The organism is Clostridium boliviensis (assembly GCF_033342255.1).
Classification (GTDB): Bacteria; Bacillota; Clostridia; order Lachnospirales; family Lachnospiraceae; genus Lacrimispora; species Lacrimispora boliviensis.
This window is the reverse complement of the sequence record NZ_JAWONS010000326.1, coordinates 1-57,671: the sequence shown is the minus strand read 5'-3', so window position 1 is coordinate 57,671 and position 57,671 is coordinate 1. Positions and strand designations below refer to the sequence as shown.

General features: G+C 41.5%; 54 protein-coding genes and 2 tRNA genes (1 of these 56 running past the window's edge). 50 read left to right on the top strand and 6 right to left on the bottom strand.

The window, feature by feature from the left end; genetic code table 11:
• Window positions 1-1,657: the 5' portion of a S8 family peptidase gene (locus RZO55_RS23705; protein ID WP_318066718.1), read on the bottom strand. 20 nt of this gene lie to the left of the window's left edge; the window shows 1,657 of its 1,677 coding nt (coding positions 1-1,657); it begins with the start codon at window positions 1,655-1,657; its stop codon lies beyond the left edge, outside the window.
• 207 nt (window positions 1,658-1,864) lie between these two features.
• Here RZO55_RS23705 and RZO55_RS23700 point away from each other — a divergent pair, with 207 nt between their 5' ends.
• The 5 genes from RZO55_RS23700 to RZO55_RS23680 are packed head-to-tail and all read left to right on the top strand — an operon-like array spanning window position 1,865 to window position 4,303.
• Complete coding sequence (locus RZO55_RS23700; protein WP_318066717.1) at window positions 1,865-2,428, top strand: PadR family transcriptional regulator; 564 nt, start codon at window positions 1,865-1,867, stop codon at window positions 2,426-2,428.
• Complete coding sequence (locus RZO55_RS23695; protein WP_318066716.1) at window positions 2,406-3,065, top strand: class I SAM-dependent methyltransferase; 660 nt, start codon at window positions 2,406-2,408, stop codon at window positions 3,063-3,065. Before RZO55_RS23700 ends, RZO55_RS23695 begins: the two co-directional genes overlap by 23 nt.
• Window positions 3,066-3,123: 58 nt before the next feature.
• Entirely contained in the window at window positions 3,124-3,705 is a 582-nt protein-coding gene (locus RZO55_RS23690; protein WP_318066715.1) for a TetR/AcrR family transcriptional regulator, read from the top strand.
• A 15-nt stretch (window positions 3,706-3,720) separates the two neighbouring features.
• Window positions 3,721-4,008 carry a zinc ribbon domain-containing protein gene (locus tag RZO55_RS23685; protein ID WP_318066714.1) on the top strand — a complete coding sequence of 96 codons (288 nt, stop codon included), beginning with the start codon at window positions 3,721-3,723 and terminating at the stop codon, window positions 4,006-4,008.
• On the top strand, window positions 3,995-4,303 hold the full coding sequence (locus RZO55_RS23680) for a carboxymuconolactone decarboxylase family protein (protein WP_318066713.1): 309 nt from the start codon (window positions 3,995-3,997) through the stop codon (window positions 4,301-4,303). Before RZO55_RS23685 ends, RZO55_RS23680 begins: the two co-directional genes overlap by 14 nt.
• A 48-nt stretch (window positions 4,304-4,351) precedes the next feature.
• On the opposite strand, the gene RZO55_RS23675 is transcribed toward RZO55_RS23680, so the two are convergent.
• The gene (locus RZO55_RS23675; RefSeq protein ID WP_318066712.1) at window positions 4,352-6,787 is read right to left on the bottom strand and encodes a glycoside hydrolase family 94 protein; all 2,436 of its coding nucleotides are present in this window, start codon (window positions 6,785-6,787) and stop codon (window positions 4,352-4,354) included.
• Between the two features lie 302 nt (window positions 6,788-7,089).
• Here RZO55_RS23675 and RZO55_RS23670 point away from each other — a divergent pair, with 302 nt between their 5' ends.
• From RZO55_RS23670 to RZO55_RS23650, 5 genes are read left to right on the top strand one after another with little or no spacing between them, the layout of a single operon-like run.
• A complete protein-coding gene (locus tag RZO55_RS23670) occupies window positions 7,090-8,109 on the top strand; it encodes a LacI family DNA-binding transcriptional regulator (RefSeq protein WP_318066711.1) in 1,020 nt (339 codons plus the stop codon).
• Between the two features lie 28 nt (window positions 8,110-8,137).
• Complete coding sequence (locus RZO55_RS23665) at window positions 8,138-9,556, top strand: carbohydrate ABC transporter substrate-binding protein (RefSeq protein ID WP_318066710.1); 1,419 nt, start codon at window positions 8,138-8,140, stop codon at window positions 9,554-9,556.
• A 52-nt stretch (window positions 9,557-9,608) separates the two neighbouring features.
• Window positions 9,609-10,544 (top strand): carbohydrate ABC transporter permease, encoded by a 936-nt coding sequence (locus RZO55_RS23660; protein WP_318066709.1) that lies wholly within the window; start codon window positions 9,609-9,611, stop codon window positions 10,542-10,544.
• Window positions 10,544-11,383 (top strand): carbohydrate ABC transporter permease, encoded by an 840-nt coding sequence (locus RZO55_RS23655; RefSeq protein WP_318066708.1) that lies wholly within the window; start codon window positions 10,544-10,546, stop codon window positions 11,381-11,383. The genes RZO55_RS23660 and RZO55_RS23655 overlap by 1 nt, the downstream gene beginning before the upstream one ends.
• Window positions 11,384-11,389: 6 nt before the next feature.
• Window positions 11,390-12,733: a GH1 family beta-glucosidase gene (locus RZO55_RS23650; RefSeq protein ID WP_318066707.1), complete on the top strand. Its 1,344-nt coding sequence runs from the start codon at window positions 11,390-11,392 to the stop codon at window positions 12,731-12,733.
• 53 nt (window positions 12,734-12,786) lie between these two features.
• On the opposite strand, the gene RZO55_RS23645 is transcribed toward RZO55_RS23650, so the two are convergent.
• Both RZO55_RS23645 and RZO55_RS23640 read right to left on the bottom strand, forming a co-directional pair.
• Window positions 12,787-13,800 carry a hypothetical protein gene (locus tag RZO55_RS23645; protein WP_318066706.1) on the bottom strand — a complete coding sequence of 338 codons (1,014 nt, stop codon included), beginning with the start codon at window positions 13,798-13,800 and terminating at the stop codon, window positions 12,787-12,789.
• Between the two features lie 106 nt (window positions 13,801-13,906).
• Window positions 13,907-14,488 (bottom strand): TetR/AcrR family transcriptional regulator, encoded by a 582-nt coding sequence (locus tag RZO55_RS23640; RefSeq protein WP_318066705.1) that lies wholly within the window; start codon window positions 14,486-14,488, stop codon window positions 13,907-13,909.
• A gap of 219 nt (window positions 14,489-14,707) precedes the next feature.
• Between RZO55_RS23640 and RZO55_RS23635 the strand changes: the two genes are divergently transcribed.
• From RZO55_RS23635 to RZO55_RS23510, 26 genes are all read left to right on the top strand, one after another.
• Window positions 14,708-16,891 (top strand): efflux RND transporter permease subunit, encoded by a 2,184-nt coding sequence (locus RZO55_RS23635; protein ID WP_318066704.1) that lies wholly within the window; start codon window positions 14,708-14,710, stop codon window positions 16,889-16,891.
• Window positions 16,884-19,145, top strand: a complete 2,262-nt coding sequence (locus RZO55_RS23630; protein WP_318066703.1) for a hypothetical protein — start codon at window positions 16,884-16,886, stop codon at window positions 19,143-19,145. The genes RZO55_RS23635 and RZO55_RS23630 overlap by 8 nt, the downstream gene beginning before the upstream one ends.
• A 102-nt stretch (window positions 19,146-19,247) precedes the next feature.
• Window positions 19,248-20,267 (top strand): UDP-glucose 4-epimerase GalE, encoded by a 1,020-nt coding sequence (gene galE, locus RZO55_RS23625; RefSeq protein WP_318066702.1) that lies wholly within the window; start codon window positions 19,248-19,250, stop codon window positions 20,265-20,267.
• Window positions 20,268-20,451: 184 nt separating this feature from the next.
• Window positions 20,452-21,780 carry a putative DNA modification/repair radical SAM protein gene (locus RZO55_RS23620; RefSeq protein ID WP_318066701.1) on the top strand — a complete coding sequence of 443 codons (1,329 nt, stop codon included), beginning with the start codon at window positions 20,452-20,454 and terminating at the stop codon, window positions 21,778-21,780.
• Window positions 21,777-22,556 carry a TIGR03915 family putative DNA repair protein gene (locus tag RZO55_RS23615; RefSeq protein ID WP_318066700.1) on the top strand — a complete coding sequence of 260 codons (780 nt, stop codon included), beginning with the start codon at window positions 21,777-21,779 and terminating at the stop codon, window positions 22,554-22,556. Before RZO55_RS23620 ends, RZO55_RS23615 begins: the two co-directional genes overlap by 4 nt.
• Before the next feature lie 173 nt (window positions 22,557-22,729).
• Window positions 22,730-24,271 carry a YifB family Mg chelatase-like AAA ATPase gene (locus RZO55_RS23610; protein WP_318066699.1) on the top strand — a complete coding sequence of 514 codons (1,542 nt, stop codon included), beginning with the start codon at window positions 22,730-22,732 and terminating at the stop codon, window positions 24,269-24,271.
• On the top strand, window positions 24,264-25,364 hold the full coding sequence (gene dprA / locus RZO55_RS23605; protein WP_318066698.1) for a DNA-processing protein DprA: 1,101 nt from the start codon (window positions 24,264-24,266) through the stop codon (window positions 25,362-25,364). Before RZO55_RS23610 ends, dprA begins: the two co-directional genes overlap by 8 nt.
• A gap of 14 nt (window positions 25,365-25,378) precedes the next feature.
• Window positions 25,379-27,448, top strand: a complete 2,070-nt coding sequence (gene topA / locus RZO55_RS23600) for a type I DNA topoisomerase (RefSeq protein ID WP_318066697.1) — start codon at window positions 25,379-25,381, stop codon at window positions 27,446-27,448.
• Window positions 27,449-27,581: 133 nt separating this feature from the next.
• Window positions 27,582-28,388, top strand: coding sequence for a GTP-sensing pleiotropic transcriptional regulator CodY (gene codY, locus RZO55_RS23595; protein ID WP_318066696.1), 807 nt, complete (start codon window positions 27,582-27,584; stop codon window positions 28,386-28,388).
• Window positions 28,389-28,636: 248 nt separating this feature from the next.
• Window positions 28,637-29,377, top strand: coding sequence for a 30S ribosomal protein S2 (gene rpsB / locus RZO55_RS23590; protein WP_097006003.1), 741 nt, complete (start codon window positions 28,637-28,639; stop codon window positions 29,375-29,377).
• A gap of 108 nt (window positions 29,378-29,485) precedes the next feature.
• Window positions 29,486-30,409, top strand: a complete 924-nt coding sequence (tsf, locus tag RZO55_RS23585; protein WP_318066695.1) for a translation elongation factor Ts — start codon at window positions 29,486-29,488, stop codon at window positions 30,407-30,409.
• A 127-nt stretch (window positions 30,410-30,536) separates the two neighbouring features.
• Window positions 30,537-31,454, top strand: a complete 918-nt coding sequence (locus RZO55_RS23580; protein WP_318066694.1) for an ABC transporter permease — start codon at window positions 30,537-30,539, stop codon at window positions 31,452-31,454.
• Window positions 31,455-31,471: 17 nt separating this feature from the next.
• Window positions 31,472-32,512 (top strand): ABC transporter permease, encoded by a 1,041-nt coding sequence (locus RZO55_RS23575; RefSeq protein WP_318066693.1) that lies wholly within the window; start codon window positions 31,472-31,474, stop codon window positions 32,510-32,512.
• A gap of 15 nt (window positions 32,513-32,527) precedes the next feature.
• A complete protein-coding gene (locus tag RZO55_RS23570) occupies window positions 32,528-33,538 on the top strand; it encodes an ABC transporter ATP-binding protein (RefSeq protein ID WP_318066692.1) in 1,011 nt (336 codons plus the stop codon).
• On the top strand, window positions 33,538-34,515 hold the full coding sequence (locus RZO55_RS23565) for an ABC transporter ATP-binding protein (RefSeq protein WP_318066691.1): 978 nt from the start codon (window positions 33,538-33,540) through the stop codon (window positions 34,513-34,515). Before RZO55_RS23570 ends, RZO55_RS23565 begins: the two co-directional genes overlap by 1 nt.
• 111 nt (window positions 34,516-34,626) lie before the next feature.
• Window positions 34,627-36,321: a peptide ABC transporter substrate-binding protein gene (locus tag RZO55_RS23560; protein ID WP_318066690.1), complete on the top strand. Its 1,695-nt coding sequence runs from the start codon at window positions 34,627-34,629 to the stop codon at window positions 36,319-36,321.
• Window positions 36,322-36,476: 155 nt separating this feature from the next.
• A complete protein-coding gene (pyrH, locus tag RZO55_RS23555; protein WP_318066689.1) occupies window positions 36,477-37,178 on the top strand; it encodes a UMP kinase in 702 nt (233 codons plus the stop codon).
• Between the two features lie 14 nt (window positions 37,179-37,192).
• Window positions 37,193-37,747, top strand: a complete 555-nt coding sequence (gene frr, locus RZO55_RS23550; RefSeq protein ID WP_318066688.1) for a ribosome recycling factor — start codon at window positions 37,193-37,195, stop codon at window positions 37,745-37,747.
• A gap of 60 nt (window positions 37,748-37,807) precedes the next feature.
• The gene (gene uppS, locus RZO55_RS23545; protein ID WP_318066687.1) at window positions 37,808-38,530 is read left to right on the top strand and encodes an undecaprenyl pyrophosphate synthase; all 723 of its coding nucleotides are present in this window, start codon (window positions 37,808-37,810) and stop codon (window positions 38,528-38,530) included.
• A gap of 19 nt (window positions 38,531-38,549) precedes the next feature.
• Window positions 38,550-39,350, top strand: a complete 801-nt coding sequence (locus tag RZO55_RS23540) for a phosphatidate cytidylyltransferase (protein ID WP_318066686.1) — start codon at window positions 38,550-38,552, stop codon at window positions 39,348-39,350.
• A 61-nt stretch (window positions 39,351-39,411) separates the two neighbouring features.
• Entirely contained in the window at window positions 39,412-40,554 is a 1,143-nt protein-coding gene (locus RZO55_RS23535; protein ID WP_318066685.1) for a 1-deoxy-D-xylulose-5-phosphate reductoisomerase, read from the top strand.
• A gap of 1 nt (window position 40,555) precedes the next feature.
• Window positions 40,556-41,617, top strand: a complete 1,062-nt coding sequence (gene rseP / locus RZO55_RS23530; protein WP_318066684.1) for an RIP metalloprotease RseP — start codon at window positions 40,556-40,558, stop codon at window positions 41,615-41,617.
• Between the two features lie 10 nt (window positions 41,618-41,627).
• The gene (gene ispG, locus RZO55_RS23525) at window positions 41,628-42,695 is read left to right on the top strand and encodes a flavodoxin-dependent (E)-4-hydroxy-3-methylbut-2-enyl-diphosphate synthase (RefSeq protein WP_318066735.1); all 1,068 of its coding nucleotides are present in this window, start codon (window positions 41,628-41,630) and stop codon (window positions 42,693-42,695) included.
• 8 nt (window positions 42,696-42,703) lie between these two features.
• The gene (locus RZO55_RS23520; RefSeq protein WP_318066683.1) at window positions 42,704-47,251 is read left to right on the top strand and encodes a PolC-type DNA polymerase III; all 4,548 of its coding nucleotides are present in this window, start codon (window positions 42,704-42,706) and stop codon (window positions 47,249-47,251) included.
• A gap of 162 nt (window positions 47,252-47,413) precedes the next feature.
• Window positions 47,414-47,487: transfer RNA gene (locus RZO55_RS23515), tRNA-Pro, on the top strand.
• A 24-nt stretch (window positions 47,488-47,511) separates the two neighbouring features.
• Window positions 47,512-47,583: transfer RNA gene (locus RZO55_RS23510), tRNA-Glu, on the top strand.
• A gap of 46 nt (window positions 47,584-47,629) precedes the next feature.
• Here the strand turns inward: RZO55_RS23510 and RZO55_RS23505 are convergent.
• Window positions 47,630-48,256, bottom strand: coding sequence for a peroxiredoxin (locus RZO55_RS23505; protein WP_318066682.1), 627 nt, complete (start codon window positions 48,254-48,256; stop codon window positions 47,630-47,632).
• 290 nt (window positions 48,257-48,546) lie between these two features.
• On the opposite strand from RZO55_RS23505, the gene RZO55_RS23500 reads away from it, so the two are divergent.
• The 6 genes from RZO55_RS23500 to RZO55_RS23475 are packed head-to-tail and all read left to right on the top strand — an operon-like array spanning window position 48,547 to window position 52,401.
• Window positions 48,547-48,858: a hypothetical protein gene (locus RZO55_RS23500; RefSeq protein WP_318066681.1), complete on the top strand. Its 312-nt coding sequence runs from the start codon at window positions 48,547-48,549 to the stop codon at window positions 48,856-48,858.
• A gap of 21 nt (window positions 48,859-48,879) precedes the next feature.
• Window positions 48,880-49,530 (top strand): hypothetical protein, encoded by a 651-nt coding sequence (locus RZO55_RS23495; RefSeq protein ID WP_318066680.1) that lies wholly within the window; start codon window positions 48,880-48,882, stop codon window positions 49,528-49,530.
• 57 nt (window positions 49,531-49,587) lie between these two features.
• Complete coding sequence (locus tag RZO55_RS23490) at window positions 49,588-50,448, top strand: ParA family protein (protein WP_318066679.1); 861 nt, start codon at window positions 49,588-49,590, stop codon at window positions 50,446-50,448.
• Between the two features lie 12 nt (window positions 50,449-50,460).
• Window positions 50,461-51,870, top strand: coding sequence for a hypothetical protein (locus tag RZO55_RS23485; RefSeq protein WP_318066678.1), 1,410 nt, complete (start codon window positions 50,461-50,463; stop codon window positions 51,868-51,870).
• A gap of 48 nt (window positions 51,871-51,918) precedes the next feature.
• Window positions 51,919-52,194, top strand: a complete 276-nt coding sequence (locus RZO55_RS23480; RefSeq protein ID WP_318066677.1) for an AbrB/MazE/SpoVT family DNA-binding domain-containing protein — start codon at window positions 51,919-51,921, stop codon at window positions 52,192-52,194.
• Between the two features lie 33 nt (window positions 52,195-52,227).
• Complete coding sequence (locus RZO55_RS23475; RefSeq protein WP_318066676.1) at window positions 52,228-52,401, top strand: hypothetical protein; 174 nt, start codon at window positions 52,228-52,230, stop codon at window positions 52,399-52,401.
• Window positions 52,402-52,447: 46 nt separating this feature from the next.
• Here the strand turns inward: RZO55_RS23475 and RZO55_RS23470 are convergent, their stop codons facing one another.
• The gene (locus RZO55_RS23470) at window positions 52,448-52,597 is read right to left on the bottom strand and encodes a DUF6019 family protein (protein ID WP_318066675.1); all 150 of its coding nucleotides are present in this window, start codon (window positions 52,595-52,597) and stop codon (window positions 52,448-52,450) included.
• Window positions 52,598-52,719: 122 nt separating this feature from the next.
• Here RZO55_RS23470 and RZO55_RS23465 point away from each other — a divergent pair, with 122 nt between their 5' ends.
• From RZO55_RS23465 to RZO55_RS23430, 8 genes are all read left to right on the top strand, one after another.
• The gene (locus RZO55_RS23465) at window positions 52,720-53,337 is read left to right on the top strand and encodes an HNH endonuclease (protein WP_318066674.1); all 618 of its coding nucleotides are present in this window, start codon (window positions 52,720-52,722) and stop codon (window positions 53,335-53,337) included.
• A 70-nt stretch (window positions 53,338-53,407) separates the two neighbouring features.
• The gene (locus tag RZO55_RS23460; protein ID WP_318066673.1) at window positions 53,408-54,217 is read left to right on the top strand and encodes a DNA adenine methylase; all 810 of its coding nucleotides are present in this window, start codon (window positions 53,408-53,410) and stop codon (window positions 54,215-54,217) included.
• 20 nt (window positions 54,218-54,237) lie between these two features.
• Window positions 54,238-54,552, top strand: coding sequence for a hypothetical protein (locus RZO55_RS23455; RefSeq protein WP_318066672.1), 315 nt, complete (start codon window positions 54,238-54,240; stop codon window positions 54,550-54,552).
• Between the two features lie 35 nt (window positions 54,553-54,587).
• A complete protein-coding gene (locus RZO55_RS23450) occupies window positions 54,588-54,947 on the top strand; it encodes an HNH endonuclease (protein ID WP_318066671.1) in 360 nt (119 codons plus the stop codon).
• A gap of 21 nt (window positions 54,948-54,968) precedes the next feature.
• Window positions 54,969-55,556 (top strand): restriction endonuclease, encoded by a 588-nt coding sequence (locus RZO55_RS23445; RefSeq protein WP_318066670.1) that lies wholly within the window; start codon window positions 54,969-54,971, stop codon window positions 55,554-55,556.
• A 28-nt stretch (window positions 55,557-55,584) separates the two neighbouring features.
• Entirely contained in the window at window positions 55,585-55,746 is a 162-nt protein-coding gene (locus tag RZO55_RS23440; RefSeq protein ID WP_318066669.1) for a hypothetical protein, read from the top strand.
• Window positions 55,747-55,814: 68 nt separating this feature from the next.
• Window positions 55,815-56,936 carry a DUF4317 domain-containing protein gene (locus RZO55_RS23435; RefSeq protein ID WP_318066668.1) on the top strand — a complete coding sequence of 374 codons (1,122 nt, stop codon included), beginning with the start codon at window positions 55,815-55,817 and terminating at the stop codon, window positions 56,934-56,936.
• A gap of 34 nt (window positions 56,937-56,970) precedes the next feature.
• Window positions 56,971-57,671: helix-turn-helix domain-containing protein (locus RZO55_RS23430; RefSeq protein ID WP_318066667.1), on the top strand; the 701-nt coding region annotated here is incomplete at its 3' end.

The window sequence follows — 57,671 nt, the reverse complement described above, 5'->3', positions numbered from 1 at the left end:
GTTTAAAAAGATGGTACATATCAATCGAACCATATCCCCATATATTATTGGGATAAAAGTAAGCGTTATCCCGGTTAGCCCATCGAATTATCATACGGTTTGCCTTGACTCCTGTTATAGAGGTATGGTTTCCTCTTATAAACCCCCATTCCATGATCATTGCAGCCACGCCGGCAGCATGAGCGGCAGCCGCTCCGGTACCTGTAAATGTGCCGAATCGATTATCAGGGAGAGCACAGGGGATTTTATACCCGGGAGCTGCCACATCCGGGATAATTTCACCAAAGCGGGTAAAGCCTCTTCCCGATTCCCCAAGAATCTGGTTATTCAATTGGTTATATGCAGCAATGGTTAGGGGTACACGTGCATCTCCCGGTGAAGCAATTGTTGTGTTAGGGTCAGATTGATAAAAGTAAGTATTCGGAGAAATAAGGTTTCCGGATGGGAGCCAGCAATGATAGGAGAAAGGTTCATTTCCCTCGCTTTTAACCTGACAGTGCCAGATCCCAGGACAGGGATTGTCAAAACGCACCAGGATCACCTGGTCGCCAGTGGAGCCTTCCAGAAAGATGTTATTAATCCAGATTGTGCTCTGCCCGCAGGCCAGGCTGAATTTCTGGCAGGTATTTATGGAGGTAAAGGGGCTGCTTACAATTTCACAGTCAGGGGAATAAAGCTCAATTGTAATCCGGCCTGCAGGAAATGGCCAGATTTCCATGGAGAACATACGGTCATCATTTCCGATTCTCAGATCAAACTCATTGCCAAAGGGAGGGGTATAGGAATAGGCATAGTAATGTCTCTTTTTTTCTGCCTCATTCCCTGCAGCTGTTACAACGCCGACGCGGGGCCGCCTGACGATCTGGTCCAGATAGGAATTTAAGGGTCCGCACCCATCATGTCCTCCCTGACTGCTGCCTAAGCAGATACAGATAATCAGGGGACGGTTTAACTGTTCTGCAACGCCCAGGAGATAACGGATTCCAAGCATAATATCAGACTCCTGGTAGCAAAGAGCGTGTTCTGGAATAAAGTATATCTGCTTTAAATTATTTTTTGCTTCTTTCAGCTTTACAACAGCTAATTTGCTCTGAGGAACAATGCCTGTAAATGAATGTTTCTCATCCCGGCCTCCTGCTATTATACTGGCAATGGCAGTGCCGTGGCCATTGGTATCTGACTCGGGTACAATATTCATGGGAAGAGGAGATTGTAAAGCAGTATTAATATGATTCTTTGTATATTCGGAGCCAAATTCAAACCCTTCCGGAGGTTTTCCGGTCTGGTCAGTCTGGTCCCAGATCGAGAGTATACGTGTAGAACGATCATGATTCTGAAAAACAGGGTGGCTATAGTCGATGCCCGTATCTATTAAACCAATCACAACTCCCAGCCCCATATAATTAAAAACAGGCAGTTCGTCAGGGGAGAGATGACCTGGATTATCTGTACATATGGTAGAAGTCAAAGTAAAAACAGCGGGAAAATCTTCGTATGGGTGCAGACCTAAATCGCAGGCCTGCTTATTTTGTTTCCCCAAATGGATCAGTGAATATTCTCCATTTAATTTTGTAATGTTTTCTAAGATGTTGCAAGGAGGGATCAGTGAATTGCTGATAATAAAGTCATAATAATCATTATCCAGTATTTTCTTCATGACAGGCCTGCCTTTTATACACAGTATATAACCATTTTATGCTGGTAAAGCGGGCAAATACCTGACAAATAGTGGAATCAGGAAAAAAACAAAAATATTTGATTGCAGAAACGTTTTAGTGAAGAAAATGATCTTGACAAATAGTCAGTACTGAGTATAATGAACCTATGATATTACTCAGTACTGACTAAAAAGGAGCGGATGAATATGATACCATTGTATATACTTGGAATTTTACTGCGGTTTGGACCGCAGCACGGCTATCAGATTAAAAAAATCATGGAACAACAGCTGGAGGATTTTACTAAAATAAAGCTTCCAACTGTATATTATCACTTAGAGAAGATGGAAGCCTCCGGCATTCTGACAGCAATCAGAGACCGGCAAAGCGCCAGACCTGAAAAAACTGTGTATTATTTGGGAGAGACCGGTGCAGAAAAATTTAAAGAGTTGTTAAAGCAGACTTTAGATATGCATTATCGTCCTGTTTTTGATGCGGATGCTGCGTTCTATTTTTCCGAATATCTGAGTCCGGCAGATTTTATACAGAGTCTGACTCTTCATATCACCAGGCTGGAAACAATTCTTAAAAAAATTGAAGATCACCAGACAGAGATTCATCAGATTGTGCCTGAGAATATGAGAGCTTATGCTGATATCATATTTAATCATCATGTGATGCATTACAGAACCGAATTAAACTGGGCGGAAGAATCACTAAGAGTGATCAGAAAGAAAGGAGCAGGCTATGACAGCAGCGAGAGTTATTGAAACAAATGAGGGGATTCAAAGTGAATTGACAGCAGAGATATTTGATGAATTTGCAAAGGGAATGAGGGATAAAGGCTGGAACGGGGTGGCTGAGATGATTGCCTCTGGAATTTACGGAGGGGATATTCTGGAGATTGGCCCCGGGCCAGGATATGTGGGTTTGGAACTGGCTAAAAGAGTGAAGCTTAACTCATTTACCGGTTGCGAGATCAGCCCGGCCATGATTCAAATTGCAGAGAAAAATGCCCGGGAATATGGGATTGAAGCCTGTTATGTAGAGGGAAATGGTATGAATATGCCTTTCTCAGACAATGCATTTGATTGTGTGATATCAAATGGATCTCTCCACGAATGGGAAAGTCCGGTTCTGGTTTTTAATGAGATTTACCGGGTTCTTCGTCCGGGAGGAAGGTATTGCATTACGGATATGAGAAGAGATATTGGCTTTTTTAAGCAATCGATGATATATCTCAGTACAAAACCAAAAGAAATCAGACCTGGATTCCTTTCCTCTTTGCATGCGGCTTATACGAAGGGAGAGATGCAGGAACTTTTAAGGAACAGCAGACTTTGTGATGGTATGGTAAAAGAAGATTTTATGGGATTAAGTATTACAGGGGAAATAAAAAAATATTGACAAAGCAGATAGATTAATATATATTGAGTATATACTCAATGAGTAGGTGGTCAATAAAATGAAATCAAAAAGACAGATACAAAAAGAAAGTACCAGGCAGAAAATTATGGATACCGCATATAGGATATATGCAAGAGAAGGATTCTCTGCCTCAACAGCAAAAATTGCCAGAGAGGCAGGTGTTTCCCATGGAACTGTGTTCGCTCATTTCCAGTCATTAAATGAGCTGTTGGAATGTATGATCGGAGAATTCCAGATCAGTATTGCTGCAGAATTTCATGAAATGGAAGAATCCAGTAAAAGCATCAGTGATTTCCTGGATGCTCATTTAAAAATTCTTATTGATCATGAGGATTTTTATCTGCGTCTTATTACTGAGAGAAGCCTTTTGCCGGAAGAGGTACAGTATGTATATGCAGATAATCAAGCGGCTGCCGCCCATCATTTCAACCGGATGATGACGCGGGAGATGAAGAATGGCGCTGTGAAAGAGATCCCGGTTCATATGCTTTTTAATACATGGCTTGGATTGATCCATTATTACTTGTGTAACAAGGAATTCTTTTCTCCGGACGAACCGGTTTTAGCCCGCTATTCCGGAGAATTGAAACATACATTTTTAAGTCTTATTACAAAATAACAGGAGGAAATTACCATGAAGGTATGTATCGCCTGCGGTATGCCAATGGAAAAGAAATCTGATTTTCCAGATGGAGATGAACAGAAAGATTATTGTGTTTATTGTGCCAGACCGGACGGATCCATGAGATCATTTGAAGAGGCAAAAGCCGGCATGACCAAATTTATTATGGAGAGTCAGGGATTTGACAAGACAGCTGCAGAAAAAATTGCAGTGAGCAGCATGAGTAAGCTGCCTGCCTGGAAAGATCGCCAGATTACAGGAGAGCAGAAGGAAGGAGTGGATCCGCATGAAGGTAAGTAAAGCATTTTCGGTATTTGCAAAGGAGGCCCCTGAGGTTCAGGGGGCATGGATGGAGATGGTTCAGAAGCTGGATACAGCAAGCGGGCTTGACAAAAAGACAGAAGAACTTGCGTATATTGCAGTTATGGCAGTTATGCGGCTGGAGAGTGGTCTGCCTTTTCATGTCCAGATGGCAAAATCCCATGGAGCCACACGCGAGGAGATTATCAGCAGTATTCTGGTTGGACTGCCGGCTGCGGGAAATGTGGTGATACAGTCATTGCCCATTGCATTGGAAGCGTATGACAACGAATAGAACGAATAAACAGGGGCAAAGCCGTTATCTCAGCTTTACCCCTGTTTATTATTCCAGTGTTACATTGACCTGATATTCTTTTTTGCCTTCATGGAATGGGATCTCACAACCCTGAGTGGCAGCTCCATCTACCAGGAATGAGGATATTTTATTTCCGGATTCACCGTTTCTCACAACGTGAATGTGATAGGTGGCCCCTCTAAACTTACGGATTGCAGAAAATTCTCCGATTGAGTCCGGAAGACATGGATTTACAATTAATCCATGAAAGCCGGGACGTATTCCAAGAATGTGCTGGGAGATACAGACAAAGGTCCAGGCTGCAGTACCAGTCAGCCAGCTGTTCTTTGCTTCTCCGAAGTTGACAGCATCTTTACCGGCAATCATCTGGGAGTAGCAGTAAGGTTCCGTTTTGTGGATCTCGCTGATTTCCTCTGTATAAGCAGGAGCCGTTTTCCGGTATACTTCAAATGCACGATTGCCTCTGCCGATCATGGTTTCTGCTATAGAGATCCATGGATTATTGTGACAGAAGATACCTGCATTTTCTTTATAGCCAGGCGGATAGGAAGAGATTTCACCTAACTCCTTATGGTAAGTCTGGTATGCAGGCTGGAGAAGAACGATTCCATAGGTGGTATCAAGTTTTTCCTTTACACTATCCAGCGCTTTTTCGGCAAGACCTTCTTCAATTCCAATACCGCCCATAACACAAAAGCCCTGTGGCTCAATAAAAATCTGACCTTCCTTGCATTCTTTTGATCCTACTTTATTGCCGAAAGCGTCATAAGCCCGGAGGAACCATTCGCCGTCCCAGCCAGATTTAAGAACAGCCTGATAAACCGCTTCTACAGAGTCTTCCGCTTCAGCGGCTTCTTTTTCCAGTCCGGTCAAACGGCAGATTTGGGCGTATTCTTTTCCGTATTTCACATACATTCCAGCGATCATCAGAGATTCTGCAACTGGTCCTTCGGATGGACCTGTCGTCTGAAAGGATTCCCCTGGCTCCATGGAAAAACAGTTTAAATTAAGACAGTCATTCCAGTCTGCGCGTCCGATAAGAGGCAGACCATGAGGACCCAGATGGGATTTTGTAAATCCAAATGAGCGCCTTAGATGTTCCATTAAGGTCTGGCTTTTGCTGGAATCGTTATCAAACGGAACATTTTCTTCTAAGATATCCCAGTCACCGGTTTCCCGTATGTATGCACTCACTCCAGCAATCAGCCAGAGGGGATCATCATTGAAACCGCTTCCGATGTCCATATTACCTCTTTTGGTAAGAGGCTGATATTGGTGATAGGCACTTCCGTCTTCAAACTGGGTGGAAGCAATATCAATGATCCGCTCTCTTGCCCGTTCCGGTATCATGTGGACAAAACCAAGTAAATCCTGGCAGGAATCGCGGAATCCCATACCCCGTCCTGTTCCTGACTCGTAATAGGATGCGGAACGGGACATATTAAAGGTTACCATACACTGATATTGGTTCCAGATATTCACCATACGTGCTGTTTTCTCTTCTTCCAGGGAAACACTGTAGGTGGAAAGGAGATCGGTCCAGTATTGTTTCAGCTTTTCAAGAGCAGCTTCGATATCCGAAGCAGTACTGTATTTTTCCAGCACAGCATTAGAGGGTGCCTTGTTAATGACATTAGGAGCACTCCATTTTGATTCCAGAGCGTTCTCTGCATATCCAAGAATAAAGACAAAGGTTTTTTCCTCACCAGGTTCTAAATGAAGCGTGATCCTGTGAGAGCCGATGGGTGACCAGCCGCTTGCCATGGAATTACCGGAAGAATTCTTTTCTACCATAGCTGGTTTCTGATTGGAGCCGTATACGCCTACAAACGTATTCCGGTCTGTATCAAAGCCCTGAATGTCTGCGTTGACGGAATAATAGGCATAGTGATTTCTTCTTTCCCTGTATTCCGTTTTATGATAGATTACGGAACCTTCAACTTCAACTTCACCGGTATTGAAATTCCGCTGATAGTTGGTCATATCATCCATAGCATTCCAGAGACAGAATTCCACGTAGGAATACAACGTGAAATCTTTGGGTTCGCTGCTTTCATTCTTTAACGTTACCATATTGATCTCGCAGGAATCTCCTAACGGTACAAAGGCTGTTACCTTTGCGCATAAAGCATTTTTCTTTCCTGTGTAACGGGTCACTCCAAGTCCATGACGGCATTCATAAAAATCTAACGGAGTCTTAGCAGGCTGCCAGCCCGGATTCCATACGGTCCCGTTTTCATTAATATAGTAGTAGTGTCCGTTGCTGTCCAGAGGAACATTATTATAACGGTACCTTGTCAGCCGGAGCATCTTGGCATCTTTGTAAAAGCTGTACCCCCCTCCGGTGTTGGAAACCAGCGAAAAGAAATTTTCGCTGCCCAGATAATTGATCCATGGCAGAGGAGTATCTGGGGCAGTAATTACATATTCTTTGTCCTGGTCATTAAAATATCCATATTTCATAGTTGAATAACTCCTTCCTGTTGGATGACCCAAATCCCTAAAAACGACATTTTTCGAAAACGATTAAGAAAGTTAATAGGGAGTTATACGGTCATAATAGCGCGGGTTGAGAAAAAATACAAGAGTAAATTTTGAAATAATAAAAAATAAAAACAGATCCATAAATAAAACATGTAAATATGCACAAAAACATAAAACTAAAACTATATAAACTAGACAAAAAAGAAAATTATTGTTGATTTTTGATTGAGAAGGGGGTATAGTGAAAATACGAAAACGATTAAGTTAAAAGGATGAGACATATGATTTCTATGAAAGAACTGGCACAGCACTGCGGGGTATCCGTTGCCACAGTGAGTAAGGCGCTTAATGATCAGAATGACATCGGGGAGAGCACTAAACTGAGGGTTAAGCAGGCAGCGGAGAAGCTGGGATATTATCCCAATGCTGCAGCAAGATCCTTAAAAACGAATAGAAGCTACAACATAGGGGTTCTATTTGTCGATGAGGCAAACAGCGGCCTGACCCATGAATACTTTGCCGCGGTTCTGGAAGGGTTTAAGGTTGAAGCGGAAAAGCAGGGATACGATATAACATTTATTAACGGGCAGATCGGGAAAAAGAAAGTTTCCTATTATGATCACTGCAAATATCGGAATGTTGATGGAGTGGTGATTGCCTGTGTACAATTTGATAACCCTGAAGTGATCGATCTTTTAAATGGGGATATACCTGTTGTAACCATCGACCATATCAATGAAAATTGCTCTTCTGTATTATCCGATAACGTAAAGGGTATCCAGAGCCTGATGGAATATGTTTATGAAAAGGGGCATAGAAAAATTGCCTATATACACGGGCAGGCGAACAGCACCGTAACAAAGGCGAGACTCACCAGTTTTTATCGCTTTCTGGAAAGTAAAGAGCTTTCGGTACCTGATGAATATGTGCTGGAAGCAGATTATCTGGATGTCAGTCAGGCTATGACATGTACCAGTGAACTGTTAGACCAAAAGGACCCGCCAACCTGTATTATATATCCGGATGATACAGCATTAATTGGTGGTCTGAATGAAATCCGGATGAGAAATTTAAGGGTTCCGGATGATATCTCCATTGCCGGTTATGACGGCAGCAAGTTATCACAGATATTGAACCCAAGGCTTACTACCATTCGTCAGAATACAGCAGAAATTGGTATGCAGGCCGCTAAAAAATTGATAAGCACAATCGAAAAGCCCAAGACGACTTTCACAGAACAGATCATTGTGGAAGGCGAACTGATTACAGGCGAATCGGTTGGTAATGCTAATATTTCATGATAGCAATATCAGAAAAGGAGAGGGAAATATGAAGAAGAAATTTGTAAGCGGATTATTATGCGCGGTGATGGCGGCTTCATTGGTTGCCGGCTGCTCCTCAAAGAGTGCGCCAGGCGAAAGCACAAGCAAAGCAGCAGATACGACAACTGCAAAAGAAGCAGAAGCAACAACGCAAGCAGCCAAGGATGCGGGCAGTGAAGAGGGGAAGGTCATCAATATCTATTGCTGGAATGATGAATTTAAGGCAAGATATGATGATTATTATGCTTCCAAGCTTCCGGCCGGCTATAAGGTTAATTTTGTCACAACACCAAGCGAAAATAACGCTTACCAGAATGCTCTTGATGAGGCGCTGTTAAACCAGAATGATGCCAAGGCTGATGATAAAGTCGACATGTTCCTGGTTGAAGCAGATTATATTCTGAAATATGTAAATTCCGATTACACACTTGATTTAAAGGATATTGGTATTACAGATCAGGATATGTCAAAGCAGTATGATTACACCAAAGTAATTGCACAGGATACAAATGGGGCACAAAAGGGTATTTCCTGGCAGGGCTGTCCCGGACTTTATATCTATCGCCGTTCCATTGCAAAGGATGTATTGGGGACAGATGATCCGGCAGAAGTTCAAAAGGCAATCAATGATTGGGATTCCTTTGATAAAACTGCAGCAAAGATGAAAGATAAAGGTTACTACATGCTTTCCGGTTATGATGATTCTTATCGTACATTCTCCAATAATGTAACTGCTCCATGGGTAGATGGAAAGAAAGTAGTGATTGATCCTAATCTGAATAAGTGGGTAGAGCAGACCAAGAAATATACTGACAATGGCTACAATGAGAAGACTACTCTCTGGGCAGCTGAATGGGCAGCCGGACAGGGGGATGAAGGAAAAGTATTCGGTTATTTCATGCCTGCATGGGGCGTAGACTTCGTTCTTGCGGGAAACTCTCTTGCAAAAGCAGAAGCTGACGGCGGAAAACAGGAACCAGGAAACGGCACTTACGGTGACTGGGCAGCAACCATCGGACCAGAATCCTACAACTGGGGCGGTACCTGGCTGTGTGCAGCAAATGGAACCGACAATGCTGATATCGTGGCAGACATTATGAAAACGATCTGCTGTGACGATGCAACCATGAAGAAAATTGTAGAAGAGAAGAATGACTTCGTAAATAACAAGACTGTTATGGAAGAACTTGCAAAAAGTGATTATAAATCAGCATTCCTTGGCGGACAGAATCCTCTTCAGATGTACTGCGATGCTGCAGAAAAGATTGATATGAGCAAGATTTCTCCTTACGATCAGGGTCTGAATGAAAGCTTCCAGAATGCAATGCATGATTATTTTAACGGTACAGTTGATAAAGATACAGCACTTAAGAATTTCTACACTTCTCTGCAAGAGAAATATCCGGAATTAGAAGTAAACCAGTAGTAAAATACAGGGCGGGATTTTCCCGCCCTGTATGAAAACAGGAGGCTTCATCATGGTAAGAGAAAAAAAGGCAAAAGCCAGAAAAAAAATCAGCTATTCAAAATGGGGATATATTTTTTTGATACCTTTTTTTGTTACATATTTGGTATTTTCATTTATCCCTCTTATATCTACCTTTTATAACAGTATGTTTGAAAATTACCGTTCAGGTTTAACCCAGATCGGTCCTAATTTCGTTGGATTTGATAATTATATCGCCATTTTTCAGAGTGATCTCCTGAAATACTTAGGCAATACCATGATTCTCTGGATTATCGGCTTTATTCCCCAGATTATTATTTCCCTGATTCTGGCGGTCTGGTTTGCTGATTTTCGAATGAGACTGAGGGGAAGTACATTCTTTAAAACGATTATTTACCTTCCTAATGTGATTATGGCAGCATCTTTTGCCATGCTGTTTTTTGCCCTGTTTTCAGATGACGGTCCAATGAACAATCTTATTATAAGAATGGGGCTGGCTGACAGTCCAATCCGTTTTCTAACAACTGTATGGGGAACCAGGGGACTGGTTGGTCTTATGAACTTTATGATGTGGTTTGGTAATACCACTATTTTACTCATGGCCGCTATTCTGGGTGTCGATTCTGCTTTATTTGAAGCTGCGGCTATTGATGGTGCCAAGTCTCTTCAGATTTTTACGAAGATTACAATGCCAACCATTAAACCTATTTTTATTTATGTACTCATCACTTCACTCATCGGCGGATTACAGATGTTTGATGTTCCTCAGGTGCTTACCAATGGAAAGGGAACACCGGACAGGGCAAGCATGACGCTGATCATGTTTTTGAATAATCATTTATACAGCAAAAACTATGGTATGGCAGGAGCATTATCTGTAATCCTGTTTATTATCACGGCAGCACTTAGCATTGTGGTATTTTTTATTCTTACGGGTGCTGGCAAAAAGAAAGGAGGATCAAGATAATGGGAAAAGCGATGAATCTTAAAAAGGCAATTGTTTATATTGTATTGTCATTATTATCCTTTTTATGCCTTTTCTTCTTTTATTGCCTGATCATTAATGCGACCAGATCCCATCCGGAGATTTCAAAGGGATTCTCGTTTCTGCCAGGCAAATCATTTGGTCCTAACTTATATAATGTACTTCACAACGAAAATCTGCCTGTTGTCCATGGCATATTAAACAGCCTGTTTATCGCCATTGGTTCTACTGCTTTGTCAGTATATGTATCTGCACTTACAGCATACGCAATTCATGCCTATGACTTTAAGTTCAGAAATGCGGTTTATCTTTTTATCATACTGATTATGATGATCCCGACACAGGTTACAACCCTTGGTTTTTTAAGTCTGATTGGTAAGATGGGACTGATGGACAGCTTTATTCCTCTGATTCTTCCTTCCATGGCAGCTCCTGTTGTTTTCTATTTTATGGTTTCCTATTTTGAGAGCAATCTGCCCCTGGAGATTGTGGAGTCAGCCAGAATTGATGGATCGAATGAATTTTATACTTTTAATTTCATTGTAATTCCTATTGTAAAGCCGGCTTTGGCTGTGCAGGGTATCTTTGCATTTGTAGCTTCCTGGAACAATTATTTTGTTCCCTCCCTTGTTTTAAAATCCAATGCAAAGAAAACACTTCCAATCTTAATTGCCCAGCTGCGGAGCGCGGATTTTTTGAAATTTGATATGGGTCAGGTTTATATGCTGATCACAATTGCCATAGTTCCGGTAGCAATTATTTATCTATGTCTGTCAAGATTTATTATTGGCGGAGTGACGGCAGGAAGTGTGAAAGGATAAATCAGAATGGACTGGAAAAAAGATTTTATATGGGGAACGGCTACCTCTTCCTACCAAATAGAAGGGGCGGCCTATGAGGATGGAAAAGGTCTGTCTGTATGGGATGTTTTTACAAAAGAGAGTGGCAGGATATATGAGGACCATACAGGTGAAGTGGCTTGCGATCATTATCATCGGATGAAAGAGGATGTTGCTCTGCTTGCAGAGCTTGGCGTAGGTGCTTACCGGTTTTCTGTCTCCTGGCCGAGAGTTATGCCACATGGAACAGGAGAGGTGAATGAAAAGGGGCTTCAGTTCTATTCCGATCTGGTGGATGAACTGCTCCGGCATCACATTACCCCATATGTAACCTTGTTTCATTGGGACTTTCCCAATGAGCTGGAGATGCAGGGCGGCTGGTTAAATCCCAGCAGTCCTGAGTGGTTTGCATCGTATACAGAAATTGTGGCAAATGCATTTGGGGACAGGGTAAAGTATTATATCACTTTTAATGAGCCCCAGATATTTACCTGGCTGGGATATGATACATGTACTCATGCTCCAGGAATCAAATATCCGGCAGGCAGAATTCTTGCCATGTGCCGCAATATTGCACTGGCTCATGGAATGTCTGTAATGAAATTGCGGGAACTGGTACCGGACTGCCGGGTAGGATATGCACCTACCTGCGGCAATGCGTACTGGCCGGTGGAAGAAACTAAAATACTGGCAGCGAAGGCAAAGGAACTGCAAAATTCCTTTGGATCCGATGACTGGATTCGTTCTTCTGCGTTCTGGAATGAGCTGTTTTTAAAGGGCAGATTTCATGAGAAGTGTCGGGATCTCTTTGGCACGGATCTACCGGAACTGACGGATAAGGAGCGGCTGCTGATTGGCCAGCCCCTTGATTTTTGCGGGATGAATATCTATCAGGGAACTTCCGTAAGCTTTTCAGATACCGGTGAGCTGGTTATTGGTAAGCTTCCGGTGGGACATGGGAAGACTGGAATTGGCTGGCCCATTACTCCAAAAGCCATGTACTGGGCGGTGAAAAATTTCTATGATACTTACCACCTGCCTTTGTATATTACTGAAAATGGCATGTCTGCCCTTGATGTCATATCCTTAGACGGGCAAGTGTATGATCCATGCAGAATTGATTACCTGGCACGGCATCTGTCTGAACTGAAGCGCGCAGTATCAGACGGGGCAGAGGTGGAAGGGTACTTCATATGGAGTTTTTTGGATAACTTTGAATGGGATAAGGGCTACGACGACCGATTTGGTATTGTATATGTAGATTATGAAACCCAGAGAAGGATACCAAAAGACAGTTTTTACTGGTATCAGAATGTAATAAAATCAGAATGATATAGAAAAAAAGCAGTTCAGATCCGGTTATTTGTGATCTGAACTGCTTTTTCTTACCCCAGAGGGGTGGCTTTTCCGCTTACTTCATCATACTGGAAGCCGACGCTGTTGTCACTGCAATCACATAAATAAGTGGCGATATAGGTCAGCGTACTGTCTGGAAGCCGTTTGTAAGTCCGTACCGTGTAGTAGTCTTTTCCATCTATCTTGGATATTCCGGGAGAGGCAATGAATTGGTAGGAATCTGTACTCTCTGAAAGCTTCAGCTTTTCCTGGCTCTGGGAACGGACAGTATTCTCAGCCTGCTCAATGGTGGTTTCCGGTTTCGGCTGCTTTTGTATGTCTGAGATCACCTGTTTTTGCTGATCCCACTGATTTTTGAAATAATCATTCCATGATTCACTACCTTTGCCTGCCGTGACAGTCACACTGTCGCCTGATGATTCCAGTGTAATGGAAAGATAGGACTTTGAATCGTTTGATGGTCCGGAAAGCTGGTAGAACTCAGCATTTTCGCTTTTGGTTTCGCCTTCTGTACTTGCAGCTGCTGTGCTTTCGGCTGTTACATCAATAAAGCTTTTTTTCGTCTCCAGGTAATCCTTATAGCTTTTTAAATCTTCAGAGGCGTTATCTAAATTTACGTATTTATACGTATCTTCAGGTTCGACGGGTGCAGTTGATTCGCCTTGTGCAGTTGTACTGCTTTTCGCATCTGCAGCAGATTTAGCTGCACTTTCCGAAACAGGCTCCTGTTTTTCAAAGGTACGTTTGCCCACGATGGCAGTGAAAGAGGAGATATCTTCGTTCTTTGAAAAATAGTATTCTGGAGCTTTTGGCACCTTCTCCTTTGCGGGAGCCTTGTGTCTCATGGATATTAAAATAACCGCCTGTGCTGCTCCGATAATAATAATAAAAAGAGCTGCAACCAGTAATACAAGTACTCTTTTGTTCTTCGGCAGTAAATTCTTTTTCCTGGTTTCTTTCGGCTTTTTCGCTTTCCCCTTTACAGCCTTCTGGGGTTTTTGTTTCGTTTTTGTTTTTTTTATGTTTGTTTTCTTTGTAGGCATAATGGTCATCCTTATGTAATTTGGTATTGCAGTTACAAAACATTACTATTCATATATCGGATAAAGAGGATTGAAACATAAGGATTGTCTTATATTTATCATTCGGCTAGTTAATCAACAGGTTTTTTGCGGTTCCCATGATCACCTTATCAACAAATTCCGCAACTTCTTCTTTGGGTTCCGGCATATCCGTATTCAGCCATTGTTTCAATACTCCCGTAAGTCCGTATGTGATAAATTCCAGAAAATAGTTCAGCGTGACATCCCTGGCATTGGGGTACTGCTCCTTGATAATGGCAGTACCGTTTTTTAAAATCAGAGTATGGAAGCGGTTAACAAAGTCATTGGAAGAGCTGTTTTCAAACAGGATCTTACATATCTTTTTATTCTCTTCAATATACTGAATGATGGGGATGAGAATGGGCATGAGAGAAGCCTTAATAAATGCTTCCCGATAATCATTAACCATATTTTGAAAATCCCTTAGTACTTCGGATTCCATCTCCTGTAACAGGCTGTAGGTATCTGCATAATGAAGATAAAAGGTTCCGCGGTTTAAATCAGCCAGTTCAGTGATGTCCTTTACTGAAATATTTTTAAAATCTTTTTTTTCCATTAGTTCAAGAAGACTTTCCTTTAACAGTTTCTGCGTTTTCCGGATGCGTCGATCCTGCTTTTGCATATCCATACAGCTCCTCCCTTTGCGCACTGGCGCATGCTCTTTTTTTGATTGACAATTTCTTCCAATGTGTTGAGTATAATGCTGGAAAATAGACTGTGATTATTAATAGATGTATTAAAATAATTTGATTATTGAATGTTATGTACACCAGTATTATAATATACACGTGTTGAAAAGTCAATAAATCATCCATTAGTGGAAAGATGCTTATAAATGGAGGGGGATATGAATAAAAGCAGAAGTATTTTCGACAAATTAGTTCATTTTATCGTATTTAAAGGAAAAATAATTGAAAGTATCTTTTTTGCGGCGACTGTAATCTGTGCAGCATGCTTCCCTTTTGTAAAAGTAAACTATGATCTAAGCAAGTATCTTCCGCAGTTTGCCCAGACAAAGCAGGCCCTGGATGTGATGGAAGATGAGTTTGGTTATCCAGGTATGGCGCGGATCATGGTGCAGGATGTAAGCCTGCAGGAAGCGGAGCGGATCAGAACGCAGATTTCGGATCTGGAGGGAGTGGATGTGGTAGTCGGACCTGATCTGGCAACGGATGTATATATGGGAGCTTCCTTTGCAAATGAAGGTCTGACGGATCTGGCTTCGGTTGATGTATTTTCCATGAAGGATTATTACCGGGAGGGCAATGCATTGATGGATGTAATATTTGAAAAAGGAGATGATAATCCGCTTACCCGGACCGACATAGAAAAAATATATACAATAGTAGGAAAGGACCGTGGCTGCTTTGCGGGAAGTGCGGTATCCAGTAAAGAGCGTGAGGAATCCATTACCCACGAGATTACCATTGCAATTGGTATGGCGCTTGTGATTATCTGGCTGATTCTAACGCTTACCACAACATCCTGGGTGGAACCTTTTCTGTTTATATTGATTATGATCATTGCAATTATACTAAATATGGGATCAAACCTGATGTTTGGGACAATATCATTCTTTACATTTTCAACTGCGGCGATTTTGCAGCTGGCAGTCTCTATGGATTATTCCATTTTTCTCTTACATACGTTTACCGCAATAAAGAATACAGGAGTAGAAATAAATAAAGCCATGGAGATGGCAGTGAAAGAATCCTGCAGTTCCATTTTAGCAAGCGGTGCCACTACCATTGTCGGATTTATAGTGATTGCATTCATGCGCTTCACTATTGGTAAGGACGTGGGGTTTGTTCTGACAAAAGGAATCATCTGCAGTCTGGCAACCGTACTGCTCCTGATGCCAACCCTGATACTCCATTTTAATAATAAGATAGAGAAAACAGCTCACAAACCATTCATACCTTCGTTTGACCGTTTTTCGAGGCTGATGAACAGAATCAGGAAACCTGTATTTGTAATAGCAGCTTTACTGGCAATCCCCTGTTATTTTGGCCAGAGTATGAACGCTTTTTACTATGGTGATGATGCCATTGGTGCAGGTCCGGGAACCAGAGTCTATGAAGATACCAGAAAAATCAATGAGGTGTTTGGGAAATCCAATATGGTGATTGGAATCGTACCGAATGGCTCGGTGGTGACGGAGAGACAGCTTACTGATGCACTGGAGGATCTGGATTTTGTCAATTATGCCATTTCCATGTCAGGAACAATTCCAAGGGGGATCCCGGAAAGTTTTCTGCCGGATAAGGTCACAAAACAGCTGAGAAGCAGCCGGTATGCCAGATTTCTTATATCTATGAATACCGTGCAGGAAAGCCAGTATGCCTTTGATTGCAGCCAGAAGCTGGAGGGGGTTATCCGTCAATATTATCCTGGTGATGCATATGTCATTGGTATGACTCCTACTACCATAGATATCAGGGATATTCTCACAGATGATTATAATAAAGTTTCGCTCCTTTCACTGGCGGGAGTTGCGCTTGTGGTATTAATAACCTTTCAGGCGGTATTGGTTCCCATACTTGTGATTATTCCCATTGAAGTTGCTATCTACTTAAATATGACTCTGCCCTATGTTATGGGAGACAGTTTGGTTTACATCGGTTATATCATAGTAAGCTGCCTTCAGCTGGGAGCCACCATTGATTATTCAATCTTAATGACCAACAATTATCTTGGCTTCAGGAAAACCATGAATAATACGGACTCAGCCATGGCTGCCATTTCGAAGAGTACCCTATCCATTCTTACTTCCGGAGGCATTTTAACAGTGGTTGGATATCTTTTGTTTTTCACATCCTCCATTCAGGCGATCTCCCAGGTGGGGCGCCTTGTAGGCAGAGGGGCTATTCTCAGTATGGTATTGGTGCTGTCTCTCTTACCAGCGCTTCTCAGTCTGTTTGACAGGCAGATACAAAAACAGCAGGAACGCGCAGCCAGACGGAAAGAAAGACGGTTTTTGAAATACATGAAGGTAAGAGGAAAGTTAAAAGGAGGGGATGGGAATGAATAAGCATAAAAGAATATTCCACATAGGGTTGGCTGTGGTTTTTTCCATGCAGTCCGTACTGGTACCATTGGCATCGGAAGTGCAGCCTCCATACGATGAAACTCTTTATGTTACGATGGATCCTTATGGAGAAATAAAAGAGAGCAGTATTGTAAAAGTTTACAGGATGAACGGAAGTGAGCCTCTTACTGATTATGGGACTTATGATAAGGTGATTAATTTAACAGACCATTCTCAGCCGGTAATTGGAGAAGACGGTTCGGTAACGTTTCATCCGGAAGAGGGAGAAAACCGATTCTATTTTGAGGGTCAGACAAAAACAGAAAAAAAGGAACTGCCCTGGAATATTACAGTCAGTTACAGATTAAATGGAGTGGAGAAAAAAGCAGATGAACTGGCTGGAGAAAAGGGTCTGATTGAAGTGAATGTAGATTTGGTTCCTAATAAAGGCGTTTCAGACTATTATAAAAATAATATGACTCTGATGGGCAGTGCTGTTGTAGATATGGATAAAAATTTAAGTCTGGAGGCAGAGGGTGCACAGGTACAGACGGTAGGAAATTTAAGCACAGTGGCATTTTTTGCACTGCCTGGAGAAGAGGGGCATTATTCCATCCGCATTGGAACAGATGATTTTAAGTTTACAGGCATTGTATTTGCCATGGTCCCGCTGACGGTAAGCCAGCTTGACAAAGTAAAAGATCTGCGGGAAGCAAAGGAGACTATGGAAGATTCTGCTGATGAAATCAGTGCCAGTCTGGATGTGGTACTAAATACCATGGAGCAGATGAAGAAAAGCATAGATACCACATCCGATGGAATCAGAGGGCTTGATAAAACCAGACAGATTGTGGCAGATTCCAAAGGAAAGGTCTATCAGAATGCGGATGATGCGCTGACTGCACTGGATGGATTGTCCCAGACATTAAGACCGTTTTATAATCACACGGAGAATGCAAAAAATGCTTTAAATGAGCTGCGAAATCAGACCAATCATTTAACTGAAATCTTAAGTGATCTTTCCCCAGACTTAAAAGATCTTCAGGAAGGCGTCAGAGAACTCAGAGATGAATTGGAGGAATTGCAGCGACTGGCGAATTCGCCGGAAACAGGGCTGAAAGCTCAGATGTTTTTTAAGCAGCTGGATAAGACGCAGGAGCATTTAAATACACTGACACAGCAGCAGAGGACTCTGGCAGAGGAACTTGCATCACTGGCACAAATGCTTCCGCAGCTGACAGCCCTGACAGGTTCACTCAGTGCTTCCGCTCAGGGACTGTCATCAGAAGATCTGGAAGAACTGCTTGAGGATGTCAGTGAGGAAGGGCTTGCCGATGAGGCTGAGATCTCCTCGTACCTGTTCAACGAAAGAGGTTATTCTGTGACAGAGATCAGCGCATTAACCAGTTATTTAACCTCCGCTCTGGAAACGGAAAATCTCGCCTCACCCAGCTCTGCTTCCAGTGCTGACTCAAGTGCTGCTTCCCAGGCAGCAATAAAGGCTGCTGCGCCCCTTGCAAAGATTCTTCCCCAGCTGGCAGACAGCGGGGCGGTACTGACCAGTGATATGACGAATTTTCTGGGTTTGGCTAAAGTACTTCTTGGTGATCTTTATGCGGAAAAGAATCATATAAACGGTGCGGCTGATGGTGTGATAAAAGGGGCCGATTCCATCGGACAGCTTTGTGATACGGCAGATGATCTGATTGGAAATGCAGAAGAGCTTAACGGAATTTTACACCGGCATCATGATGAAATGCTTAATACACTGACGGATATGGGGAAGATGACAGACAGTGCCTCCCGGGGCATAGATTCTATGAACGTGTTTTTACGATCTCTGGAAGATCAGATGAAGACAGTGGGAAACTCCTTAAACGGCAGTACACAAAAGACACTTAACGGGCTTGCAGATACCCTTAATGTTGCTGGTAACGGACTTAACCAGACGGAAGTTCTCCGCAATGCCAAGGATACCATAAAGAAGACAATTGATGATAAGTGGGATGAATATACTACTGAGGATACAACCCTGTTAAACATTGATTTAGAGGCGAAACCAGTCTCCATGACATCTGCTAAAAATCCAGCTCCAAAGAGCATTCAGATCATACTGAGAACGGGAGAAATAAAACAGGATGAAGAGAATTCTGATTTGGCCGTAGATGAAGACTTTCACCCGGATGGCAGTGTGTTTCACCGTATAGGGAACATATTTAAAAGCATATTCCATTTTTTTACTTCTATATTTAAATAGAAAAAATCAGATAAAAATCATAGGTTTTTAAGAAATTCTACATTGTTATTTTTTAATTTCCTGCTTATAATAGTTTCAGGACATTTAAAGGAGGAAGTTATCATGGCGATATTAGTTACCGGTGGTGCAGGATACATAGGAAGTCATACCTGTGTGGAACTGCTGAATGCAGGGTTAGAGGTTGTGGTAGTAGATAATCTTTGCAATTCAAGCAGGGAATCCATAGAACGCGTAACGGAAATCACAGGAAAAATGCTGAATTTTTATGAGGCGGATTTACTGGACCGGGAAGCTTTAAATCAGATTTTTGAAAAGGAAACAATCGACGGTGTGATTCATTTTGCCGGCCTGAAGGCAGTGGGTGAATCCGTGGGCATGCCGCTTGAATATTATCATAATAATATTACCGGAACTTTAGTGCTTTGTGATGTTATGAGAAAACATGGGGTGAAGAATATTGTATTCAGTTCTTCTGCGACGGTATATGGAGATCCGCAGTTTGTACCGATTACGGAAGAATGTCCTAAGGGTGAAATTACCAATCCTTATGGAAGAACAAAGGGAATGCTGGAACAGATTCTTACGGATTTAAATACAGCAGATTCTCAGTGGAATGTCATGTTATTGCGTTATTTTAATCCCATCGGAGCCCATGAATCCGGCAGGATTGGAGAAGATCCAAAAGGAATTCCAAACAATCTTCTTCCTTATATTACGCAGGTGGCGGTAGGAAAACTGGAACGTTTAGGCGTTTTCGGCAGTGACTATAATACTCCGGATGGAACCTGCGTCAGGGATTATATACATGTTGTTGATCTGGCAGTGGGTCATGTGAAGGCTTTAAATGCCATGTCAAAGAAATCAGGTGGTGTCTGGATCTATAATCTGGGAACCGGTATCGGATATAGTGTTCTTGATGTAATACATGCATTTGAAGAAGCAAATGATCTGAAAATTCCTTATACCATTATGGAACGCAGACCTGGAGATATCCCCACATGCTATGCAGATCCCTCTAAAGCAGAGAAGGAGCTTGGCTGGAAGGCGGAGCGCGGCTTAAAAGAGATGTGCCGGGATTCCTGGAAATGGCAGAGGAATAATCCGGGAGGATTTGAAAAATAACGAAACAGTAATAGATAAGCGACAGACAGAGACGGGGATTTTCGCCGTCTTTTTCTGTTATCCGATTTCCCGTATTGAGATGAATCAAAAATGGCATTAAGGAGAACATATATTCGAAAATACTTGAATTTAATTAAGAAGTATGATATGATTCAATATAAGAACAAATGTTCGAGGTGATGAGATGTTAATACAGGAAGCGTTAAGCGTTCAGGAAAAATTAGAGATATTGTCGGATGCTGCCAAGTATGATGTGGCATGTACTTCCAGCGGAGTGGATAGAAAAGGGAAGGCAGGAACCATTGGCAATGCCAGCAAAGCAGGAATCTGTCACAGTTTTTCTGCAGATGGCAGATGTATCTCCCTGCTGAAGATTTTATTTACCAATCAGTGTATTTATGACTGCAAATATTGCATCAACAGATCTTCCAACGACGTTGTACGTACTGCGTTTACGCCGGAGGAAGTCTGTCAGCTTACCATACAGTTTTACCGGCGTAATTATATCGAGGGCCTGTTTTTAAGCTCCGGTGTTTTAAACAGCGCTGATTATACCATGGACCTCATCTACCAGACTTTAAAAAAGCTGAGAGAGGAATATCATTTTCATGGATATATCCATGTAAAAGCCATTCCTGGTGCAGATCCTTTATTAATTGAAAGAACCGGTTTTCTCGCTGACCGTATGAGTATTAACTTAGAACTGCCCACTGCAGAGGGTTTAAAGAAACTGGCTCCGGGGAAGAACCGGGACAAGATATTAAAGCCTATGAAGCAGATCCGGAATGGGATTGTCACCAACCGTTATGAGCTGATGGAATACAAAAAAACTCCTGCTTTCGTTCCTGCTGGACAAAGCACCCAGATGATCGTTGGTGCAACTCCGGAGAATGATTATCAGATGATGATGGTTGCAGAGGCATTGTATAAAAACTATGATTTGAAGAGAGTGTTTTATTCCGCCTTTGTACCGGTGAATCAGGACAGCAGTCTGCCGGCTCTGCCCGGAGGTCCGCCTCTTCTGAGGGAACACCGGCTTTATCAGGCAGACTGGCTGATGCGTTTTTATGGATTCCAGGCAGGAGAACTGCTCTCTGAGGAACGCCCTAATTTCAATGTTTTTCTGGATCCGAAGTGCGACTGGGCCCTCAGGCATTTAGAACTTTTTCCGGTTGAGGTCAACCGGGCGGATTATTTTACACTTTTAAGGGTGCCCGGCATGGGGGTTAAATCAGTGAAGAGAATTCTGGCAGCCAGACGGAATGGAATTCTGGATTTTGACGCTTTAAAGAAGATGGGCGTGGTGCTGAAAAGAGCTCATTACTTTATTACCTGTTCTGGTAAGATGATGTATCCGGTTAAGATAGAAGAGGATTATATAACCAGCCATCTGGTGGGAGATGAACGGAGAAGTGTCTGGGATATCAGTTCCACAGCGGCTTATCGCCAGCTTTCTCTGTTTGATGATACCAGCATGCTGGCACAGACAGGCTCCGGAGGGATTTTAGTATGAAAACGGTATATCTTTGTGACAGCAGTATCGAAGGGATTTTAAGCGGTGTTTATCAAGCATGGTCCAGTAAAAAGGGGCACGACAATGTCATGCTCCGGCTCAGGGATGATGGTGTAACGATGGAATTGTTTTGCCAGTATGAAGAAGTTTCCGCTGATACCCAAAAGGCTGATAAGGTGATAACAGCAATTAGAGATAAGATTTCTGAGGAAGCTTATGAAGCTGTCTATAAAGCTGCCTTAAGTAATGACAGCGGGCGTGCAGATAAGATTTATCGTTTCCTGATCCATGGTTTTCGAACAGGTGCCCGTATTGTTAGCATGCTGCAGATCCAGGCTGTTTATGATGTGTTTCAAATGTGCCGTTTTGTAGATAACGAGACTCATCTTCTTACCGGATTTGTAAGGTTTTCAGAGATGGAAGGCGATTTGCTGGTAAGCAGGATCGGCCCTAAGAATGATGTGATTGTGCTTCTGGCACCTCATTTTGCAGATCGGCTTTCAGGTGAGAACTGGGTATTATATGATACAAATAGAAAAAAAGCAGTTCTTCACCCCGCGTTTCGTCCCTGGTATCTGACAGAACTTCTTTCTCCCCAGTGGGAAGACAAGATGCGAAAAACGTCGGATGAGGATGAATACGAGGACCTTTTTAAGCGTTTCAGGAAGAGCATTTCTATCAGGGAGCGTACAAATCCGGTCTGTCAGATGAACCATATGCCCCTTCGTTACAGACCATATATGCCTGAATTTTCCCAGGGATTAAAAGATGTCTGACAAGGCTTTACAGTGCTCGGCATAGTTTACCATAAAGCAGAAAAAGTTAGAAAATAGTTGCCTTTTTCTGCTTTTTCAGTTATTATTAATTTAATCCGGTTCCGGATATTTCAAATGCATTTCTGCATAAAATTCCATTTTTTTATCCTTTATATTATGAAAGGAGTGTTTCAGTGTATAGTAAAGTACATAGTATTGGCATCATTGGTATTGAAGGTGTCCCTATTCTCGTGGAGGCTGATGTAAGCGATGGTCTGCCAGGATTTTCCATGGTTGGTTATCTCTCATCCCAGGTAAAAGAAGCACAGGACAGAGTCAGGACTGCTCTTAAAAATTCCGGATTTCGCATTCCTGCCAAAAAGATAACCATCAATCTTTCCCCTGCGGATATCAGGAAAGAAGGGACTGCGTTTGATCTGCCCATTGCAATAGCCATCTTATCCGCATCTGGGCTGATTACGTCCTCTGGTTTGTCTGACTGCGTGTTCTCAGGAGAACTGGGGTTAGATGGCACTGTTAAACCGGTACGAGGGGCTCTCTCCATTGCTATTGCTGCAAAAAAGGACGGTAAAACAACTTGTTATCTTCCCAGGGAAAACAGGGGAGAAGGATCTGTAACAGATGGTATACAGATTGTGGGGCTGAATACCTTAAAAGAATTGACGGACTATTTAAATGGGGGAAAAAAATTACCAGAGTTCCTGGCTGACCATAAAGTGGCGGGATCTGCAGGTAAGAACTATGATGTGGATTTTTCAGATATTGGAGGCCAGCCGTTTTTAAGACGTGCCACAGAAGTGGCTGTCGCCGGTATGCATAATATTATGTATATTGGGCCGGCAGGCACAGGGAAGACTATGTTTGCCAGCAGAATTCCTACCATTATGCCATCTCTTTCCTGGGAAGAGATTATGGAAATTTCAAAAATATACAGCGTCTGCGGCTTGCTTTCCGGAGAAAATCCGGTTATGGATATCCGCCCATTCCGCAGTCCCCATCATACCATCACCTCTCAGGCACTTGCGGGGGGCGGACGAATCCCTAAACCTGGGGAGATCACTCTGGCGTCAGGAGGGGTTCTGTTTCTGGATGAATTTTCTGAGTTTCAAAAACCAACCATTGAGATTTTAAGGCAGCCTTTGGAAGAAGGGGAAATCACCATATCAAGGACTCATGGGTCCTATTTATTTCCTGCGAAGTTTCTGTTAGCTGCAGCTATGAATCCCTGTCCCTGCGGATTTTACCCTGACAGAACAAGATGCAGATGTTCAGAAAGCCAGGTTAATAAATACCTGGGACGGATTTCAAAGCCAATACTGGACAGAATCGATATCTGTGCTGAGTCAAGTCCGGTAAGCTATGAGGAGCTGCGTCAAGGGAAGAAGGGGGAATCGTCTGCGTCTATCCGGAACCGTATTGAACAGGCCAGGTCCATGCAGCTGGAGCGGTTTCGGGGGACCGGTATACGATTTAACAGTTTTATGAAAAAGCCGGATCTGGAAAGATTCTGCATTCTCAATAAAAAAGAGACGTCATTTCTTAAACAGATCTATGAATCCATGGGACTCAGTGTCCGTGGGTATGAAAAAATTCTTAAACTTGCAAGAACCATTGCAGATCTGGAAAGTTCTGAAAAAATCACAAAAGTACATCTGGCTGAAGCTGCAGGACTGCGCAGCCGGGAAGGAAGGTTTTGGGGAGGTATCTATGGATAATCTGGAAGAACGGGAATGCCTGTACTGGCTTTCACACATTCCTTTTCTTGGGGCAGTGAAGATAAAAAAGTTATATGATTACATGGGAACTTACAAGAAGATATATAATATAGAAAGAAAAGAACTGGAAAACTGCGGACTGCTGAAAAAAAGTGAGATTTCATTTCTTGAACAACAAAGGATGAAGATGGATTCCAGCCGCAGACAGTTGGTACAACTGGAAAAAAATGGAATCCGCTTTATTACTCATTTTGATCCTGATTATCCAAAACGGCTTCTGTCTGTTTATGGATATCCTATGGCATTGTTTGTAAAGGGGAAGCTGCCTGGTGAGGAAAAGCCTGCAGCTGCCATAATCGGAGCCAGGAACTGTACCAATTATGGGCGTCAGATGGCCGTATATCTGGCCAGGGAGCTGGCAGCGGCAGGTGTGGCAATCATCAGCGGACTGGCCAACGGAATTGACGGAGCGGGACATGAGGGGGCTCTGGAAGCAGGTCAGGAGACGTATGGAGTGCTGGGGTGCGGAATAAACATTTGCTATCCGAAAGAAAATTATGGATTATACAGCCGTATGATTCATTGCGGAGGTATAATAACAGAGTTTATGCCTGACGAAGCTCCCAAACCTAAGAATTTCCCCATGAGAAACCGGATTATAAGCGGTATGTCAGATGTTATTCTGGTGATTGAGGCACGGGAGAAAAGCGGATCTTTAATTACTGCAAATCTTGGATTGGAACAGGGAAAAGAAATTTTTGCTCTTCCCGGGCGGGTAACAGACCCCCTCAGTGCAGGCTGCAATTGCCTGATTTCAGAAGGTGCAGGCGCTTTACTGACTCCTGAAACCGTGCTGGAATATTTTAATTTACAGAGTGGGAAAATATTAAGAGTTGATGAAAAAAATAAGAACGGGCTTGCCAAAAAAGAAAAAATGGTGTATAGTTGCCTAGATTTACAACCGAAAAATCTGGAAGAGATTGTAAGTTGCAGTGGATTGTCTGTAAGCGAGTGTATGAGTGTTCTTTTGGAATTAGAATTAAAGGGCGGCATTGTACAGACATCCCATCAATATTATGGTAAGAAACAATAGGCGAGGAGTTTGGTATGGCTAACTGTTTAGTAATTGTGGAGTCACCCGCAAAAGTAAAAACTATAAAAAAGTTCCTGGGGGCGAACTATGAAGTGGATGCCTCCAACGGACATGTAAGGGATCTGCCCAAGAGTCAGATGGGAATCGATGTGGAACATGATTTTGATCCAAAATATATAACGATCAGAGGAAAGGGAGATATTCTTGCAAAGCTGAGAAAAGAAGTGAAAAAAGCGGATAAGATCTATCTCGCAACTGACCCTGACCGTGAAGGAGAAGCGATTTCCTGGCATTTAATGAAGGCTCTAAAATTAGATGAGCTGTCAGAAAAACAGGTATATCGGATCAGTTTCAATGAAATTACCAAGAATGCTGTGAAAACTTCTTTGAAAACACCCAGAGACATCGACATGAATCTGGTGGATGCACAGCAGGCCAGAAGAATTCTGGACCGTATGGTTGGATACATGATCAGCCCCCTTCTTTGGGCAAAAGTGAAAAGAGGTTTAAGTGCAGGGCGTGTTCAATCTGTGGCTCTGCGTCTGATCTGCGACCGAGAAGAGGACATCAATGCATTTATACCGGAAGAATACTGGAATCTGGATGCTGCCTTGAAACAGGAAGGAAGCAAAAAGGCACTGACAGCTAAGTTCTATGGTGACAGTAACGGCAAAATTGCAATTCATAATAAGGAACAGTTGGATGGAATTCTTACCGGACTTCAAAATAAAGAATACCGGGTGGAAGATGTGAAGACAGGAGAACGGGTCAAGAAAGCTCCGATCCCATTTACCACCAGTACACTTCAGCAGGAAGCGTCTAAGGTACTTAATTTTTCAACTCAGAAAACAATGCGTTTGGCGCAGCAGTTATATGAAGGTGTGGAGGTAGCCGGTCATGGTACGGTAGGTCTCATCACTTATTTAAGAACCGATTCTACCAGAATCGCAGAAGAGGCGGATGTTGCAGCAAGAGAGTTTATCGAAAAGCAGTACGGCAGCCGCTATCTGGCAAATGGAGAGCAGAGCAAGAAAAGCAATGTGAAGATACAGGATGCCCATGAGGCAATCCGTCCTACTGATATTGCACTGACGCCGGTGATCGTAAAAGAGTCTTTGCAGAGAGATTTATTCCGTCTATATCAGCTGATCTGGAAGAGATTTGCAGCCAGCAGAATGCAGTCGGCCGTATATATGACTACTTCTGTAAAAGTAAAAGCGGGAGACTATCTGTTTACTCTTTCTGCATCAAAGCTGCAGTTTGATGGTTTTATGTCTGTCTATGTGCAGGATGAAGAGAAGGAAGATAATAATATGCTTCTTGGCAATCTGGAAAAAGGCAGTATACTTAAATTAGAGAATCTGGAAAACAGTCAGCATTTTACCCAGCCTCCGGCTCATTTTACGGAAGCATCTCTGGTAAAAGCAATGGAAGAACAGGGAATTGGACGGCCAAGTACTTATGCTCCCACAATAACTACGATTATTGCCAGACGTTATGTGGCAAAAGAAAATAAAAACCTGTATGTGACAGAACTGGGAGAGGTAGTCAATAGTATTATGAAACAAAGCTTCTCCAGCATTGTAGACGTCACATTTACTGCCAATCTGGAATATCTTCTTGATAAAGTGGGAGACGGCACCGTACAATGGAAGACGGTAGTAAAAAATTTCTATCCTGATTTGAAGGAAGCGGTTGATAAAGCACTTGTAGAACTTGAATCTGTTACCATAGCTGATGAAGTGACAGAGGAAATTTGTGAACTGTGCGGTCGCAATATGGTTATCAAATATGGTCCTCACGGTAAATTCCTTGCATGTCCTGGCTTTCCGGAATGCAAGAATACAAAACCTTATCTGGAAAAGACAGGAGTGCCTTGCCCGAAGTGCGGCAAGGATGTCGTGATTAAAAAGACAAAAAAGGGCAGAATTTATTATGGCTGCGAGGCTAATCCTGAATGTGATTTTATGTCCTGGCAAAAGCCTTCCACCCAGAAATGTCCGAAATGTGGTTCCTATATGGTTGAAAAGGGAAATAAGTTGCTGTGTTCCAACGAACAGTGTGGATACAGTGCTGATAAATAGGCAAATAGAAATATTATTAAGAAATTCGAAAATCTTCAAAAAACTATTGTTATTTGAAAATAATAGTGATAATATTTAATTATTAAAAGCGTTTTTCGAAATTTCACATTAATTATAAAGGAGGTTTTCGGCAATGAGCGTACAGTTGTTGGACAAAACAAGAAAAATTAACAAATTATTGCATAACAATAATTCGCATAAGGTCGTATTTAACGATATTTGTGAAGTGCTTACCGAGATCCTGAATTCCAATATTCTTGTTATCAGCAAGAAAGGTAAGGTGCTTGGCGTAGGTCTTACGCCTGACATCGTAGAGATTCAGGAACTGATTGCAGATCAGGTAGGCGGTTATGTGGATACCATGCTGAATGAACGACTGCTCAGTATTCTCTCTACAAAAGAGAACGTAAACTTGGAAACGCTTGGTTTTACCAGTGATAACATCAGAAAATATCAGGCCATCATCACACCGATTGATATAGCAGGGGAGAGACTTGGAACACTGTTTATCTACAAAGCGGATGACCAGTATGATATTGACGATATTATTTTAAGCGAATATGGCACAACAGTTGTAGGACTTGAAATGATGAGATCCGTAAACGAAGAGAATGCAGAAGAAACAAGAAAGGTTCAGATTGTAAAGTCAGCTATCAGCACCTTATCTTTTTCCGAACTGGAAGCAATCACACATATCTTCGAGGAACTGGATGGAAATGAAGGCATTCTTGTCGCAAGCAAAATAGCTGACCGCGTTGGAATTACCCGCTCTGTAATTGTCAATGCACTTAGAAAGTTTGAAAGTGCCGGCGTGATTGAATCCAGATCGTCCGGTATGAAAGGAACCTATATCAAGGTTTTAAATGATGTGGTGTTTGACGAACTGAAAACCATAAAAGCAGGCAATACCAAGATGATTCCGGAACGCCGCGATATATAAGATTTATAATGCATAGATATGCTTAAAAAAAGGTAATCAGAGATGATTACCTTTTTTGCGGATACCAGACAGAAATCTCCCGTTTTGGACATGAGATATAAAAAAATTACTTGCATCGTATCTGATATTATGCTATACTAGCAAGGCTTACAAAAAACACGTCTGCGGATTCTGGAGGAAGGTGCCATGATATGGTCTCCTCGGAAGTAAGAGAAACGGACGGAAGTAAAACCAATGGAGGTAATAACATGAGCGTTATTTCAATGAAACAGCTTTTGGAAGCTGGCGTGCACTTCGGTCATCAGACCAGAAGATGGAACCCTAAGATGGCTCCGTATATTTACACTGAGAGAAATGGTATCTACATTATCGACTTACAGAAGTCTGTTGTGAAAGTAGATGAAGCTTATAAGGCAGTATCTGATATTGCTGCAGAAGGCGGTAAGATTCTTTTTGTTGGTACAAAGAAACAGGCTCAGGACGCTATTAAGTCTGAGGCAGAGCGTTGCGGTATGTATTTCGTGAATGAAAGATGGCTGGGCGGTATGCTTACAAACTTTAAGACAATTCAGTCCAGAGTTGCAAGATTAAAACAGATCGAGACTATGTCCCAGGACGGTACTTTTGAAGTGCTTCCAAAGAAAGAAGTAATTGCACTTAAGAAGGAATGGGAAAAGTTAGAGAAGAACTTAGGCGGAATCAAAGATATGAAAAAGGTTCCGGATGCGATTTTTGTTGTAGATCCAAAGAAAGAAAGAATCTGCGTTCAGGAAGCTCACACACTGGGTATTCCGTTAATCGGCATTGCTGATACAAACTGTGATCCTGAAGAACTTGATTTCGTAATCCCAGGTAATGATGATGCGATTAGAGCTGTTAAATTAATTGTATCCAAGATGGCAGACGCAGTAATCGAAGCAAACCAGGGCGAGGCAGTAGCTGAGGAAGCAGAAGCAGCTCAGGAGTTAGAAGAGACTGTAGAGGCTTAAAATTCAGACGAATGTATGCTTCGGTCTGCTGAATAGCGGGTCGGAGCATATTTTTATGAAGACCTTTAGCAATATCAATGACGTTAATCGATGATGGAGGGAAAACGAATGGCAGCAGTTACAGCTGGAATGGTAAAAGAATTAAGAGAGATAACCGGTGCAGGTATGATGGATTGCAAGAAAGCTCTTGCACAGACTGACGGTGATATGGACAAGGCAGTAGAGTTCTTAAGAGAGAAAGGACTTGCAGCTGCATCTAAAAAGGCAGGAAGAATTGCCGCAGAGGGTGTTGTTACAGCTGTAGTAAGTGAAGATGGAAAATCCGGAGCTATCGTAGAAGTTAACAGTGAGACAGACTTCGTTGCTAAAAACGCTCAGTTCCAGAGTTATGTAGCTGACGTAGCTACTCAGGTTCTTACTACTGAAGTAAAAGATATGGATGCGTTTATGGCTGAGCCTTGGATTAATGACAGCACATTAACTGTAGCACAGGCATTATCCAGCCAGATCTCAGTAATTGGCGAGAACATGAACATCAGAAGATTTGAGAAAATCACAACAGATGGTGTGGTTGTTGATTATATTCACGGCGGCGGAAGAATCGGTGTTCTGATTGAAGCTGGTGCAGAAGTAGTAAACGATGCCGTAAAAGAAGCGTTAAAGAATATAGCAATGCAGATTGCTGCTTTAAATCCAAAGTACGTTAAGAGAGACGAAGTTTCTCAGGAATTCATTGATCACGAAATGGAAATCTTAAAAGTACAGGCTAAGAATGAAAATCCGGACAAGCCAGATGCAATTCTTGAAAAGATGATTGTTGGTCGTTTGAATAAAGAATTAAAAGAGTTCTGTCTGGTAGATCAGGCGTATGTAAAAGATGGTGACTTAACTGTTGGAAAGTATTTAGAGCAGGTTTCTAAAGAAGTCGGCGGAAAAGTTGAAGTTAGAAAGTTTGTACGTTTCGAGACAGGCGAAGGCCTTGAGAAGAAAGAAGAGAACTTTGCAGAAGAGGTTGCAAAACAGATGCAGTAATATTGTAACAGGATTCTGGGGGGAATCCCATGGGTATCCATGGGATTTTTCTATTCAAACAGTGTCCGTTTCCGATTGACAAATGTTTCCAGTCGGAGGGATACACCTACAAAAGGAGTTGATGAGAGTGGCTAGTTATATTATTAAACGTATTGCTATGGCGATTGTAACAATTTTTGCTGTTGCTACGGTAACATTTTTTGTCATGAACATGGTACCCGGAGGGCCATTCATGTCAGAAAAGGCAATCAGCCCACAGGCCCAGGCGGCATTAAATGAAAAGTATGGACTGGATAAGCCGTTAAGTGTACAGTATGCAACTTATATGAAAGATATTTTACATGGAGATCTGGGATTAAGCGTAAAACAGCGTGGACGTACAGTCAACATGATTATAGGATCAAAATTTCCTGTTTCTGCGAGAATCGGCGGAATTGCTATTTTAACAGCGGTTCTTATTGGTGTTCCTCTCGGAAGCATTGCCGCGTTTAAACGGGGTACCATGGTGGATAATATTATTATTGTTTTCAGTACCTGTGGTATAGCGGTTCCCAGTTTTGTGGTATGTACCATACTGATGTATATTCTTAGCTTAAAACTGGGGCTTCTGCCTACGTATGGACTTGCATCCTGGAAAAATTATATTATGCCGGTACTGGCACTTGCTCTTTATCCTTCATCCTACATTGCGAGACTGATGCGTTCCTCCATGCTGGATGTAATGGGTCAGGACTATATGAGGACAGCCCGTGCCAAAGGACTTTCTCAGCTGGTGAGTATTTTCAAGCATGCACTTCGTAATGCCATTCTTCCAGTGGTTACATATTTGGGACCGCTGCTGGCTTACACAGTAACAGGCAGCTTTATCGTTGAAAAGATTTTTACAATTCCAGGACTGGGATCTGAATTTATCGGCTCCATTACAGGGCGTGACTATCCTCTTATTATGGGTACCACAATTTTCCTTGCTTCTTTGATGGTTGTGATGAATGTGCTGGTTGATGTCGCTTATAAATTTATTGACCCACGTATCAATCTGAAATAAGAGAAAGGAGAAAGAGGATGCCAAAGAATAAAATATCATTACAGCTTAATGTGGAAGACTTTCTCCTTGCCAGTGATGCGGAAAAAGAAAGCCTTACTGTCATGCGGAAAAGTGTCGGATTCTGGAAAGATGGAATCAGACGATTAAAAAAGAATAAAATTGCGATGGTCAGCCTGTTTGTAATCATCGTTGTATTTATGCTGTCATTTGTAGTGCCTCAGTTATATCCATACAGCTATGAGCAGCAGATTCGAGGTAGTGAGAATCTGTCTCCTATGCAGTATTCAGAGAAAGAACTGGCTTCTATGGATGCAGGGGAGAGTGTATTCCCTCATATTTTAGGAACCGATAACCTTGGGCGTGACTATGCAGTCCGTGTTATGATGGGCAGTCGTGTTTCCCTTACGGTTGGTCTGGTTGCATCAGCCATTATCTTATTGATTGGTTCTCTTTATGGTTCTATTTCCGGCTTCTTCGGAGGCTGGGTAGATATGGTCATGATGCGTATTGTGGATATGATTTATACAGTTCCCGATATTTTGATTATTGTACTTTTATCAGTAGCCTTTGATCAGCCGTTAAAGGCTCTGGCACAGAGGCCTGGTTTTCAGTGGATTCAGGTAATTGGTGTTAACTTAATCAGTATTTTCGTTGTTTTTGCCCTGCTTTACTGGGTTGGTATGGCCCGTATTGTCAGAAGCCAGATCCTGATTCTGAAAGAACAGGAATATGTAACTGCGGCAAGAGCACTGGGAGCTTCCAGCGGACATATTATTAAAAAACATTTGCTTACCAACTGTATCGGTACATTAATTGTTACTACAACCCTTCAGATTCCTTCTTCTATCTTTACCGAGAGCTTTTTAAGCTTCCTTGGTCTGGGTGTGGCTGCACCTATGCCTTCTCTGGGAAGTCTTGCAAGTGCGGCATTAAATGGTCTGCAGAGTTATCCTCACCGTTTGTTTGCACCGGCGCTGATGATTTCGGTTATTATTTTAAGTTTCAATCTGTTAGGTGACGGTCTTCGGGATGCGTTTGATCCGAAGCTGAAAGATTAAAGGAGGGAAGATAGGATGAGTGAATATTTAGTTAATATTGAGAATGAACGTCTTTCTTTCTTTACTCCGGCAGGGGAAGTTAAGGCATTAAATGATGTTTCGTTTCATCTGCGTGAAGGAGAAGTTCTGGGTATTGTAGGTGAATCTGGATCAGGAAAATCTGTAACAGCCTACAGCCTGATGGGACTTACTGCATATCCGGGTCGATTCCTGGGAGGTTCTTTGCAGTTTAACGGTCACCAGATTGATAAAATGACGGAAAAAGAAATGCGGAAAATACGTGGAAATGAAATCTCAATTATTTTCCAGGATCCCATGACCAGTTTAAATCCGGTATATACAATTGGGAACCAGATTTGTGAAGTGATTATGCTTCATACCAATAAAAATTCCAAACAGGCAAGTGACCGTGCCAAAGAGCTTCTGACTTTGGTTGGAATCAATGAACCGGAGAAGCGCCTGAAACAATATCCTCATGAATTATCAGGAGGTATGCGTCAGCGTGTTATGATCGCCATTGCATTGGCATGTGAGCCAAAGCTTCTGATTGCGGATGAGCCGACTACTGCTCTTGATGTTACAATTCAGGCGCAGATTCTGGAATTGATGATGGAATTAAAAGAGAAGCTTGGTATGGCGATTATCATGATCACTCATGACCTGGGTGTTGTTGCCAATATGTGTGACCGTATTGCAGTTATGTATGCCGGCAAAGTAGTAGAGTATGGGGAGGCTGATGATATTTTTTATAACCCATGCCATGAATATACAAAAGGTCTGATTCGGAGCATTCCGAAGCTGAATGAAAAAGAACACAGCAAACTGATTCCGATTGAAGGAAGCCCGGTTGATATGCTTAATCCGCCAGCAGGATGTCCGTTTGCACCCAGATGCAGATCCTGTATGAAGATTTGCCTTCGTGAAATGCCGCCGTATACAGATATATCTGAAATTCATTACAGTGCTTGCTGGCTGATGCAGAAGCAGGAGTTTGAAAAACAACAGGCGCAGAAGGGAGAGGCATAATGGATCAAAAATATCTGGTAGAAATTGAAAATTTAAAGCAGTACTTCCCGGTTGCCGGTGGCAAATTATTTGAAAAAAGAGTGGTTAAGGCTGTTGATAATGTTTCATTTGGAATAAAAAAGGGAGAGACTCTGGGACTTGTAGGAGAGTCCGGATGTGGTAAAACAACCACAGGCCGTACCCTGCTCCGTCTTTATGAACCCACAGCTGGAAAAATTTATTTTGATGGAGAAGATATTACAAAGGTTAACATGCTTCCTTACCGTCAGAAGATGCAGATTGTTTTCCAGGATCCATATGCAAGTCTGGATCCTCGAATGACAGTTGGCGATATCATTGGTGAAGCCATCGATATCCATCATCTGGCTTCCAGCAAAAAAGACCGCCAGGATCAAATTATTTCTGTTCTCTCTACGGTTGGTTTAAACTCCGAACATGCAAACCGCTATCCCCATGAATTCTCAGGCGGTCAGCGTCAGCGTGTGGGAATCGCCCGTGCCCTTGCGGTCGACCCGCAGTTTATCGTGTGTGATGAACCAGTTTCTGCATTGGATGTTTCCATTCAGGCACAGGTAGTAAATATGTTTGAGCAGCTTCAGCAAGAAAGAGGCCTGACTTATCTGTTTATTGCCCATGATCTTTCTATAGTAAAGCATATCTCTAACCGTATCGGAGTTATGTACTTAGGTAAGCTGGTGGAGCTGGCAGACAGTTATGAACTGACATTCCACAGTGTTCATCCTTATACAAAGAGCCTGATTTCTGCGATTCCGATTGCAGATCCTAAGACCAGCCGCACATCCAAGAGAATTGTTCTGGAAGGAGATGTGCCAAGTCCGGTGAATCCGCCATCTGGATGCCGGTTCCGTACACGCTGTCCTTATGCAGATGAACTTTGCGCAGCTTCCGAGCCGGAATGGAGAGAAATATCCTCCGGTCATTATGCTGCTTGTCATCATCTTGATAAAGTGAATTAAAATTAGATTGAACTTTTATTGCTTTTATGTTATGCTTATGAAATGAATTGGCGCAGTAGCCGGATAAAGTGCTACTGCGTTAATTAAAATAATTTTATAGGAGGAATAACTATGAAAAAAATGTCACTTGTATTGGCAGCAGTTATGGCATCAGGTTTGATTCTTTCCGCTTGCGGCGGCAGTAAATCAGCTGAGCCTACAACTGGCGCAGAGACTACAACTGCAGCAAATGGCGAGACTGCAGCCCCCGCGGAAGGAACAACCACAGGCCTTGATCTTGCGGTACAAATTGGACCGGATCCGGAGACCATTGATCCTGCTTTAAATAGTGCTGTTGATGGTGCAAACATGATTGTACAGGCTTTTGAGACTCTGCTTATCGTAGACCAGAACAACAAGATTGTTCCGGGACAGGCAGAATCTTATGATGTATCAGAGGATGGACTTACCTATACGTTCCATCTTCGCGATGGCTTAAAATGGAGTGATGGTACTCCGTTAACAGCCGGTGACTTTGTTTATTCATGGAAGAGAATCGCAGATCCGAATACAGCAGCTCCTTATAGTGTTGATATGTTAGGATATGTAAAAGGTTATAAGGAAGCATCTGAAGGCAATCTGGATGCACTTGGAGTAAGTGCACCAGATGATAAGACATTTGTTATTGAGCTGGCTGTTCCATGTGTATATTTCACAAAGCTGGTTACTCATGCAACCATGTCTCCAGTTCAGAAGGCAACTGTTGAGGCAAATGGCGATCAGTGGACATTAAAACCTGAAACCTATGTTTCCAATGGTCCGTTCAAGATGACTGAGTGGGTACCTGGTTCCCATATTATATTTGCTAAGAATGAAAATTACTGGGGTGCGGACAAAGTTACTGTAAACACTCTGAAATTTGTTTTAATGGAAGATTCTAACGCAGCTTACAGCGCATACCAGACTGGTGAAGTTGCTTTGATCAAGGATGTACCGACAGAAGAAGTACCAGGTTTAAGAGGAAATGAAGCGTTCCATGTTGAACCGTTAATGGGTACTTACTATATCGATTTCCAGAACCAGAAGGAACCATTTAACAATCCTGACGTTCGTATGGCATTAAGCCTTGCTATTGACCGTGACTATGTTGCCAATACCGTAATGCAGGGAACATTCTCTCCAGCAACCAACTTCGTTGGACCTGGTATCAGTGATGCAAAAGAAGGCACTTTCTTTGAAGATGTAACAAAAGAGATCAATGGCGGCGATTACTTTGATGTAGAGAATCATGACGCAGATGTTGCAAAAGCAAAAGAGTTACTTGCTAAAGCAGGATATCCAGATGGTCAGGGATTCCCGACCATCGAATATATGATTAACGATGCAGGTTATCATAAACCAGTTGCAGAATATTTACAGAGCTGCTGGAAAGAGACACTTGGAATCAACATGGACATTAAAGTAGTTGAGTGGTCTACCTTTACACCAACCCGTCGTGCAGGTGATTATCAGGCAGCACGTGATGGCTGGGTATATGATTACGATGATCCTTCCAACATGCTGAACTTAATGATGTCAACAAGCGGTAACAACAGTGCAAAGTACAATAATCCTGAAGTTGACAAACTTCTGAATGAGGCAAACTCTACTGCAGACCTTGATGAACATTATACAAAACTTCATGAGGCTGAAAAAATGATCCTTGATGATGCAGCGGTTGCACCAGTTGCATATTACAATGAATTCTGGTTACAGAATCCAAAGTTAAAAGGAACATGGCATTCACCATATGGCTTCTGGTTCTTCCAGTATGCTACCATGGAATAAGGATAGATATACAAACGAAAAACATCTGGATTTCATATCCAGATGTTTTTTGTTGCGCATTACGATTGGCTGGCAGGGAAACTTCCTCTTTCCAACCACTTAAAAGTATGCTATAATCTTTTAAGACAATACAAAAGTACAGGAGAGTTTAAGCTATGAATCCAAGACGTGTATTATTAAAACTCAGCGGTGAAGCTCTTGCCGGTTCCAGTAAGACAGGCTTTGAGGAAGCCACTGTTAAAGAGGTTGCACGGCAGGTTAAGATATCCGTTGATGCAGGCGTTCAGTTAGGGATCGTCATAGGCGGAGGAAACTTCTGGAGAGGCAGAACCAGTAATGCAATTGACCGCACAAAAGCGGACCAGATTGGTATGCTTGCCACCATTATGAACTGCATTTATGTTTCAGAGATTTTCAGAAATGCAGGGATGGGAACACGGATTCTGACTCCTTTTGAGTGCGGTTCCATGACAGAACAGTTTTCCAAGGATAGGGCGAATCAGTATATTGCAGAAGGGAACGTGGTATTTTTCGCCGGTGGTACCGGACATCCATATTTTTCTACTGATACAGGGATTGCACTGCGTGCCATTGAGATGGATGCAGACTGTATTCTGCTGGCAAAAGCCATTGACGGGGTATATGACAGTGATCCTAAGGTGAATCCCAATGCAGTAAAATATGATGAAATTTCCATTGATGAAGTGATAGAAAAGCAGCTTGGTGTGATTGATCTGACTGCTTCCATTATGTGTATGGAAAATAAGATGCCGCTTGCGGTATTCAGCTTGAACGAAAAAGATGGCATTGCCAATGCCATGCAGGGAAAAATAAACGGTACCATAGTGACCGCATAAAACAGGAGGACGATATGCAGGAGAGTTTACAGGTTTATGAAGATAAAATGAGCAAGACATTAAAAGCGCTGGAGAATGATTTTATGACGATCCGCGCAGGACGTGCCAATCCCCATGTACTGGATAGGATCAAGGTGGATTATTATGGAACTCCCACACCGATTCAGCAGGTAGGCAATATTACGATTCCGGAAGCACGTATGATCGTGATTCAGCCATGGGAAAAGAGCCTTTTAAAGGCCATCGAAAAGGCGATTCTTACCTCTGATCTGGGAATTAACCCAACCAATGACGGCAACGTGATTCGTCTGGTATTTCCGGAACTGACAGAAGAACGCAGAAAAGATCTGGTAAAAGATGTTAAGAAAAAAGGAGAATCAGCGAAAATCGCAATTCGAAACATTCGTCGTGATGCCAACGATTCCTTTAAGAAACAGTTGAAAGCAGAGGAGATTTCTGAGGATGAGCTTTCTGATGCAGAAGACAAAATTCAGAAATTAACGGATAGAATGGTTGCGCAGATTGAAAAAGCAACTGATGAGAAGTCGAAGGATCTTCTTACTGTATAAAATAAACAGGGGGGCAGGCATTATGCCTGTCCTGTTTTATGTTTAAAAGGAGTGATACGAATGGATAAAGAATTGGAAAACATAGTGATCCCGGAGCATATTGCCATTATACTTGACGGTAACGGCAGATGGGCTAAAAAGAAGGGATTGCCCCGAAGTATGGGACATAAAGAGGGCTGTATTACTGTGGAACGAACCGTAGAGGAAGCAGCCATGCTCGGAATTAAATATTTAACGGTTTACGGATTTTCAACGGAAAACTGGAAGCGGTCCACTGAGGAAGTGGGAGTTTTGATGCAGCTGTTTCGTTATTATATGGTCAGACTTTTAAAGGTCGCAAAGGCAAATAATGTGCGGGTAAAAGTAATTGGAGACAGACGGCGTTTTGATTCTGATATCATTGATGGCATTGGACGTCTGGTTGAAGAAACTAAGAATAACACAGGGCTGACTTTCGTTATCGCAGTAAATTATGGCGGACGGGATGAGATTGTCAGGGCTGCCAGAAAAATTATGGAAGATACCAGAGAAGGAAAGCTGTCTCCAGAGTCCCTGACTGAAGAGACATTTGCCGGCTATCTGGATACAGATGGAATTCCTGACCCGGATCTTCTGATCAGAACCAGTGGGGAATTAAGGCTGTCTAATTATTTATTATGGCAGTTGGCATATACGGAAATCTATGTGGCGGATTGCTATTGGCCTGATTTTAATATGGAAGAAATGAAAAAAGCAATTGCGGCGTATAATAGCAGAGAACGGAGATTCGGAGGAGTGAAGTAATAACGAGGGAGGAAGCGGGATGTTTACAACCAGGCTGATAAGCGGAATTGTTCTTGTTTTGATCGCACTGATAACAGTAGGAAGCGGCGGACTCCTGCTGTTTGCGACAACGGTTTTTATATCCATGATTGGCTTATATGAGCTGTATCGTGTACTAAAGATTCACAATCATCCCATGGGATATATGGGGTATTTTATCGTTGTTGTCTATTATGGACTGTTATGGTTTCAGATGCAGCAGTATGCATTGTATATGTCTATCGTTTTCATGATGCTTCTTTTGAGTATTTATGTTTTTTCTTTCCCCAAATATAAAACGGAAGAAGTGACAGGAGCTTTTTTTGGATTCTTTTACGTGGCTGTTATGCTGTCCTACCTATATCAGGTACGGTCCATGAACGATGGAAAATACCTGGTTTGGCTGGTGTTTTTAAGTTCATGGGGATGCGATACCTGCGCATATTGTGTGGGGAACCTGATCGGAAAACATAAATTGGCTCCGGTACTCAGTCCGCACAAATCAATAGAAGGAGCGATCGGCGGAATTCTTGGGGCTTCTCTACTGGGATTTTTATATGCAACTATCTTTGGAGAGTCCATGACTGTGTTAGATTATCCTCAGCTTACCTGCACTCTGGCATGTGCATTTGCGGCGTTTATATCTCCCATCGGAGATCTGGCTGCATCTGCAATTAAGCGTGATCATCAGATAAAGGACTATGGTAAACTGATCCCGGGGCATGGAGGTATACTGGATCGTTTTGACAGTATGCTGTTTACAGCACCTGTTATTTATTTCGTAGTTACATTTATTCGTTAAAACAAACAAAAGCATTGCCTTAATCGGAATTAAGGAAAGGAAAAGGAGTATACAGCATAAGATGAAGAAAATAGCAATCCTAGGATCAACAGGATCCATTGGGACGCAGACCCTGGAGGTGGTGGAAAACCAAGGGGATATTGAAGTTACCGCTTTGGCTGCAGGCAGCAACATCCGGCTGCTGGAAGAGCAGATCAGAAAATTCCGGCCAAAGACAGCCTGTGTATGGGAAGAAGAAAAAGCAAAGGAACTGAAAGTACTGGTGAAAGATCTTCCTGTCCGTATTGTTTCCGGAATGGATGGCTTAATTGAGACCGCTGTAGAAGAAACATCAGAAATTGTTGTTACTGCAGTGGTTGGAATGATTGGAATCAGACCAACCATAGCTGCAATGAAAGCTGGAAAAGATATTGCTCTGGCCAATAAAGAAACGCTGGTAACCGCAGGGCACATCATTATGCCTCTTGCAAAGAAACTGGGTGTCAGAATTCTTCCGGTGGACAGTGAGCACAGTGCTATCTTTCAGTGCCTCAATGGAGAAGACAAGACATCTGTACACAAGATACTACTGACTGCTTCCGGTGGTCCTTTCCGTGGAAAAACAAGAGAAGAACTGCAAAATGTGAATGTGGAAGACGCACTTAATCATCCAAACTGGTCTATGGGACGCAAGATTACCATAGATTCGTCAACGATGGTGAACAAAGGTCTTGAAGTAATGGAAGCCAGATGGTTATTTGGTGTGGAGATGGACCAGATACAGGTGGTGATTCAGCCTAAGAGTATCATCCATTCCATGGTAGAATTTGATGATGGAGCGGTAATGGCCCAGATGGGAACTCCGGATATGAAACTTCCAATCCAATATGCACTTTATTATCCGGAGAGAAGACATTTAAAGGGAGACCGGCTGGATTTCTGGTCCATTGGTCAAATTAATTTTGAAAAACCGGATCTGATTAATTTTCCGGGATTGAAACTGGCATATGAAGCTGGCAGAATCGGCGGAACGCTTCCAACTGTCTTTAATGCTGCGAATGAAAAGGCAGTTGCCAAATTTTTGAACAGGGAAATTACATATCTTACTATTACAGATATGATAGAGGGAGCGATGAACGGGCATACTGTAAAAGAGAATCCCAATGTTGAAGAGATTCTTGAAGCTGAGGCTGCAGCTTATGATTATATAGAAAGCAGGTGGTGATTTGTCCAGTATTTTAGTAGCTATTCTGGTATTCGGTTTAATTGTTTTGATTCACGAGTTAGGTCATTTTCTGTTCGCAAAAATGAGCGGAATCGCAGTGGTGGAATTTTCTGTCGGTATGGGCCCTCGTCTCTTGCATTTTAAAAAGGGAGAGACTACTTATTCCATAAAGGCACTTCCTTTGGGCGGATCCTGCATGATGCTGGGGGAAGATGAGGAGAATCCGGATGAACGGGCGTTTCAGAATAAATCAATTCCTGCAAGGATGTCTGTCATAGCGGCAGGACCTATATTTAATTTTATTTTGGCCTTTTTGCTTTCTTTGATTCTGGTAGGCATGAGCGGTTATGATACCACTTATATTAAGGAAGTAACAGATGGATCTCCTGCTTCTGAAGCAGGAATGCGTTCAGGCGATAAGCTATTAAAAATTAACGGTGAGAATGTTTCTATGTATCAGGAATACATTCTTTATAAGCTGATGAAACCAGATGAAAAAATGAACCAGGTAGAGTTTGCAAGAATCGATCCTCAGACAGGGAATCAGGATATTCAGACAGTGACTGTTACTCCCAAATATTCTGAAGAAAGTAAAAAATATCTGATTGGTATTTTAATTGCGCCGGAAAATAAGAAGGCAGCAAATGCCGGTGACCTGATCAAGCATGGATATATGGAGATGAAATATGATGTTAAACTGACTGTAAAGAGTCTTGGTATGCTTTTTACAGGAAAAGCCAGTGTAAAAGACTTGAGCGGACCGGTTGGTATTGTGGTTATGATCGATGATTCTGTAAAAGCAGGTCTGACTGTCAGTGTTGTTGCGGCACTTATGAATGTCATCAGCATGTGCATCCTTTTGAGTGCCAACTTAGGCGTGATGAATCTGCTCCCAATTCCGGCGCTTGACGGTGGAAGGCTGCTGTTTTTGATAATAGAAGCAATTCGGGGAAAACGAATGGACCCGGAAAAAGAAGGCCTTGTGAATATGATCAGTATGGCAGCTTTAATGGCTCTGATGATTTTTGTGGTGTTTAATGATATCAGCAGATTTACCGGATAAAGGTGTGGATATGGAGGAACTTATGAACAGGAATCATACGAAGACAATACAGATCAAAGATCGGGTCATTGGCGGGGGCAATCCAATACTGATCCAGTCCATGTGCAATACGAAAACCCAGGATGTGTCATCAACCGTAGACCAGATTAAAAAGCTGACAGCAGCCGGATGCGATATTATCCGGGTTGCTGTTCCAGATATGGAAGCAGCGGCAGCTATCAGAGAAATAAAAAAACAAATCAGGATACCACTGGTGGCAGATATTCATTTTGATTATCGGCTGGCTGTGGCAGCTATAGAATCTGGAGCGGATAAAATACGGATTAATCCAGGCAATATAGGTTCTCTGGATCGCGTGCAGGCAGTTGTGGAAAAAGCAAAAGAGTATCAAATACCTATCCGTGTGGGTGTAAACAGTGGTTCTCTTGAAAAAAATCTGATTGAAAAATATGGTGGAGTGACTGCAGAAGGAATTGTAGAAAGTGCTCTAAATAAAGTACGTATGATTGAAGAGATGGACTATGGAAATCTGGTTATCAGCATCAAGTCTTCGGATGTATTAATGTGCGTGAAGGCCCATGAACTCATGGCTGAACAGTCGGATTATCCTCTGCATGTGGGGATTACTGAGGCCGGAACACTTCAGACCGGAACCATCAAATCTTCCGTTGGACTTGGAATTATACTTCATAAGGGGATTGGCGATACCATTCGGGTTTCGCTCACCGGTGATCCGCTTGAAGAAGTAAAAGCTGCAAAAACTATACTAAGAACACTGGGGTTAAGAAAGGGCGGAGTAGAGGTGATTTCCTGCCCAACCTGCGGAAGGACCAGAATTGATCTGATCTCGCTGGCAAATCAGGTGGAGGATATGGTTTCAGCTTATGATCATCTGGATATTAAGGTGGCAGTTATGGGCTGCGTGGTAAATGGTCCGGGTGAGGCAAGAGAAGCGGATATCGGGATTGCCGGTGGAATTGGAGAAGGTCTTCTTATTAAAAAAGGAGAAGTAATCCGTAAGGTTCCGGAAGAAGAACTTCTTAGCGCCCTTCAGGAAGAACTTATGAAAATGCAATAGGTGATAGAATGGCAAAGAAATTTTTGGAAGTTTTTCCAAACTTACATATAACAGACGAATTGCGGGAGCTTTTAAATCTGGTGGATGTGGAAAAGGTCACATCAAACAGGGATAGAAGCTCTATTCGTGTTTACTTAATTAGTCCCAGACTGATACACAAACACAATATTTACAGTCTGGAAAAAGGAATCAAAGATCAGTTATTTCCTTCCAAACAGATCTCGATTAAGATTATTGAGCGGTTTCGTCTGTCTGGGCAGTATACGCCTCAAAAACTGTTAAAGATCTATCGGGAGAGTCTCCTGGCAGAACTTAAGAATTATAGTATCATTGAATACAATATGTTCCGAAAAGCACAGTACCAGTTTCCTGAACCGGATCTTCTGAAGATGACTGTAGAGGATACCATTGTAACGCATGAAAAAGCAGGAGAGTTAAAACGCGTACTTGAAAAAATTTTTCATGAAAGGTGCGGTCTGCCTATAGAAGTTCAGTATGAGTATGTTGCACCTAAAGAAAATGCCCTTGCTAAACAGAAAGAACTCCAGATGCAAAGGGAAGTGGAAGAAATCGTCAGCAGGACTTCTCTTGGAATTTCGCAAAACAATGGTACAGAGGAAGAGTTCGGAGGTTCTTCAGGTACAGATGGCTCTCAGGGATCATTGGCAGCGTCTGGTTCTGATGAAGTACCATTTATACAGGAATCCCAGTCACCATCTTCTGTACTTCGTATGGGGGGGGAAAACGAAGGAGAGAAAAAGGAATCTGGAAAATCAGCAGATGCACAATCTGGAAAGAAGGAATGGAAAGATTACCGGAAGAACTCTTATAATGGCCGCCGCTCCGACAATCCGGAGGTTTTATATGGCAGAGACTTTGATGGGGAAACCATAGAAATAGAAAAAATTGACGGAGAAATCGGTGAAGTAGTGATCCGCGGTAAGATTATTATGTTGGACAGCCGGGAACTGAGAAGCGGCAAGACGATTATGATTTTCGATGTAACTGATTTTACGGATACGATCACAGTAAAGATGTTTGCGAAGGAAGAGCAGCTGGATGATTTAAAAAAGGCAGTTGTTCCAGGCAGCTTTATCCGATTAAAGGGTGTGACTACCATTGATAAGTTTGACGGGGAATTGACATTAGGGTCCGTTGTAGGGATTAAAAAATCAGAAGATTTTACAGGAAAACGATCAGATAACAGCCTGGAAAAACGGGTGGAACTTCACTGCCATACGAAAATGAGTGATATGGACGGTGTTTCTGAAGTAAAAGATCTGGTAAAACGTGCGAAAAAGTGGGGAATGCCTGCAATTGCGATTACGGACCATGGCTGTGTACAGGCTTTTCCGGATGCAAACCATGCCCTGGATAAGGGCGACACATTCAAGGTTATTTACGGAGTGGAAGGATACCTGGTTGATGATTTAAAACAGCTGGTAGAGAATTCCCATAACCAGGCTTTTACTGATTCCTATGTCGTTTTTGATATTGAGACAACAGGTTTCAGTTCTTCCAGAAACCGGATTATTGAAATTGGTGCGGTGAAGGTAACAGATGGAAAAATCATGGACAAATTCAGCGCATTTGTCAATCCTGATGTTCCCATACCCTTTGAGATCGAACAGCTTACTGGAATCAATGACAGTATGGTACTACCCCATCCCAAAATTGATGTGATCCTTCCCCAGTTTCTGGAATTTTGTAAAGATTCGGTACTGGTGGCTCACAATGCCTCCTTTGATGTAAGTTTTATTTCTTATAATGCCCTGCAGCTTCAGTTAGAGTTTAATCCAACGGTCATTGACACAGTGGCTCTGTCAAGACTGTTATTGCCCAGTTTGAACCGGTATAAGCTGGATACTGTAGCCAAAGCACTAAAGATATCCCTGGCCAACCATCACCGGGCGGTTGACGATGCAGGCTGTACGGCTGAGATATTTGCAGCATTTGTAAGCATGCTCCGGGACAGGGGGGTTGAAACTCTTGATGAGTTAAACAAACTCAGTACCATGTCACCAGATATGATTAAAAAGCTTCCCACCTATCACGTGATTATTCTGGCAGCCAATGATGTAGGCAGGGTGAACTTATACCGGTTGATTTCCTGTTCCCATATCGACTTTTATGCCAGAAGACCCAGGATTCCCAAAAGCGTACTGAATGAATACAGGGAGGGACTGATTATTGGTTCTGCCTGTGAAGCAGGAGAGTTATTTCAGGCTCTTCTCAGGGGAGTTCCCGATGCAGAAATAGCAAAGCTCGTGAATTTCTACGATTATCTGGAGATACAGCCGCTTGGCAATAATGCGTTTATGCTGAGAGATGAAAAGAGTACGATAAAAACGGAGCAGGATTTAATTGATATTAATAAACGGATTGTTACGCTTGGAGAGCAGTTTGGGAAGCCCGTATGCGCGACCTGTGACGTTCATTTCCTCGATCCGGAGGATGAGGTTTACCGAAGGATAATTATGGCTGGACAAGGGTTTAAGGATTCGGATGAACAGGCTCCGCTGTACCTTCGAACGACTGAGGAAATGCTTCGGGAATTTGAATATCTGGGTCCAAATAAGGCAGAAGAAGTTGTCATAAAGAATACCAAAAAAATAGCGGATATGTGTGAACGGATTTCTCCAGTGCGGCCGGACAAGTGTGCGCCTGTCATTGAAAACTCTGACGAGGATTTAAGACAGATCTGTTACGACAGGGCTCATGCAATCTATGGAGAAGATCTTCCTGCCATTGTTACGGAACGGTTGGAACGGGAACTGAATTCCATTATTTCCAACGGATTTGCAGTTATGTATATTATTGCGCAGAAGCTGGTATGGAAATCCAATGAAGACGGTTATCTGGTGGGCTCCCGTGGATCAGTTGGATCCTCCTTTGTTGCCTATATGTCAGGTATTACAGAGGTTAATTCACTGAGTCCCCATTATTACTGTGGCAGCTGTCACTATTATGATTTTGATTCAGATGAAGTAAAGGTTTTTACCGGTATGGCCGGCTGTGATATGCCGGATAAGACCTGTCCGGTTTGCGGTCATCCCTTATCAAAGGATGGATTTGATATCCCATTTGAGACATTCCTGGGCTTTAAGGGAGATAAGGAGCCTGATATTGACTTAAACTTCTCCGGAGAATATCAGAGTAAGGCTCATGATTATACGGAAGTTATTTTCGGAAAAGGTCAGACATTCCGTGCGGGAACAATTGGCACTCTTGCAGATAAGACGGCATTCGGCTATGTAAAGAATTATTACGAGGAGCATGGGGTAAGAAAGAGAAACTGTGAAATCAACAGAATTGTTCAGGGGTGTGTGGGTGTCAGACGAACGACTGGCCAGCACCCGGGAGGAATTATAGTTCTGCCTCATGGAGAGGAGATCTATTCCTTTACACCGGTGCAGAGGCCTGCCAATGATATGACGACTATGACGGTGACCACTCATTTTGATTATCATTCCATTGACCATAACCTATTAAAGCTTGATATTCTCGGACACGACGATCCTACCATGATCCGTATGCTTCAGGATCTGATCGGTTTTGACCCCGTAAAGGATATCCCCCTGGACAGCAGGGAAGTTATGTCGCTTTTCCAGGACACATCGGCTCTTGGGATTTCTCCCGAGGACATCGGGGGCTGTAAGCTTGGAGCACTTGGAGTACCTGAATTTGGTACGGATTTCGCCATGCAGATGTTAATTGATACCCAGCCTAAGTATTTCTCTGATCTTGTCCGTATCGCAGGTCTTGCACATGGAACAGATGTGTGGCTGGGGAATGCCCAGGCTCTTATTCAGGAAGGAAAGGCAACCATTCAGACTGCCATATGTACCAGAGATGATATTATGATATACTTAATTTCCATGGGACTGGAAGAGGGTATGTCTTTTACCATTATGGAAAGCGTGCGTAAAGGAAAGGGTCTGAAGCCTGAGTGGGAAGAGGAGATGATATCCCATGGAGTTCCGGATTGGTACATCTGGTCCTGTAAGAAGATTAAATACATGTTCCCTAAAGCTCATGCAGCAGCTTATGTTATGATGGCATGGAGAATTGCATACTGCAAGGTCTTTTATCCTCTAGCCTATTACGCGGCCTTTTTCAGTATCCGGGCTAGTGGTTTTAGTTATGAGCTGATGTGTCAGGGAAGGGAGAAGCTGGAGTATTATCTGGCGGATTACAGGAAACGAATGGATACCCTTTCCAAAAAAGAGCAGGATACACTGCGGGATATGCGTATTGTCCAGGAAATGTATGCCAGAGGTTATGATTTTACGCCTATTGATATTTACCAGGCGAAAGCAAGGCATTTTCAGATCATTGGCGGTAAACTGATGCCATCCTTAAGCAGCATAGACGGGTTGGGAGATAAAGCGGCAGATGCAGTTGTAGATGCAGTAAAAGACGGCCGGTTTTTATCCAGAGAGGATTTCAGGAACCGGACAAAGGTCAGTAAGACTGTTTGCGATCTTATGGGAGACTTAGGACTTCTTGGTGATCTTCCTGAGTCCAATCAGCTGTCTCTTTTTGATCTGGCATAAAAAAGAATCAGCTGCAGAACAGGAATGCTTGTTTTGCAGCTGATTCTGATACAAAGAGTAACTGAAATCTAATCTTATTTTTCCAGTATTTAAAAAAAAATAAAAAATTTTGAAAATAATGTTGACATTACCTCTGATTTATATTATACTACCTAACGTAATCGAGGCGTGGCTCAGTTTGGTAGAGCGCTGCGTTCGGGACGCAGAGGTCGCAAGTTCGAATCTTGTCGCCTCGATTTTGTATGAATCATATTCGTACTGGCCTATTGGTCAAGCGGTCAAGACGCCGCCCTCTCACGGCGGAAACCCGAGTTCGATTCTCGGATAGGTCATATTAAAGCCTTCAGGATAAACCTGAAGGCTTTTTTTGAGGAAGTATCAGCAGGGCTTATCTTTATAACACCAGAACCAGTCCATACAATTTAAGTTTTGTGCCTGAGGATCATTGATGCGTTCTAACATCTGGTCATAAGTACGGGGCGGTGGCACCATAGCAGGAGTGCCTGGCTCCCAGTTAGCCGGGGTTACGACGTTACAGCGGTCAGTTGTTTGAAGGGCAGTTAAAAGCCGTATGATTTCACAGATATTTCTGCCGTTTGTAAGAGGATAAATCAGAATTGCCCGGATAATCTGGTCTGGATCAATGAAATAGACGTTACGGACAGTTTCCTGCTTGGCTGCATCAGGAGCTATCATACCATACATATTTGACACATCGGCCATTCTGTCTGCTATAATAGGGAACGGGATCTGAATGCCTGTCAGTAAATAGATCTGGTTTACCCATGCAAGATGAGAAGGATTGCTGTCAATGCTTAAGCCGATTAATTTGGCATTTAAAGCTTCAAATTGGTCATTGGCTTGCGCAAAGGCAATAAATTCGGTAGTGCAGACGGGGGTAAATACATTGCATATAGATGGAAAATATAGAAAAGATTGAAAGAGACCTAAAAAAATGTTAGGTCTCTTTTTTTTAGACCTAACATTTCGGATAGATAAAAACACAGTCAATCAAACAAGTGCTGGCTACACTTGGGGAACGAATCAGCAAGCTTAAAGTTTTATTACCAGTTACCAAATACCTGATACGTGTCACCTACAAGCCTTCATTACATCCACTGATGATGTGTATATAGAAATTATAAAGATACACATGAGAAAAAACAATAGGGATAAATCAGTAAGTGCTATAGATATTTAAAATATCAATGCAGTTGATATTTATAAAATACAGTAAAACAGAAAACTTCCCGTGGTTGACATCGTTAAGAAAAAATGTATTGGAGGAAAGCAAAGTGAAAAAGGAAAAGAAAGGAAGACCCACATCAATAAGACTCTTACCAGAGACTGAAAAATATCTTATGAGATGTCCGGGAAAAAATCTGACTGATAAATTCGAATACTTAATTCATTTTTGCATGAAGCGGGAAGAAATGCTGGTTAAGGTAGAAGAGGAGTATCAAAGACGCTTTAAATCATATGAGGAGGAAATAAAGAGCCAGGAGCTATTGCTTAGAAAGCTCCGCGCGGCAGCCCAGAAAAGTACTGATTATTTAGACGATGTGGTGAAGGAAATCAGGTGGAGTCATGAAAACAATGATGATTGATTTTAGAAAGAGAGGTTTCTTATGAGCAACGGAAAAGAACAGCAGTTAGAGATTAAGACAATTAAGGAGCGGACCATTGAAATCAAACTGTCTGATGCAGATGTTGAAAGATTATATAAAAAGGCAGGAAGCGCCAGTCTGTCTGTGTCAGAGCTTCTTGAAAATTTTGTTGGTGACCTGGTAAATGGAACCTATACCAATGGATCTGATGAAAGGGCTGCATTAAATAACTGGTTTGAGAGATGTTACTTTGGTATGTTTCCGGAAGAGAGCTTTTTGAAATATCTGATTGATCAGGATACTATCGAGGAATTTCTGGAATTGTACAATGATATGAGAAGTAGTGTAGATCAGATGCCTGTTATGGAAGAAGAATTTAAGACTGGAATCATGAAAAGATATGATGGGAGTACATATACTTGGCAGGATTTAGTGGTCTGTACAGCTGAAGGTGATATGCCTCGTTATTCCCGGAAAGAAGAATGGGAAAAAGAACAATTAGAAAATATTAAACAGGAAAAAGAGTTTGTGTCAGATTGCAAAGAGCAAATAGATGATTACTGGAATGATTTTTTGCAGTCTGTTAATGGACAAGTAGGTACTTTAGAAAATGAAATTGAAAAAGTTATTAAATGGTATGGCGATATGGATCGCGTGAAGAATGGTGTGTAATAGAAAAAATTCTGAATAAAGAGTCTTTGAAAATATAAATACCAGGAGGATAAAAACATGGCAGTTATTGGGAGCATTAACAGTAACAAAGGTGGAGTTGGCAAAACCACCACTACAGTAGTATTAGGTGAGCTTCTGGCTTACTTAGGTAAAAAAACTCTGATCGTTGATCAGGACCCACAGGGGAATACATCTATGCAGTTTCATTTGTTTCAAAAGGATAGTCCGGAGATTGAGAATGGAATACTGCTTCCGGAAAGCGAGGATTACCATATTGCAGAGCTTTATCGATTCCGCTATCGGAATGGTGAAGAGGTAAAGAGCCTGATAAGAAAAACGTACATTGAAAATCTCTCTATTCTACCCAGCAGCCACAGGCACAAATTGACTCAGGATCTGTTGGTTAGCAATACAGGCAATAATAATACAATTTTAAAAAGGGCCTTAAAAGCTATATCACATGAGTATGACTATATACTGATTGACAATGCACCGGCAAATAATATTTTGACGGTAAACAGTATTTTTGCCTCAGATTTTATTATTATTCCGATTAAGTGTGAGCAGTATTCTTATGAGGGGCTGCAGGAAACATTGAAAAGCATTATCTATATAAAAGAGGAACATGATTTAGAAAGCCCTCAGTTTCTGGGAGCATTTATCACCCAGGCAAATATAATTACCAATGCATTTAAGGAAACCAGCAAGACATTTACAGCAAACATGAACAATATGTTTTTTGATACTGCGATCCGGCAAGATACAAAAATCAATGACATAGAAAGAGAATTTAAGCCATTGCTTACATATCCAAATTCCAGAGCATTAAGTGATTACTGTAACTTGTTATTGGAGATGGGAATTTTAGATACCCAGACTGAGAAATTTTTAAGAGATACCATAAAGGAAGCAATGTAAGGAGGTTGTTTTATGCCAGTACAGAAATTTAGAGGTCTTAACATTAGAAATAATGAAATAGCCAAGGTTCAGGAGGTAAGTACTATACCCGAGGATAGTGTGGTGACAGATCCAGGCGTTGGTTTGCAGGAAATAGTAGGGAAGCTGAGCGAAAAGAGGAGTAATGTCCCGTTTAATTTGAAAATCATACCCAGAAAGAAAATCATATTCAATGATAAGAACGATTACAGCCAGGTGGATTTAGAAAAGCTTGCGGAAGGAATTTTGCACTTTGGGCTGATTCATTCTCTTGAGGGATTTTATGATGAGGAACAGGATTTATATGTAATAGAATCTGGGGAGAGAAGAACCAGAGCTATTGATCTTCTTCTGGAAAAGTTTAGAGATTATGAAGATACTGATTCACAAGAGTATCAGGACTACCTGGAGAACGTAAAGGGGTTCGAAGCAGGTTATCCTATTAACGTGAAAAAGAAAAAATATACGGATGCCGGTGATATGTCCCCTTTAGATGAAATTGACAGCGAAATCAGATTGATGGATGCCAATGAAGAGGTAAGGCCCACAAATCCTCAGGATAAGTATAAACGAGTTACAAGACGTGCTGAATTGATGGAGAGGCGTAATGCTTTATTGCCATATAAGAAACGTATTAATGTAAATAAAGAAGTGGGAAATAAACTGGGGATGACTGAGAGGCAGGTTCAAAAGTATAAAAGTATTGATTCTTTGATACCGGAATTGAGAGAAGAGTTTTTTCAGAATAATATCACTCTGGCCGATGGAGCAAATTATTCTGTTCTTACTGAGGAAGAACAGAGGAATATTTTAAAGCTGATTCAGGAAGGGAAGAAAGTATCTGCTGATGATATCAAAAAGCTTAAGCAGGAGAAGGAGGCTGTGCAAACGGAATTGATCCTTAAAGAGGGGGAATTAAGCAGATTAAGGGAAGAGAGTGATCAACTGCAGGAAAGGCATGAGAAGGAGCTTGTGAGGCTCCAGGAGAGTATTGAGCAGGACCGCGAGCGTATCAAACTTGAAATTTCGGAAGAGATTCTAAATAACAGCCCTGATAGAAATAAAGTTAAGGAGCTTGAAAAGCAGCTGCAAGAAAAAGAAGATGCCCAAAAGGATATTAATAAAAATCTTAACGAAATCAGCCAGAGACTGAATAGTAAGAATAATGAAATTGAAAAGTTAGAAACTGAGTTAAAGCAGATGAAGAATCAGCCTGGCCAAGATCTTGAAAGGATTCGCATGGAAGTAAAATTGTCTACGGCAATTGGGACAGCAATGAGCTCAGTAACTGACATAAAAAAGGCGTTTATCACTTATGGAAAGTTAAATGGTACTGATATCCCTAAATTCAAGGAGGAGATTGAGGCAATTGTAAATAATCTACATACCATACTTAAAATATAGATTTAACCAGGAAGTACTTGAAGTTTAATAGAACAGGAGGAGGAAAAAGTGGTAATAAGGAAAATTGATCATCTCGGCAGGTTAGTCTTGCCGAAAGATATTAGAAATTCCATGGGATTAGCTGATGGGTCTTCATTGGAAATATTGGCTACAGATGAGGGGATATTGTTAAAGAAGTATAGCGCGGAATTAAGCTTGATCTCAGACATTGAAAATCTGCAAAGATCTGTAAAAGATGAAAATTCCTTTGTTGGACAGGATAAAGCAGATCAAATACAGAAATGTTTGCAAGAAGCACTATTGTTATTAAGGCAGGCAAATTAGGATTTCCCGGCGTACCCGGAGGAAGGTGGATTTATGAAAAATGGAGATAGAGTTATCATGAATAATAAGTACAGAGTATCTGAACGTAACAAGGGAAAGGTCTTTATAGTTCGCAGTGAGCCATGGGATCTGTGCGGTACAGAGTGTGTGTTGCTGGAAGGGTATCGGGGTGGCTATGCAGTAGATGGCCTTACCCTTGTAGATTAGTGTTTACCTGGGCTGCTATAGAAGAAACTGGCAGCCCGGCTCTCAATTACTGATTCTTATGAATTTCATTATAGGCTTCTAAAATACCATTTTTAACAGCCCTTTTAATTATGAAATATACAAGGACAAAAATGCCAATAGTTATTGCTATAAGTAAAAACAAGTTTAAAATCCCAAAGATTAAAATGCTATTCATAAAAACAGACCTCCTTCTTATACCTGGTTTGATTTTAAAGGAAGGCCGGAAAAGAAACAAGTAGCAAAACTATTACGATTAACAAAACTGATATTTCCCGGATCACCGGGGGAAAGGGAATCATGTGTAATATCGAAGTAAAGAGAAAAGCAATCTCTAAAAAGACTCGAATAGAGGTTTATGAAAAATATAATGGGCATCGCGCCTATTGTGGCTGTGAGATGGAGCTTGGAGAAATGCAAGTAGATCATGTGGAATCCTTATACTGGTATGGCAGAGTTGATGATCTAAGTAATTATATGCCGGCGTGCAGGGCTTGTAATTTTTATAAAAGCACCTTTCCGCTTGAAGAATTTAGAGAAAATATAAAAACCATACCGGAGCGATTAGAAAGGGAATTTATTTATCGTCTCTCTAAAAAATATGGCATTGTCCAGGAAACAGATAAGCCGGTTAAGTTTTATTTTGAAACAGTAAACCGAAATTTTGTGAGGTGCATTATGAAATTAAAAAAGTGTTTGAGTATTACGAAGTGTAAGAAATTCTCCATTTTTATTTATCCAAAAGGACATATAAAAGAGCGAAGAGGGATGGATGAAGCACCTCTTAAAATGTTTGATATTGAAAGAAATGAAAAAGGAGAAATTTCTTATAGTGAATTTTTGGATTTTATAAAATGTGAAGTAACAGAAATTATTCCTCATAGTTCTGGGGTTAATATAGTTGCGGAACTGAACTGAAATATGAATGATTAAAAGAAAGGAGCCAGCCTCCTGCAGGGGTAAGGGTATACCGGGCTTCTTACAAATTATGAAAACAGTTATGAAGTATCCGGGAAGTAAATGGAGTATCGCAGACTGGATTATAAGTTACTTCCCGGAGCATCACAGTTACTTAGAGGCGTTTTTCGGCAGTGGAGCCGTTCTGTTTAATAAGCCCAGGTCAAACATTGAAACGGTGAATGATATGGACGGGAATGTGGTAAATCTATTCGAATGGATTCGCAAGGACCCGGAACGACTGGCCAGAGAAATATATTTAACTCCTTACGCAAGACAAATTTATGATGATGCCTTTAAAACGGTACCAGAGGACAGTTTTAGTAAAGCAATTAATTTCTACATAAGGCTGAATATGGGCCACGGATTCCGCACTACTGGGGAAAAGGTAGGCTGGAAGAATGACGTACAGGGACGTGAAAAAGCTTATGCTGCGTCAGATTGGTGCAAATTACCGGAAAAGATAATGCAAGCAGCAGAACGGATCAGAGGCGTACAAATTGAAAACCGCCCGGCAGTGGAGCTGATTGAAAGGTTTAATAATCCGAAAGTATTGATTTATGCTGATCCTCCATATGTGCTGAGTGAAAGGCATGGTAAGCAATACCGTTACGAAATGGTAGAAGATAAACAGCATCATGACTTGATAGATGTATTACAGGCTCATAAAGGCCCAGTATTACTAAGCGGATATGATAGTGAACTATATAATGATCGTTTATCTAACTGGTACCGGGAAGAAACAACATGCTATTCGCAGGTCAGCAGTAAAAAAAGAGAAATTCTTTGGATGAATTTCGAACCTGCAGGACAGACAAATATTTATGATTTTATAAGCTAAACTGTAGAGAGGTGAATTTAATGATTAAAACCACACTAACAAAAATAAAAAATCAAATCAATGAAACTATTGATAATTACAAATATCTTGAAGTAAAAGATATAAATGTCTACATAGAAGAAAATAAAATTTGCTTTAAAGTAGGAACATGGAAACACCAAGAAACAGAAGATGAACTTCAAACTGCTTACGTGATGGACAAAAAAGTGAAACCATCTGATGCGCTTGCTATGAACACAGCCATTTTATTAGATGAAATGGCTGATATTATAAAAAATGACATGGCCGATATTATAAAAAATAACACTTCGACTAGCTTGTTTCTCAATCAGTAATTTAGATTTCCCGGAACCTGGGAGGAAAGGATACCATGGGTAATACAGAAGTAAAGAGAAAAGCAATCCCTAAAAAGATACGAAAAAAGGTCTATGAAAAATATAATGGGAATTGTGCATATTGCGGCTGTGAAATGGAAATTAGTGAAATGCAAGTCGATCATGTGGAATCCTTGTACTGGTATGGAGGAACTGATGATATAAGCAATTATATGCCGGCGTGCAGAGCCTGTAATTTTTATAAAAGCACCTTTCCGCTTGAAGAGTTTAGAGAAAATTTAAAGACCATACCGGAACGATTAGAAAAGGAATTTATATATCGTCTCTCTAAAAAATATGGCATTGTTCAGGTAACGGATAAGCCGGTTCAATTTTATTTTGAAACAGTAAACTGAAATTTAAGGGAGAGTTACAAAATGAAAAACAAGCGTTACTCTAAAAGAAGATATTCAAAAAAGAATAGTCATTTACAATTAATAGTTTTGCTCATTTTTTTTGTAAGTATCTTTCAGGGGAAATTCTCAAAAAATCAGATTCTTTTCAATACATATTCTAAGTGGTTACTAGTCGCATTTTGTTTGCTTTTTATAGGAAAAATAATATTTGCATTTTATAATAAACAAAAAAAATTAAAAAAATATTTATATAGCAGAATATTTGAAATCGATAAAATGAGTGGTCCAGATTTTGAAAAACTTCTAAAAGCTCACTTTGAAAAGAAAGGATATAGTGTAAGGCTTACCCCTGCAAGTAATGACTATGGTGCCGATCTTGTACTGATAAAAGATAATTCAACAACTGTAGTACAAGCTAAAAGATACAAAAATAAAATTGGCAATAAGGCTATTCAGGAAATTGTTGGAGCAAAAGGTTATTACAATGCAGATAAGTGTATGGTCATTTCAAATTCATTTTATACTGCTAATGCTATAGCGTTGGCCAAAGCGAACAACGTTACGCTTTGGAACAGAAATGATTTGATAGATAATTTCAAGATAGAATAGTATGAGATTTTATGACGAAGGAGAAGCAATGGAATTAGTGATTATAGTTGATATTGACGCTAAAGAATCTGGATTAGACGAGGAGTTCATAAAAGATAATATAATTGACTTTACAAGGGATTTATTAATAAATGGTGCAGCTGAACAGGAAATAGGACTTACTCTTAAAGCGGTTGACTATTCAGCATAATAAGAGTTTATCAGATCGTTGGAGAGATGTAGACAAAACCATCTACTACTTATACAAAGGAGAAAAGAATGAATAAAAAAGAAGTAAGCGAAGTTAAAAAGCTTCTAAACCCAACAAATTGCTGCATTACTCGAATATGCAGCAGCTATGTAGATTCGGAAAAAAATAAACGAACAGAGCTTAAGGAAGCCTTTTTATCTCTTCCGGAGGAAGATGCGTTTAAGTATTTTACTATCTTTAAAACAGCAATGACTGGAAGTATAGGTAAAAATCTATTTAATATGGAGTTCCCTACGTCTGCTGAAGCTGAGGGGGGTACACAGAATTTTCTTATGAGACTTCGTAATAGTCAGTTAAAGGATGATTCTCTTATCGAGGAGTTTTACGACAAAGTAATTGGAAATTATGAGTATGCAGAAAATTACTACATAATCTTGATACACTGTGCTTACGATATTCCATCAAAATCCACAGATGGAATGGAAATGTATGATGCATCGGAATTCGTCTACGAATTTATTCAGTGTACGATTTGTCCTGTTAAATTATCAAAAGCGGGGCTTTGCTATAATTCACAAGATAACGTAATCGAGAACAGAAATCGAGATTGGGTCGTAGAGTCACCAGAGACAGGTTTTATATTCCCGGCATTCACAGACAGAAATACAAATATTCATGGATTGCTATATTACGCCAAGAATCCGGAGCAAATACAGGAGCGTCTTATTGACGAACTTTTAGGGTGTGTCATTCCACTGTCTGCAAAGAGTCAGAAGGAGACTTTTCAGACGATCATAGAGTATACCTTGGGAGAAAAATGTGACTTTGAGACGGTAAAGAATATCCATGATAGCATCAATGAGATGATAGAGGAGGCAAATGATGAGTCGGTTCCGTTAACCCTGGATAAAGATCAAATAAAGCAGCTTCTGGTTAACAACGGAGCCACACCGGAAAAGCTTGAAGAATATGATCAGTGCTATAAAGAGTACCAGGAAGGAGAAAACTCTGGTTTTATGGCTTCCAACGTGTCCAATACCAAAAGTTTTGAGATTAAGACAACGGATGTAAGTATAAAAGTTGCTCCGGACAAATCGTACCTGGTAAAACGCCAGCTTGTTAATGGTCGTTCCTGCATCGTTATTGAAACGAGTGAACATATTGAAATCAACGGGATAGTAGTGAAGTAAGGCAGCACAAGGCAAAACGGAAGTAGGTGAGAAAATGGCAGAGATACAGGAAATTTTAAAAATAGAGGGCGTAGGTGCTAAAGGAGGAGGAATACTGCCTAAATATGTAATGTTAGATCCAGATCTTACGCTGGAAGCAAAATGTATTTATACCTATTTTGCAAGCCTGGCTGGTATGGGGACAACAGTTTTTCCTGGTCGAGATACAATAATAGAATATCTTGGTATCAATAAGGATACGTTCTATAAACATTTTAAATTGTTAATTGAACAAAATTATGTTACTACAAAGCAGGAGAATTCCTCCAATGGTTTTAAGAAAAATGTTTACACACTTGTTTCAAACCCTAAAAAATTTGAATCCCAATCCTCTACAATTGACAAATCCACCTATAGCAGAATACGATTTGGAGGGTTAAAATCAGCAGGATATGGTTGGATGCCATATATGGTTATGACTGATCCTCGGCTAAATATAAAAGCAAAAGGTATTTATGCTTATTTTTGTGTATGGACAGGTAGTGGAAATAGTGCTTTTCCAAGTAAAGACGACATTTTAAGGCACTTAGGTATCAGTCATAATACATATCAGCGCTATTATAAGCAACTCATTGATCTTAATTATATTACTGTGGTCCAAAGGCGAGATAGTGGACGAATGGCTGTTAATGATTATTATTTAAATGATAATCCAGATGTAGATTGTTTACCGGATACCAAAATTTCGGACACGGG

What these genes read in the sequence shown, in the direction of transcription:
- RZO55_RS23700 (WP_318066717.1), top strand. Translation starts at nt 1,865, where the DNA reads ATGATACCATTGTATATACTTGGAATTTTACTGCGGTTTGGACCGCAG.
- RZO55_RS23695 (WP_318066716.1), top strand. Translation starts at nt 2,406, where the DNA reads ATGACAGCAGCGAGAGTTATTGAAACAAATGAGGGGATTCAAAGTGAA.
- RZO55_RS23690 (WP_318066715.1), top strand. Translation starts at nt 3,124, where the DNA reads ATGAAATCAAAAAGACAGATACAAAAAGAAAGTACCAGGCAGAAAATT.
- RZO55_RS23685 (WP_318066714.1), top strand. Translation starts at nt 3,721, where the DNA reads ATGAAGGTATGTATCGCCTGCGGTATGCCAATGGAAAAGAAATCTGAT.
- RZO55_RS23680 (WP_318066713.1), top strand. Translation starts at nt 3,995, where the DNA reads ATGAAGGTAAGTAAAGCATTTTCGGTATTTGCAAAGGAGGCCCCTGAG.
- RZO55_RS23675 (WP_318066712.1), bottom strand. Translation starts at nt 6,787, where the DNA reads ATGAAATATGGATATTTTAATGACCAGGACAAAGAATATGTAATTACT.
- RZO55_RS23670 (WP_318066711.1), top strand. Translation starts at nt 7,090, where the DNA reads ATGATTTCTATGAAAGAACTGGCACAGCACTGCGGGGTATCCGTTGCC.
- RZO55_RS23665 (WP_318066710.1), top strand. Translation starts at nt 8,138, where the DNA reads ATGAAGAAGAAATTTGTAAGCGGATTATTATGCGCGGTGATGGCGGCT.
- RZO55_RS23660 (WP_318066709.1), top strand. Translation starts at nt 9,609, where the DNA reads ATGGTAAGAGAAAAAAAGGCAAAAGCCAGAAAAAAAATCAGCTATTCA.
- RZO55_RS23655 (WP_318066708.1), top strand. Translation starts at nt 10,544, where the DNA reads ATGGGAAAAGCGATGAATCTTAAAAAGGCAATTGTTTATATTGTATTG.
- RZO55_RS23650 (WP_318066707.1), top strand. Translation starts at nt 11,390, where the DNA reads ATGGACTGGAAAAAAGATTTTATATGGGGAACGGCTACCTCTTCCTAC.
- RZO55_RS23645 (WP_318066706.1), bottom strand. Translation starts at nt 13,800, where the DNA reads ATGCCTACAAAGAAAACAAACATAAAAAAAACAAAAACGAAACAAAAA.
- RZO55_RS23640 (WP_318066705.1), bottom strand. Translation starts at nt 14,488, where the DNA reads ATGGATATGCAAAAGCAGGATCGACGCATCCGGAAAACGCAGAAACTG.
- RZO55_RS23635 (WP_318066704.1), top strand. Translation starts at nt 14,708, where the DNA reads ATGAATAAAAGCAGAAGTATTTTCGACAAATTAGTTCATTTTATCGTA.
- RZO55_RS23630 (WP_318066703.1), top strand. Translation starts at nt 16,884, where the DNA reads ATGAATAAGCATAAAAGAATATTCCACATAGGGTTGGCTGTGGTTTTT.
- galE (WP_318066702.1), top strand. Translation starts at nt 19,248, where the DNA reads ATGGCGATATTAGTTACCGGTGGTGCAGGATACATAGGAAGTCATACC.
- RZO55_RS23620 (WP_318066701.1), top strand. Translation starts at nt 20,452, where the DNA reads ATGTTAATACAGGAAGCGTTAAGCGTTCAGGAAAAATTAGAGATATTG.
- RZO55_RS23615 (WP_318066700.1), top strand. Translation starts at nt 21,777, where the DNA reads ATGAAAACGGTATATCTTTGTGACAGCAGTATCGAAGGGATTTTAAGC.
- dprA (WP_318066698.1), top strand. Translation starts at nt 24,264, where the DNA reads ATGGATAATCTGGAAGAACGGGAATGCCTGTACTGGCTTTCACACATT.
- topA (WP_318066697.1), top strand. Translation starts at nt 25,379, where the DNA reads ATGGCTAACTGTTTAGTAATTGTGGAGTCACCCGCAAAAGTAAAAACT.
- codY (WP_318066696.1), top strand. Translation starts at nt 27,582, where the DNA reads ATGAGCGTACAGTTGTTGGACAAAACAAGAAAAATTAACAAATTATTG.
- rpsB (WP_097006003.1), top strand. Translation starts at nt 28,637, where the DNA reads ATGAGCGTTATTTCAATGAAACAGCTTTTGGAAGCTGGCGTGCACTTC.
- tsf (WP_318066695.1), top strand. Translation starts at nt 29,486, where the DNA reads ATGGCAGCAGTTACAGCTGGAATGGTAAAAGAATTAAGAGAGATAACC.
- RZO55_RS23575 (WP_318066693.1), top strand. Translation starts at nt 31,472, where the DNA reads ATGCCAAAGAATAAAATATCATTACAGCTTAATGTGGAAGACTTTCTC.
- RZO55_RS23570 (WP_318066692.1), top strand. Translation starts at nt 32,528, where the DNA reads ATGAGTGAATATTTAGTTAATATTGAGAATGAACGTCTTTCTTTCTTT.
- RZO55_RS23565 (WP_318066691.1), top strand. Translation starts at nt 33,538, where the DNA reads ATGGATCAAAAATATCTGGTAGAAATTGAAAATTTAAAGCAGTACTTC.
- RZO55_RS23560 (WP_318066690.1), top strand. Translation starts at nt 34,627, where the DNA reads ATGAAAAAAATGTCACTTGTATTGGCAGCAGTTATGGCATCAGGTTTG.
- pyrH (WP_318066689.1), top strand. Translation starts at nt 36,477, where the DNA reads ATGAATCCAAGACGTGTATTATTAAAACTCAGCGGTGAAGCTCTTGCC.
- frr (WP_318066688.1), top strand. Translation starts at nt 37,193, where the DNA reads ATGCAGGAGAGTTTACAGGTTTATGAAGATAAAATGAGCAAGACATTA.
- uppS (WP_318066687.1), top strand. Translation starts at nt 37,808, where the DNA reads ATGGATAAAGAATTGGAAAACATAGTGATCCCGGAGCATATTGCCATT.
- RZO55_RS23540 (WP_318066686.1), top strand. Translation starts at nt 38,550, where the DNA reads ATGTTTACAACCAGGCTGATAAGCGGAATTGTTCTTGTTTTGATCGCA.
- RZO55_RS23535 (WP_318066685.1), top strand. Translation starts at nt 39,412, where the DNA reads ATGAAGAAAATAGCAATCCTAGGATCAACAGGATCCATTGGGACGCAG.
- ispG (WP_318066735.1), top strand. Translation starts at nt 41,628, where the DNA reads ATGGAGGAACTTATGAACAGGAATCATACGAAGACAATACAGATCAAA.
- RZO55_RS23520 (WP_318066683.1), top strand. Translation starts at nt 42,704, where the DNA reads ATGGCAAAGAAATTTTTGGAAGTTTTTCCAAACTTACATATAACAGAC.
- RZO55_RS23495 (WP_318066680.1), top strand. Translation starts at nt 48,880, where the DNA reads ATGAGCAACGGAAAAGAACAGCAGTTAGAGATTAAGACAATTAAGGAG.
- RZO55_RS23490 (WP_318066679.1), top strand. Translation starts at nt 49,588, where the DNA reads ATGGCAGTTATTGGGAGCATTAACAGTAACAAAGGTGGAGTTGGCAAA.
- RZO55_RS23485 (WP_318066678.1), top strand. Translation starts at nt 50,461, where the DNA reads ATGCCAGTACAGAAATTTAGAGGTCTTAACATTAGAAATAATGAAATA.
- RZO55_RS23475 (WP_318066676.1), top strand. Translation starts at nt 52,228, where the DNA reads ATGAAAAATGGAGATAGAGTTATCATGAATAATAAGTACAGAGTATCT.
- RZO55_RS23470 (WP_318066675.1), bottom strand. Translation starts at nt 52,597, where the DNA reads ATGAATAGCATTTTAATCTTTGGGATTTTAAACTTGTTTTTACTTATA.
- RZO55_RS23465 (WP_318066674.1), top strand. Translation starts at nt 52,720, where the DNA reads ATGTGTAATATCGAAGTAAAGAGAAAAGCAATCTCTAAAAAGACTCGA.
- RZO55_RS23460 (WP_318066673.1), top strand. Translation starts at nt 53,408, where the DNA reads ATGAAAACAGTTATGAAGTATCCGGGAAGTAAATGGAGTATCGCAGAC.
- RZO55_RS23455 (WP_318066672.1), top strand. Translation starts at nt 54,238, where the DNA reads ATGATTAAAACCACACTAACAAAAATAAAAAATCAAATCAATGAAACT.
- RZO55_RS23450 (WP_318066671.1), top strand. Translation starts at nt 54,588, where the DNA reads ATGGGTAATACAGAAGTAAAGAGAAAAGCAATCCCTAAAAAGATACGA.
- RZO55_RS23445 (WP_318066670.1), top strand. Translation starts at nt 54,969, where the DNA reads ATGAAAAACAAGCGTTACTCTAAAAGAAGATATTCAAAAAAGAATAGT.
- RZO55_RS23440 (WP_318066669.1), top strand. Translation starts at nt 55,585, where the DNA reads ATGGAATTAGTGATTATAGTTGATATTGACGCTAAAGAATCTGGATTA.
- RZO55_RS23435 (WP_318066668.1), top strand. Translation starts at nt 55,815, where the DNA reads ATGAATAAAAAAGAAGTAAGCGAAGTTAAAAAGCTTCTAAACCCAACA.